This window comes from Rhodomicrobium udaipurense JA643 (genome assembly GCF_000636015.1).
Lineage (GTDB): Bacteria > Pseudomonadota > Alphaproteobacteria > Rhizobiales > Rhodomicrobiaceae > Rhodomicrobium > Rhodomicrobium udaipurense.
Genome location: NZ_JFZJ01000014.1, coordinates 1 through 44,847, shown reverse-complemented (window position 1 = coordinate 44,847; position 44,847 = coordinate 1). Strand labels below are relative to the sequence as shown.

Below are 44,847 nucleotides of genomic sequence, written 5' to 3'. Positions count from 1 at the left end.
CGCCTGCGTGGTCTTGCCCGCGCCCTCGCCGCCTTCCAGCGTTATGAAGCGGCCGCGCACGTCAGGACTTCGGCGTGACCGCAGGCACCGCCGTGTTGACGGGCTGCGCCGGCGGCTTCTTGAGATACTTCGTCACCGCCTGCGAGACATAGGCGTTCACGCCGAGCAACAAGGAATCGACGCCCTTGGCAATCACGCCGCCTGCTTCGAGATCGGCGGCAGCGTAGAGCGGCGCGCTGTTCGACGTCCCCGCTTGCGATGTGATGCGCACCTCGCCAACCGGGTCGCCTTCCTTCAACGGCGGCTTGAGCGGCCCCTGATAGGCGATCTGCGCGCGGATGCGCTGATCCTTCGCGTTCACAGGCAGCAGCACGACAACGTCTTCCTTGGCCTTGACCGGCAGCGTCCATTTCTGGCCGCCCCAGACGCGAACATCGCCCACGACTTCGTCCTTGTCGAAGACCTTGTGCGCCTTGAAGTTCACGAAGCCCCAATTGAGCATCTTCTGCGCTTCCTCGCGGCGGTCGCGCTCGCTTTCGAGGCCGTTCATCACAAGCACCAGCCGCCGCCCATCGCGCACCGCCGACGCCGCGATGCTGTAGCCCACGCCTTCGGTAAAGCCGGGCTTGAGGCCGTCCGCCGGGATAGCGGTCGCCTGCAACGGGTTGTGGTTCCTGAAGGTGTAGGTGCGGTACTTGAATTCCTTCTGCCCGAAATAGGGATAAAGGTCTGGATAGGTCTTGATGACGTGGATCGAAAGCGCCGCGAGTTCGCGCGCGGTCATCTGGTTGCCGGGATGCGGCAGTCCGGTCGAATTGCCGAACGTGGATTTCTGAAGTCCGAGGGCTCGCGCCTCTTCCGTCATGAGTTTCGCGAACGCGTCCTCGGTGCCTGAAATCCCTTCAGCCACCGCGATGCAGGCGTCATTCGCGTTTTGTACCGCGATGCCCTGAATGAGGTCGCTGACCTTGGCCGTCTGGTTCAGCGGGATGAACATCGATGTTGTGCGCGACGGCGCGCCGCCGTTTCGCCAAGCGTAGAGGCTCACCGGGAACTCGGTGTCCATGGTGATCTCGCCCGCCTTGAGCTTTTTGAATATGACGGCAAGCGTCATGATCTTGCTCATGCTCGCGGGCGCGAACAACCTGTCGGCGTTTTTCTCGAAAAGCGTCGCCCCGGACTCGACGTCGATCAGCGTCGCTTCCGCCGCTCCCGTCTGATACCCGCCCGTAGATTGCGCTAGAGCGGGCTGAAAGATCTGGAAGAAAAGAAAAATGAAAAGGGCAAGGCGCATGGGCGTCGGTCCCGGTGAGTCGGCCCTCTGATAATATCAAACCGACCGCCTATTGGCTAAGATTCAGGCCATTGAGCCTTTACATAGTCTCACTGGCCGCCATTAAAAGCCGCGCCAGTGGAGAAGGCGGGCCGTGAGTTTGACGACCACCCGGCGGCCGCATCGTGGATCGATGCTTCGAAGCCGCCTTTCTTGACAACAAGCGGCTTGTCGAAGGTCTCGGTGGAGGCCGGGAAAGCAGTCGCCGATGCGATATAGGTCGCGGGCTGAGCGGGCGCAGGCTGCGCGGCGGCGGCCTTCACAGGCGCAGCTTTTGCTGGCGTCGCAGCCTTGGCCGCAGTGGCCTGCCGCGTTGGCGCGTTCGTTGCGACGACGGGAGCCCAGGCGCCCATCGAAGCCGTTGCGGCGATCGGGACCGAGGCTTGTTGCACGCGCGCAGGCGCGGTGGCCGGAGCAGCTTTGCGCACAGGGACGGCCGTTGCGGCGGCGATCTGGACGCCGGCGGATGCCGGAGCGCTTGCCACCTGCGGGCGCGAGGGCGTCTGCACGCTCGAAACGGAACGCGCGGCCCAAGGCTGCTTCGCGAGAATGGAGCGCTCAAGGTGATCGTCGCCGTTCAGCGGAGCGGGCGCAAAATAACGCACGCGCACAGCCGCAGTGCCGCGTCCATGGAAGCCGAGCAGTTCCGCCGCCTTGCGCGAAAGGTCGATGATGCGCCCGTCGTGATAGGGGCCGCGATCGTTGATGCGCACGATCACGGTGCGATTGTTGTCGAGGTTCGTCACCTGCGCATAGGTCGGCATCGGCAGCGTGGGATGCGCGGCGGTCAGCGCGCCCATGTCGTAGATTTCGCCGTTGGCCGTCTTGCGACCATGGAAAAAGTCGCCGTACCACGAGGCGAGTCCGACCTGATCGTAATGCACGTCGTTGACGGGCGTGTACCATTTGCCGTTGGCGAGATACGGGCTGCCGAGCTTGTATTCGCCGCCCCCCTTCGGAACCGGGTCGCCCACCTTGATCACGCGCGGGCTCAAGGTCTGGGTCTCGTCGACCGGACTCTTCTGGGCGGTACAGGCACCAAGCGATGCAACAAGCGCTGTGACGATCATGACCCTGCTTAAGGATTTGTTGACGACGGCCCGCAACTCAAACGGAAAGCGAGGAGCAACAAGTCCAGAAAGGAGATTCGGGCGAATGCTGGGCGCGGTTTTCGTCTTGCACCAAACTTGCGCGTTTACCGCCGCTTTTTGCGACAGGGACGCCAACACGCAACAGTCGCAGACACAAACTCGGCTCATGGTACACGCAAAACCCGGACACAACCTCAAGCTGCGTTCAGGCTAACCGTGCGTGGTTAACAGACCATTGCGCTCGGGAAGACTCTCGGTCATGGTCTGCGGCTGGCGGCGGCGAAGGACGCGACCACCGCATTTCTTTTCAAGGACCGATGGCATTGCGCAAGGCGTCGCCCGCTTTCTGGGACAGGCTCGCCCAAGAGATCGAGGGCGACGCCACAAGCGACCTTTTCACGCGAGGCCGCTACGCCACCGACGCATCCATGTATCAGAGCTTCCCGGCGGGAGTGGCTTGCCCGAAGTCCGAGAGCGACGTGGCCATCGTCCTCGAAATGGCGCGTGAGGAAGGGCTGTCCGTCATCGCGCGCGGCGGTGGCACGTCGACCGCTGGACAAGCGCTCGGCGAAGGCGTCGTCCTCGACTTCACGAAATATATGCGCGGCATCGGCGCAATCGACGTGGAAAACGCCCGATGCGTGGTCGAGCCGGGATGCACGCCCGCGGCGCTCGCGGCGGTGCTGGAACCGCACGGTCTTTTCCTCCCGGTCGAAATCGCCTCTGCACAATCCGCGACAGTCGGCGGCATGCTCGGCAACAATTCGAGCGGGCTGCGCGCGCTCCGCTACGGCGCGATGCGCGACCGTATCATTTCCGCGATGGCGCTCGTCGCCGATGGGCAGCGCGTGCATTTTCGCGCCATCGCCGAGGATGAAACGGCGCGCTTCCCCGGCCGCGACCGCCTCCTCGACCTCCTTCAATTCGGCGAAGCGCACGAGAAGGACATCGCCCGCGAGTTCCCGCTGCGCCCGCCCGGCACGCCGGAGCCGCCCGCCTACGATCTGCGCGCGCTCCTTTCCTATTCCGAGGATCAGAACCTCGCGCGGCTTCTCGCAGGCTCCGAAGGTACGCTTGCCATTGCCACGAGCATCGAGCTGAAGCTTGCGCGGCTGCCCGGAACGCGCGCGCTCGGCGTCTGCCGCTTTGCCGATCTCGGCGGCGCGCTGCGCGTCATCCCGAAGATCGCGCTGCTGAACCCGACCGCGATCGAACTGCTCGACCGCACGCTGATCGACATCGTCGCCGCGCGGCGCGACCCGCATGCCTTCCGCCTCCTGCAGGGCGATCCCGAAGCGCTGCTGATCGTGGAATTCGACGAGGAAAACCCGGTCGACAACACGCGGCTTCTCAAGGGCTTGTCCGAAACGCTGGCCGAAGCCGACAAGGGCCGCTTCCCGCTTGTGGAAATCATTGGCGAGAACAACCGCGCCGCGCTCTGGCAGCTTCGGCACAACGCAGTCACGCGTGCGTGGCGCATGAAATCGGCGGCGCAGCCTCTGTCTTTCATGGAGGACGGCGCGGTTCCGCTCCACCGCCTCGCCGCCTACGGAGCGGAGCTTGCGGCGCTGCTCGGCAAGCACGGCGTCCGCTCCGCGCTTTATGGCAGCGCCGGGCGCGGCTGTTTGATCGTGCGGCCGGTGCTGAATCTCCGCCACACGAACGACCGGGAGCGCATGCGTGCGCTGTCCGACGAGATGGCGGCGCTGATCGTCCGCCATGGCGGCGTGCTGAGCGGCGGCCATGGCATCGGCCTTGCCCGAAGCGAGGGGCTGGAACGCGCGCTTGCCCCCGGCGCGCTTCGACTCTTCGCCGACCTCAAGGCGCAGCTCGATCCGGGCTTCGTGCTGAACCCCGGTAAAATTATCCGCGCGCCGGATTTCGACGATGCGGCGCTGATGCGCGCCCCGCGCGAAGCGAAGGCCGCCGACGTGCCGGTCGCCCTCACATGGGAGGCGGAAGCGACGCCTGCGCGTGCTCTGGAGCATGCGCGCCGCTGCGCCGGGCACGCGCTATGCCGCACTGCCGAGCAGCGATTTGTCTGCCCCTCTTTCGCCGCGACGCATGACGAGCGCGACTCTGCGCGCGGCCGCGCGCAGACGGTGCGGCTCGCGCTCTCGGGCCAGCTCGGCGACGAGGCGCTTGGCTCGCCCGCGATGATCGAAACCATGGCGCTGTGCGTCTCGTGCAAGGCGTGCGGCTCCGCATGCCCGTTCGGCATCGACATCCCGAAGATGAAGGTTGAGGCGCTCGCTGCCGCGCGCGCGGCGGGCCGCTTCTCCCGCGCGCAGGAGCTTTACGCCAACCTCGCCGACTACACGGACCGCGCGGCGCGCTGGCGATGGTTCCTTGCCCTCCGCGACCTGCTGCCGGGACTGGCCCGCTTCACCGAGCGGAAGCTCGGGCTGGCCGCCGACCGCCCATGGCCGCGCTGGGCAGGGCGCCGCTTCCGCGCGCCGGTCGAGGCGGAACCGGGGCCGCGCGGCCTCGTTGCGCTGTTCGCGGATACGTTCAACCGTTCGTTCGAGACGGCAAACCTTCGGGCTGCGCAGAGCGTACTTGAAGCGGCGGGCTACGGCGTCGTCGCCTTCACCGACAGGGAAGACGGCGCGCTGTGCTGCGGGCGCTGCGCCTATGATGCGGGCGACATCGAGAAGGCGCGCGCGCAGGCGACGCGGCTGTCACGCGCGGCGGCTGCCTATGCCGAGCGCGGCGTGCCGGTCATCGGCCTCGAACCGAATTGCGTGCTGATGATGCGCGACGAATATGCGGCGCTTGGCCTGCCGATCGCGGACCCGCCGCCCGTTTTGCTGTTCGAGGAGTTTCTGGCGCGGCGCATCGGCGACGGCGGCTTGTCGCTCCCGCTGACGGCCATTGAGGCGACGGTGGTGCTGCATTCGCATTGCCACGAGCGCGCGCATGGCGTCGACGCGCATGCGGAAGCGGTGCTGCGACTGATCCCCGACCTGACCATTACGCCCGCGCCGCCCTCCTGCTGCGGCCTGAACGGGCTGATGGGCCTAACGCCCGACACGCTCGACGCGTCGCTAGCGATGGCAGAGCAGGCGCTGTTCCCCGCGATCCGAAAGGCGGGCCGCGACGCGCTCGTTTCCGCCACGGGCTATTCCTGCCGGAAGCAGGTTCAGGACGGGTTGGGCCGCCCCGCGCGTCACCCTGCCATGCTGCTCGACCTCGCGCTGAAGGGCGACGCCGAAATCGTGGGATAGTGACGGCGCTAAACTCCGCTAGCGCGCAACCGCGCCAGCACCTTCAGACCGGCATAGCCGTCCGCCGGCTGCATGCCAACCTTCAACTGGAAGTCGCGGATCGCCTTCATGGTGTCCTTGCCGACGCGGCCATCGGTGCCGTCGGTGTCGAAGCCAGCCGCTGTCAGCCGCTTTTGCAACTCCTGAACCTCCGCCAGCGTGGGCGCGCGCTCACCGCCGGGGAACTGCTGCACGAACGGGCCTTCGCCTTTCAGGCGGTCGCCGAGATGGGCAATCGCCAGCGCGTAAGTGTTCGCCGGATTGTACGATTTGATCGCATCGAAGTTGCGGGTGAGCAGGAACGCCGGGCCGCGCGCCACCGGCTGCCAAAGCCGCGCCTGTTCGCCGGGCCTCGGGAACGGCTTGCCGGTCGCGCGCGTCACGCCCTTGTCCTGCCATGCCGCGATGGACTTCCAGCCGCCAGCGCCGCCCATGCCTTCCGGCAGGCGCACTTCATAGCCCCAGCCCTCGCCGCGCCGATATTTCCCGCGCTTTGCGATATATTGTGCCGTGCCCGCAAGGGCATCGTCCGGGGGACCGAAGGGCAAAATCTTGCCGTCGCCGTTGAAATCCACGCCCATGTTGAGCCAGACCTCGGGCATCCATTGCGTATGCCCCATCGCGCCCGCCCATGAACCGATCATCTCGTCCGGCCTCGCCCATCCGCGATCGACGATGACGAGCGCGTTCAAAAGCTCCTGCTCCCAATAGCTGCGGCGGCGCGGCTCGCCCCAGGCGAGCGCGGCGAGCGCCGGGAATACGGGCCGCATATGCTTGGGGTTGGTAACGACATCGCCGAACGCGCTCTCCATGCCCCAGAGGCCGAGCATCACGTAGCGGTCCACGCCGTAGGTGCGCTCGATCTTCTCCAACAATGGCGCATATTCGCGCGCGCGCTCGATGCCGATGCCGATACGCCAGTCGGACACGCGGCGATTAAGGTACTGCCAGACTTCTTCCTTGAATTCGGGCTGTGCCTTGTCAAGCGCGTAGACGGAGGTGTCGGGCTTGAGCGCCCCCATGACACGCGCATACGTCGCGCCGGAGATACCGCGCGACCGGGCACGGGCGCCGAACGCCTCCACCCATTGCGAGAATGGCATGCGCGCCGATTGTGCAGAAGCCGAGGTGGCCAGGACGCCGCTGCCGCAAGCGCTGGAAACCAGAGTGGCGAGCGCGCCCTGAAGCACCGCCCTGCGTGAAAAATTCATAGCCATCGCGTCGAGGTTGCTGAAAACAACAGCAAAAATGTGGTCGTGCCTTTAATAACAAGGACATCATGGAATTTTGGTGAACGCGCCTCGCCCGCCGGGGCGCCAGATCGGTAGCTTGGCCACACCCAGAAGTGGCAAGAATTAACCAACCCCAACCTTGGCCTAAAAATTGCCTTTGATCGGGTGCAGGAAACCTGTTGTCGAAGCAAGGATTCGTTTACCTTTTCACCCGCTCAGGTGATCGGACCTTCAGCTTGCCTGGTATTGGAAGGTTGAAAAGTAATGCGGAAAAAGGAACTCGCGCTCGGTGCGTTCCTCATCGCGCTGGTCGTGACCGGCGGATTTCTCTTCATGCCGCTCGTTCAGCGCGAAAGCGCGCAGGCGACGAGCCCTGAAATCTACAAGAACCTCGAACTGTTCGGAGACGTGCTGGAGCGCGTGCGCGCCGAATATGTCGAAAAACCCGATGACGCGAAGCTCATCGAAAATGCGATCAAGGGCCTCGTGAATGGGCTCGATCCGCATTCAGCCTATCTCACGCCCAAGGAATTTCAGGACGAGCAAGCCGACACGCGCGGCGAGTTCGGCGGCCTCGGCATTGATGTCATGATGGAAGACGGTGCCATCAAGGTCATCGCGCCGCTCGACAATATGCCTGCCGATCGGGCAGGTGTGCTCGCTGGCGATGCAATCACGGCGCTCGACGGTCAAACGGTGAAGGGGCTCAGCATGGATGCCGCCGTCGACCGCATGCGCGGGGCGGTCGGGTCGCCGGTTACGCTCACGATCCAGCGGAAGGGCGCAACCAACCCGATCACGGTGAAGGTCATCCGCGACATCATCAAGATCAATCCGGTGCAATATAGCGTCGAAGGCGACGCGGGCTGGATCAAGGTGAAGTCGTTCGAGAACGAACATACGACCGAATACCTTCAGAAGGCGGTCGAAGACATCAAGAAAGCGCTCGACGGCAAGGTGTCGGGCTACGTGCTCGACCTGCGCAACAATCCGGGCGGTCTGCTCGATCAGGCCATCGACCTTTCCGACGCGTTTCTCGACAAGGGCTCCATCGTCGTGACGCGCGGCAGGAATGCCGAAGACATCGAGCGCACGACCGCCAAGCCGGGCGATATCGCTGACGGCAAGCCGGTGATCGTGCTTCTCAACGGCGGATCGGCGTCAGCCTCGGAAGTCGTGGCGGGCGCGCTTCAGGACCACAAGCGGGCGACGCTGCTCGGCACGCGCTCCTTCGGCAAGGGATCGGTGCAAACGCTCATTCCGCTCGCCAACAAGGGCGCGATCCGCGTCACCACCGCGCGCTACTTCACGCCGTCCGGCCGCTCGATCCAGGCGACCGGCATCGAACCGGATTATGTGGTGGAACCCGAGCTTCCGCCGGAGCTGAAGCTGCAACTCGCCAGCGTGCCCTTTGAATCCGAGGCTCAATTGCGCGGGCATCTGAAGAACGCCGCCGCGACGGAAGAGGGGGGTGGCAGCATCTCCTACGTCCCGAAGGAGAAGGAAAAGGACAACCAGCTTCAGGCGGCGTTAGCGCTCCTGCGCGGGCAATTGCCGCAAACGGGCAACAAGGCCACGGATTCGCTGGATCAGGCGCGTGCCACGACGCCGACTTCAAGCCCGCTGGCGAACGGACCGTCGGGCGGCTGAGCGGCCGAGTCTCGGACGGGGCATCGCGGCGAAATGCGTGTGATCGCCCCCGCCATCATGAGCGCAAGGCTGGCAACCCGGCTTGGGGCGAGTAGCAATGCGAAAGCCCCGAACAAGTTCCACGCTCTCGCTCTATAGCATCGCGCGTTGAATCGGACTCCGCGCGACGCTGTACAAATCGAGTGAAGCAAATTTTCCTACCGCCTAACGTCGCGCCGCTCCGGCTGTCGCTCCCGCCATCGCCATGACCTTGGCGAAGACCTCCGCGCTATCCCATGCCGCCGCTCCGAAATAGCGCCCGACCTCCCGGCCTTCGCGGTCGAGGATAATCGTCAGCGGCAGACGGTCTGCGTCCAGCGCGAGGCTCAAGTCGCCGCTCGTCTCATTGAACAGCGCCAGGCTTTTTATCCCGACGCGCTCATAAAACGCCTTCGGCTTCGCAAGGCCGCTCCGATCCGTGCTGACCGCGACGACAGCGAAACCGTCGCCGCCCTTTTCGGCCTGAAGCTTGTCGAGCGCAGGCATTTCACGGATGCACGGCGGGCACCACGTCGCCCATATGTTCAGGAGTACAACCTTGCCGCGCCACTCCGAAAGGAAGCGCGCCTTGCCGTCCGCGCCGTTGAATGACAGCGCCGGAAGCGTGACGGGCTTGGCGTGCCGGATGAACTGGCCGGACTCGACGGGAGCGGGAACCGTAACCGCCGCCGGGCGCGGCTCGTCCGGCACCATGGACGCGCGCTCCATGACCATGCCCACAGCCATCACCGCGAGCGCCCCCGCAGCGGCAAGGCCATAGATGAGGAAGCCTTGCCTCCGTGTTCCGCCGTCGTCGTTACCGGTTTCCATGCCCGGAGCTTTTCATCACGCATATCGCACAGTCAAGCTGCACGATGGACGCAATAACCATCGCAGGTCATCGCGGTGGACGGCGGCAGAGAAAGGGCGAGATCGCAGCGCGATCCCGCCCAAACATTTCGTCTTTCACAAAAAACGTCAGCGCGTGCCCATCGCACGCACGCGAAGGTTTTTCGTCCTGCGGTCGGTCACGCCCTTGCCGTAGGCGTAGGCATAACCGAGCGCCATCATGTCGCGCGCGGTGGGGAACGACTCGATGTGAACGATCCCTTCCTCCCCCTTCTCGCCCTCGTGCTCGGCGCTGAAAATCTCGGTGCGCTCAAGCGAGCTCCGCAGACGATCTTCAGGCACCATGCTCTCGCCGAACTCATACTGGCGGGTCACGTCCCTGCCGCGCCATTCCGCAAGATCGATGCGGCTGCGTTGGGTCGTCTCAATGCCTCGTTCCAGGCCACGTTCCATGTATTCCTCCATTCAGCGGGCGGCGCTAGAAGCACGGCGCGCCAAAAGACCGTCATGATATCAATGCTTGAGCCGCGCAGGCGTTCCCTGCCGAAACGTCATACGGCTCCGCTGCCCAAATTTTAGGCTACTGAAAAAGCTGATACATTGAGTGTCGAAGCCCGCTTGTACATTCGGCGGCAGCGCGCTAATGCTGCGCTTTAAGCCCTCTAGCGGTCCCGTTTCGGCGTTTGCATCCGGTTGCTTCATCCTCGCGCGAGCAAATGTCGAAATCATTGAGGACAGCTTCTAACTCCTGGATGGAGACCGTTACCCCATCAGATTGCGGTGCAATCCGATCGGAACGGGCTCTAGGCGAATGACAGCGATGGCCAATAAAATGTGGGGCGGGCGCTTCGAGACAAAGCCCGCCGAGATCATGGAGGAGATCAACGCCTCCATCTCGTTCGACCAGCGGTTCTATGCGGAGGACATCCGCGCTTCTCAGGCGCACGCCACGATGCTCGGCGCGTGCGGGATCGTGACGCCCGAAGAGGCCGACGCGATCGTCGCGGGCCTCGATACGGTGCGCGAGGAGATCGAGGGCGGGCGCTTCGAGTTCCGCCGCGAATATGAAGACATCCACATGGCGGTGGAAGCGCGGCTGAAGGATCTCATCGGCCCGGTCGCGGGCAAGCTCCATACCGGCCGCTCGCGTAACGATCAGGTGGCGACGGATTTCCGCCTTTATATTCGTGGCGCGATTGACCACCTCGACGAGCAAATCGCCACGCTCCAGCTCGCGCTCGCGACGAAGGCCAACTTTCACGCGGCGACCATTATGCCGGGCTTCACGCATATGCAGGTGGCGCAGCCCGTCACCTTCGGCCACCACTGCCTCGCCTATGTCGAGATGCTGGACCGCGACCGGGGCCGCTTCGCCGACGCAAGGGCGCGCGTGAACGAAAGCCCGCTTGGCGCGGCCGCGCTCGCTGGCACATCCTTCCCCATCGACCGGCACATGACGGCGTCCGCGCTCGGTTTCGCCCGCCCGCTCGCGAACTCGCTCGACGCTGTGTCCTCGCGCGATTTCGCGCTGGAAACGCTCGCCGCCGCCGCTATCTGCGCCACGCATCTCTCGCGCCTGTCCGAAGAGATCGTCGTCTGGTTTAGCGCGGGCTTCCGGTTCATCACGCTATCCGACCGCTTCACCACCGGCTCATCGATCATGCCGCAGAAGCGCAACCCGGACGCCGCCGAACTCGTGCGCGCGAAGGTGGGCCGCGTCGCGGGCGCGTTCGTCTCGCTGCTTACGGTGATGAAGGGGCTGCCGCTCGCCTATTCCAAGGACATGCAGGAAGACAAGGAGGCCGTGTTCCTCGCCATCGACGCGCTGTCGCTCGGCCTGGCCGCGATGACGGGCATGATCGAGGACATGGAGCCGGTGCCAGAGCGCATGCGCGACGCCGCCGGTCAGGGCTTCTCGACCGCGACCGACCTTGCGGACTGGCTCGTGCTGCACGCGCAGCTTCCATTCCGTGAGGCGCATCACGTCACGGGCCGCATCGTGAAGCATGCCGAAAACCTCGGCGTCGATCTCCACGAGGTGCCGCTGAAGGATATGCAGGCCGTCGAGCCGCGTATCACGGAGCGCATTTTCGACGTGCTGAACGTGGATAAGTCGGTGGAAAGCCGCCGCAGCTTTGGAGGCACAGCGCCGCAAAATGTGAAGGCGGCGGCTGAAATCTGGCTGAAGAAGCTGGAAGCCGCCGGAACTTCGCGCTAAACACGGGCTAGGGATCGCGTGGCTGAGAGACTGCGGGGCGGCATTGTTCGTTTGCCCGCAGGCGATGCACGCGAGGCGAGGCTTGGTCAAGCCTTCGGCATAAGCTTCGGGCGCGGTGACGGGGATACGATGACTGGCTTAAGTCGCAATCTGGTACTTGCTTTCGTGCTCGCGCTTGGGCTGTCGGCCTGCGGGAAAAAGAGCGACCTTCAACGCCCTTTGCCGCCGCCGGACGTGCCGAAAGACGCAAAAGGAAAGGTTGACCCGGATCGGCCCTTCATTCTGGACCCGCTCCTGCGTTAAACTCGCGTCATGCATCATTTTTCTTACAAGAACGGCATCCTTCATGCCGAGGGTGTCGCTCTCGACGCTATCGCTCGCGATGTCGGCACGCCGTTTTACTGCTACTCCACCGCCACGATAGAGCGCCATTATCGCGTGTTCGCCGCCGCCTTCACTGGTCAGGATGCGCTCGTCTGCTACGCCATCAAGGCCAACTCCAACGTGTCGGTGATCCGCACGCTGGCGAAGCTCGGCTCCGGCGCGGATGTCGTCTCCGAGGGCGAGATCCGGCGCGCGCTGGCGGCTGGCATTCCGGCGGACAAGATCGTGTTCTCGGGCGTCGGCAAGACGGAGGCTGAAATGGCCTTCGCGCTCGACGTGGGCATTTACGGCTTCAACGTCGAGAGCGAGGCCGAGCTTCGCGCGCTGTCACAGGTTGCAGGCGGACGCGGCAAGACGGCGCGCATCGCGTTCCGCATCAATCCCGACGTGGACGCGAAGACGCACGCCAAGATTTCCACCGGCAAATCCGAACACAAATTCGGTGTGAGCTGGCGCGACGCGCGCGCGCTCTATGCCCTCGCCCGCGACCTGCCGGGCCTCGATGTGGCAGGCGTGCACATGCACATCGGCAGCCAGATCACGCATATGGAGCCGTTTCGCGACGCCTTCGACCTGATGGCGAACCTCGTGGAAGACCTGCGCCGCGACGGCCACACGATTTCCTATGTCAATCTCGGCGGCGGCCTTGGTATTCCCTATCGCTGGGATCAAGAGGTTCCGCCTCTGCCGAGCGACTATGCCGAGATCGTCATCGGCCTGTCGAACCGGCTTGGCGCGAGACTGCTGTTCGAGCCGGGGCGCATCATCGTCGGCAACGCGGGCATCCTCGTCACGCAGGTCATTTATTCGAAGCACAGCGGCGAAAAGCGCTTCGTTATCGTGGACGCGGGCATGAACGACCTCGTTCGCCCGACGCTTTACGACGCGTATCACGACATCTGGCCCGTGAACGAGGCGCAGCGGAACGCCAGCGTCGGTCGCGCCGATGTCGTCGGGCCGGTGTGTGAGACGGGTGACTTTCTCGCGAAGGACCGCGACATGCCGGAGCTTGCGCCGGGCGATCTCATCGCGGTGATGACGGCAGGCGCTTACGGCGCGGCGCAGTCATCGACCTACAACACGCGGCGGCTCGTCCCGGAGGTGCTGGTCAACGGCGCCGATTACGCCGTGGTGCGTCCGCGCCCGAGCTACGAAGACATGCTGCGCGCCGAGCCGCTCGCGGGCTGGCTTTAGCGCAGCGTCAAGCCTCGGGCGCGACGCCCTGCCGCCTCAGACTGAACTCGATCACGTGGCCGAGCACATCCGCTTGGCTTAGCCCGTGCTGCGCCGCCGCGAGGCAGATCGATCCGCTGCGCCCGATATGGCAGCAGATGTTGAATTCGAGGAAGACGCGCCGTTCCGTCTCGGGATCAAAGCGGTAATCCATGCGGAAATAGTCCATTGGCCCGACGGCGCGCCAAAGCGTGGCGGCATCCCCGCGGAGGGCGCATTCGACGCCGCCCGCCTCGAAAATCTCGTAGCCGAGCGGATCGCTGCGCTTCAAATCTTCGGTGATGATGCCGCCTGCCTTGTCCGAGCGCGGACGCACCACGCCGAGCACGAGCGGACCGCCCGCGCTGCCGAGCGACGGCACGGTGATGTCGATGCCGGGCGCATAGCCCTCGACGAGCACCGCCATGCCCCGCGCCATGAGCTTCGCCGCCACGCGCGCCGCGCCCGCCCAATCGTCCTGAATCGACTCGGCGCTGATGCCCTCCGACGCCGCGCCGAAACGCTGTTTGACGAAATACGGGCCGGGGAAGCCGGGTGGCGTGGCGAGCGCGGCCTCGTCGGCATAGACCGCGCCCTCCGAAACCGGAATGCCGATGGCCTTCGCCGCGAGCTTCGCGAGCCACTTGTCTTCCGCGAGGGCGCGAATGTTCGGCCGCGCGCCGACATAGGGAATGCGCAGATATTCGCACAGCGAGGGGATGAACACTTCCGGGTTGTTGATCGGCATGCGGTTGTAGAGCGAGAAGACGATGTCGGTGTCGCCCTTCGCGGCAAGGAGCGCCAGCGGCTCGCTCGCGGTGCGGACCCGGTAGCCGAGGTCGCGCAAGGTGCGGAAAACGCGCGCGTAATAGCCGGGATAGCCGCCGTCTCCTTCGAAGTCGCGCACGGCATAGTTCGGCTCAAGCGGGGCATGGCGCGCGATGAAAAGTATGCGCGTGGACGGCGTCGACGGTGCGACGAGCAGCTGTTCGGAAATCGAAGGATGCATGAGAGGCTCCATCCGGGGTCGCGCTGCCTTGAGAACGCCGTCCGAAGGCAGGCAATCGATTCGATCAGAGATAATCCGTTTCGTTAAACAATTCGAATGCTGTTGAAGCGAGATCACCTTTTGCGGAAAGGCTCGGCCTCCTTTTGTGAGCTTGACCTCGCCGCAAGGCGCGCCCACCGCCTCGCCCTAGCCGCTGATGCGAAAGGCGCGTGCCCCGAGCACGGGGGCTCAGTCGCTTTCGAGCTGCCAGGCTTCCTTTAGCGCCGGGTGCACAATGCTTGAATGGAGCGCGAGAAGGATGAGCTTCGCGTCGAGGCTATCCTCGTCGGCAAGCGCGGCCTCGATCCGGCGTTCCGCATCGTTTGCGGCGGCCTCGCCATTCGCCACGGTGAACCCGTCCGCGCCAAGAGCGACATAGCCGATAAGCTCCGCCGCGTAGCGATAATCGGGCTCGCGAGGATCTTCCGCATACGCGTCCATCAGCAGCGAGACGACCGTCAGCTTCACGGCTTCCGGCACAAGATTGGGATGGAGGTCGACGGCGCGCAATACCTTGTCGAGCGTGCGCAGGCTTTCGGATCGTCCGAACCGGCCGAAAACGCCGAGAAAGGGAGTGCTTCGTGCCATGGTCCGCCTATGCCTTTGATGAAGCGCCTTTGGATGTCGTGTCTTGATACTATGACACCGGCCTCTGTTTCGAAGGAAATGAGCTATTTCAGCGCTACGAACGGGAAATTCTCGTGCAGCGGGCTTGATGGTTCTGTAAATCGCCGCGATCCCGACTGTGCGATGTCGCCCCGATCCTGCGGACGCTCGATACGAAATCGCTATCTGCTTTTATCCGTGTCGCGCCTGCGGCTTGATGTGTTTCCAGATTCAGAGGCTAACACCGCGTTTACGGCGTCGGGCGGTCGGAGGAGATCGTCGGCAAAGCGCTCGCCAGTACGCGCGAGATCAATGCGATCCTGAAGCGGACAATCCGCGAACCTGTGTCACCCGCCTTCATGGCTCCGCCGGACAAGCGCGCCGCCCGCGTGTGACGGACGGGTAAGATACAACCGCTATCCTCGGCAAAACGCCCAGCCTGATTTCTCCGCTCGCCGTTCTGCGCGAGAGAGATCCGGTTTCTTGTTTCACAGCGTTTCGCGCACGGACGCCGATCCGCGCTTTCGAAAAACGCACCGGGAGTAGCGTATGGCCATCTCTTACAAAAGCGAATTTCATCTGCTGAACCACGACGAGCGCGAGCTTGTGCGCACGACGCATTATCCCGCTATCTGCGAGATTGCGCGTGACGATCTGCAAAACACGCTGAAGCGGCTTCGCGACATGCGCGACAAGGAAAAGACGCAGTACAAGGCGAAGCGCCGCGAGACCAAGGGCACGGGCGAGGCGCGCGGCGGAAGCTTTCCCGGCACCTCGGATCAGCCGCGCCGCAGGAAGCAGGTCTTCGCGCAGGCGCTGAAGCGCGTGAACAAGGAGATCGAGCGGCACCGCAAGTTCGAGGCGAAGGCGGAGCTTGGCGCGAATGCGCGGCGTGCGCTTGCGATGAAGCGGTCAGCGGAATTCCACCGTCCGGCTCCGGGCGTCACCGCGCATGAAGGCATGTCGCCGCTTCCGAGCCGCCGCCGCCGCACGACCGTCCACCCGTCAAAGATCGGGCAGGTGTCGCAGTGGACGAAGGTCCGCCAGGCGCAACGCGACGCCCGCCCGTAGCGCGTTCGGCGGCCGTGCCTACCGCTCAAGCTCGGCGGCGAGGAAGGCGCGGATCTTGTCGCGCGCGACATCCTTCGCCACGAAGGCATTGCCGATGCCGCTCAGGAGGACGAGGTTCATCTGGCCGTCCTTCACCTTCTTGTCCTGCTCCATGAACCCGGTCAGTTCATCGAGCGTGGGCGCGCGGCCTAGCCGCTGGCGCAACTCGCCGAAGGTGGTGACAAAGCCGACTTCCGCGAGATGGTCTTCGAGCCGCCTCGACACCGTATGCGCGCAGAAGCCCTCCGCCTCCGAGAACCGCGCCGCCAGCACCATGCCGAGCGCGACCGCCTCGCCATGGAGCACATCGCCGGAATAACCCGCCCACGCCTCAACCGCATGGCCGAAGGTGTGGCCGAGGTTCAGGAGCGCGCGGTCGCCCGCCTCCTTTTCGTCGCGCGAGACGATTTCCGCCTTCATCCGCACACTCGTCTCAACGGCGTCGGTGAGCGGATAAGTGTCCAGCTCGAAGATCGCAGGAGCGTTGTCTTCCAGCCAGCGAAAGAACACCGAGTCGCCGAGCGCGCCATATTTCGCGACCTCGGCGTAGCCCGCGCGAAATTCCCGTGGCGACAGGGTCTTCAGCGTGTCGAGGTCGATCAGCACGAGCGAGGGCTGATGGAACGCGCCGACGAGGTTCTTGCCGTGCGGCGTGTCGATGCCGGTCTTGCCGCCGACCGACGAGTCGACCTGCGCGAGAAGCGTCGTTGGCACCTGAACCACGCGCACGCCGCGCTTCAGCGTCGCCGCCGCGAAGCCCGCTAGGTCGCCGATCACGCCGCCGCCGAGCGCGATCACCGCATGGTCGCGTTCCACGCCAAGGTCGAGCAACGCCGCCGTCACGCGTTCGAGCGAGGCGAAGCTTTTCGACGCCTCGCCGGAAGGGACATAGATCGTTGGGCCGAGCAGGAGACCGGCGCCCGCAAGCCCCGCCTCAAGCTGCTCCGCGTAAGCCCGCACCGCCTCATCCGCGACGATGGCGAAGCGCGTGCCCGGCAGCGTCTCCGCCAGAAACTGCGGCGCGCCCGCGATCAGGCCGTTGCCGATGAGGATCGGATAGCTGCGCTCGCCAAGCTCCACATCAACGCGCGCGGAAGGCTTCACTTGTGCCGTCATGACGGTTCGCTCCCTTGCATGTCCGCCGGGTGGGCTCCGCCGCCTCCGGCCTCTTTGGCTGTCAGATACGTTAAGATCAGGTCGAGGATTTCATCAACGATCACCTCGTGCGGCGCGTCGCGGCTCTCGAACCTGAGATTTGACTCGGCATAGAAGGGTTCGCGCTGGGCGAGGAGCCGCTCAAGCACGGCCATCGGGTCGTCATTCTTGAGGAGCGGGCGATTGTCGCGCCGCGAGACGCGCTGGAGGAGAAGGTCGAGCGGCGCATGGAGCCAGATCGACACGCCGCCTCTGGCGATCTCGGCGCGCGTGGCGGGCGAGATGACCGAGCCGCCGCCCGTCGACAGCACCTGCGGGCCGCTCTGGAGAAGACGGCGGATGACGCGCTCCTCGCCGTCGCGGAAATAGCCCTCGCCGTGGGCGCTGAATATCTCCTCGATGGTCATGCCTGCGGCGGTCTCGATCTCGGCGTCGGCATCGTGGAAAGGCAGGTCCAGCGTGGTCGCGAGCCGCCGCCCTATGGACGATTTACCCGACCCCATCATGCCGACAAGAATGACGCTCTGCCGCCCGAGCGCGTGCCGCACCGCCTTCGCCATCGGCTTCAAACCGCCTGCTTCGTTTTCCGACGTCACGAACCGCTCATCTTATTGGCTTATGGAAGAACAGGGCCGCAACTTAAGCTTCTATCGCATCCTTGACAACGGGCGCGAAGAGCGTCAGCCCATAGAGAGAACAACCGAGCCGGAGGGAGAGATGCCGACACTTCTTCGCTTTCTGACAATCGTCGGTTTGATCGCCGGGCTGTTCTATGGGTCGATGTTCGTTCTGGCGAACTTTTTCGAGCCATCGCCGCACGAGATGACGAAATCGATCCGCGACGCGAAGATCAAATAACGTGGGGCGGCCACCGAGCGCTCCCGCCTCGGCAGCGGACGAGCCGCTGATCGATGCGTATCTCGCGATGATGAGGGCCGAACGCGGCGCATCGGCGAACACGGTCGCGGCCTATGCTGCGGATCTGCGCGAGATGTCGCGTTTCCTGGCGGAGCGTGGCGAAACCTTCGCCGTCTGCGCGCGCGACGATCTGGAAGCGTTCTTTTCGGATCGGGCCGAGGCCGGGCTTTCAGCCAATTCCGCCGCGCGCAAACTGTCCTGCCTGAAGCGCTTCATGCTTTTCCTCGTCGCCGAGAAGACGCGCGATGATGACCCCGCGCGGCTCATCGATGGCGTGAAGGCGCGGCGCGTGCTGCCGATGACGCTCACCATCGCCGAGGTGGACCTGCTCCTCGACGCGGCGCATCAGGCGGCGGCTTTTGGCGATCCGCAAACGCCCGCCGGCCGCCGAGCGCTGCGGCTCGCCTGCCTGCTCGAACTCCTCTACGCCACCGGGCTTCGCGTCTCCGAGCTCGTCGGGCTGCCGCGCGCCGCCTTCCTCGGCGACTGCAAGATGCTGACCGTGAAGGGCAAAGGCGGGCGCGAGCGCATCATTCCGCTCAACGCCAAGGCGCGCACCGTGCTCGACTGCTGGCTGGACGCGCTCGATGTGTCCGCGCGGGCCGCCGACGGCAAGGCAGGCGTCGCCGGAGCTTCGGCCTCGAAATGGTTGTTTCCGTCGTGGGGCGAGGACGGCCACCTGACGCGGCAGAAATTCGCGCAGGATCTGAAAGCGCTCGGCGCGCGCCTCGGCATCGACGCGGAACGGCTTTCGCCACACGTGCTGCGCCACGCGTTCGCGACGCATCTGCTCGACAGGGGCGTCGATCTGCGCGTGCTGCAAACGCTGCTCGGCCACGCCGATATTTCGACCACGCAGATTTACACGCACGTGATGGAAGACCGCCTGCGGCAGACCGTGTTCGACTTTCACCCCCTCAGCGAGGGCGCGGCGGAAAAGGAAACGTAAGCGGGCAGCGCGGCCTACCGCTGCTCGAAGCGGTGCACGAGAAGTCCAAGATCCGGGCTCGCTTCCTTCAGCGGGAAAAACCGGCGGAAACCGCAGTGTTCGTAGAACTGCACGGCGCGGGAGTTTGCCCCCGTCACCACATGGACGCCGGGCGAACCGGCTTCGATGCACTGATCGAAGAAGCGCGCGACCAGCAGCGAGCCGATGCCGTTGCCCTGCTGGCCTGGTTTCACGTTGATGTGGAAGTGCGACGGGAAATCATGAAGAGCGGCGCGGAAGTTCTTCGTGTAGAACGCCATGCCGTCGAGGATCGGACGAGATTCGTCGGAAAAACTGTCGAGGCACCCGGCCAGGTAGCCGACCGCGTGCCGCTCATTATCGAGCGCAATGAAAAATGACAGCGGCTGGAGGTCCAGATAATTGCCGAACCAGCGCTGATAGAACGCCTTCTTCACGATTGGCGAGTTGAACGCCGAGGTGTTCGCCGTCGCAAAAAAGATCTCCGTAGCTTCGGCCACAAGCCGGTCTCTCTCCAACGGATCGATAGCGGTCAGCGGATAAGTGATAGCCACGGCATGCCTTTCCGGAAACGCGAAGCGCCTTACTCGGCGGCCCGCGGCTCCCGCTGCAGGGCAACGCCAGCCTCTGAGGCGAGCCCTTCGCCCTTCTCGTTGATCATCTCGGGGCGAGGCATGGCTACGATGTTGTAACCCGAATCGACGTAATGGGTTTCGCCCGTGACGGCGGTGGAAAGGCCGGAGAGAAGATAAAGCGCGGCACCACCCACTTCATCGAGCGTTGGCGTGCGGCGCAGCGGCGAATGCAGCTTCTGGTAATTGAAGATGACGCGCGCATCGGACACGCCAGAGCCCGCTAGCGTACGCATTGGACCGGCAGACAGGCCGTTAACGCGGATGCCCTGCGGACCGAAATCCACGGCGAGGTAACGCACGGACGCTTCAAGCGCCGCCTTCGCCACGCCCATCACGTTGTAGCGCGGGACGACGCGAGTCGACCCGCCATAGGTCAGCGTAATCATGGAGCCGCCGTCCGTCATCAGCGCAGCGGCGCGCTTGGCGATCTCCGTGAAGGAGAAGCACGAAATCACCATGCTGTTGATGAAGTTGTCGCGCGTCGTATCGGCGTAGCGGCCCTTCAGCTCGTTGCGGTCGGAGAAGGCGAGCGCGTGAACCAGAAAGTCGATCTTACCCCACTTCTCCTTGAGAGTGTCGAAAACCGAATCGACGGAGGCCAGATCCACCACGTCGCAGGGCAGGATGATCTTACCGCCGAGGCTTTCGGCGAGCGGGATGACGCGGCGACCGAAGGCGTCGCCCTGATAGGTGTAGGCGATTTCAGCGCCCTGTCCGGCGAGAACGCGCGCGATGCCGTAGGCGATGGACCGTTCGTTGGCCACGCCCATGATGAGCCCGCGTTTGCCTGCCATCAATGGCCCCGGCTTTGCTACATCAAACCCAGTCATGAGATCGTGGCCTTTCCTGATCCGGCATGTGTCCGACGCCTCTAGGCGTCGTACCGGTTGAATATCAACGTCGCGTTGGTGCCGCCGAAACCGAAGCTGTTCGACATCACGCAATTCAGCTCGACGTTGTCGAGTCTCTCGCGAACAATTGGCATATCCGAGAACGCGGGATCAAGCTCCACGATATTTGCGGATTCACACACAAATCCGTTGTTCATCATCAGGAGGGAATAAATTGCCTCCTGCACACCTGCCGCGCCGAGCGAATGCCCGGTGAGGGACTTGGTGGCGGAAAGCAGCGGCGCTTTCGAGCCGAAGACTTCACGCACGGCTTCGATTTCCTTGAGATCGCCGATAACCGTCGAGGTCGCGTGCGGGTTGATATAGTCGACCTTGCGGTCGAGCCCCTTCATCGCGACGCGCATGCAGCGGGCCGCGCCTTCGCCGGACGGCGCAACCATGTCGTAGCCGTCCGAGTTGGCGCAGAAGCCGACGAGTTCGCCGTAAATATTTGCACCGCGCGCCTTCGCCCGCTCCAATTCCTCCAGCACGAGCACGCCCGCGCCGCCCGCGATGACGAAGCCGTCGCGGTTTGCATCATAGGCGCGGCTCGCCTTGGTGGGGGTGTCGTTGAAGTTGGACGACATCGCACCCATGGCGTCGAACAGCACCGACAGCGTCCAGTCGAGTTCCTCGCCGCCGCCCGCGAACATGACGTCCTGCTTGCCCCACGCGATCATCTCGGCCGCGTTGCCGATACAATGCGCGGAGGTGGAACAGGCCGACGAGATCGAATAGTTGATGCCCTTGATGCGGAACGGGGTCGCAAGCGTGGCCGAGTTGGTGCTCGACATCGCCTTCGGCACCTCGAACGGGCCGACCTTGCGGGGGCCCTTCTCGCGTGTCGTGTCGGCGGCGGCAACGATGGCGCGTGTGGACGGACCGCCGGACCCCATGATGAGGCCTGTCCGCTCGTTCGACACGTCCTTGTCTTCGAGGCCGGCGTCCGCGATGGCCTGCTGCATCGCGATGTAGTTCCACCCCGCGCCCGCGCCCATGAAGCGGCGCACCTTGCGGTCGATCGCGGCTTCCCAGTCGATGGTCGGCTCACCGTGCACCTGACACCGGAAACCGCGCTCGGCGTAATCTTTCGCCTTGACGATGCCGGAGCGCCCTTCACGCAAGGAGGCAACCACCTCCTTGGTGTTGTTACCGATGGACGAGATGATGCCCATTCCCGTGACAGCAACACGTCTCATGTCTTGACCCCACGTTGTCGCATTTGTTGAAAAGGCCTCGGCGCGATCCGGCTCAGCCAGCCGCCGCTTCAATGCCCACGTTCGCGTCGGTAAACAAGCCTACGCGGAGATCCTTGGCAGAATAAATAACCGTGCCATCGGCCTTGAGAATGCCGTCGCCGACACCGAGCGTCAGCTTGCGGCGAATGACGCGCTTCAGATCGACGATGTATTCAAGCTTCTTCACCGTCGGCACGACCATGCCCGTGAACTTGACCTCGCCGCATCCGAATGCGCGGCCTCGGCCCGGCGAGCCGCCCCAGCCGAGGAAGAAGCCCAGCAGCTGCCACAGACCGTCGAGGCCGAGGCAACCGGGCATCACCGGATCGCCCTTGAAGTGGCAGTCGAAGAACCAGAGGTCCGGGCGGACATCCAATTCGGCGATGACGTGCCCCTTGCCGTGCTCTCCAGCCGTCTCGGAGATGCTCGTAATGCGGTCGAACATCAGCATGGGCGGAAGCGGCAATTGTGCGTTTCCGGGCCCGAATAGTTCGCCGCGACCGCAGGCGAGCAAGTCCTCATAGTCGTAGCTGTGGCGCCGCTCGGACATATTTCCTCTTTAGATAGTCATTATGCCTGCTCGTCGGCAGGCCGTCGCTAAACTGTCACATACCGTAACTATCACACCTTTCGGTGCTCGCAACCCACGCCATCGTTGCGTTCAGACTTCCGGGGCCTTGGGCGGCGCTTGCGAGTTAAGGCGTCGCTACCTATACTACAAGGTGGAACGCGACGGAATGCCAAGTGATGCCTGACAATATCCCGGAACTCCCTATAGAAAGACTGCGCCTCACGGGCTTACGACCGACGCGTCAACGCGTCGCGCTCGCGGAGCTGCTGTTCGGGCGCGATGACTGGCATTTCACTGCCGAGGAGATCCACGCTCAGGCCGTGAAAAGGGGTGTGCCTGTCTCTCTTGCAACCGTTTATAACACGCTACATCAGTTCGTCGAAGCGGGCATTCTGCGCGAAGTCGCCATCGAAAGCTCGAAGACGTATTTCGATACCAAGATTAACGACCACTTTCATTTCTTCTTCGAAAAGAACGGCTCGCTTGTCGATATCGACACAGCCGACATCAAGGTCGAAAACCTACCGAAGCCGCCGCCCGGAACCGAAATCGCCCGCATCGACGTTCTCGTCAGGCTGGAGCCGAGCAGAAAAAAGGGCGGCTAGGTTGCCCGTCAAAATCGACGGCGCGTGCGATGCCTCGTCCCCATTCGATTTGGAGCGAAATCGTGCGCGACACGACCAATCACAGACCGGACCCTCCGAAGAACGTCTTCGGAGAGCCTCTGTCGCCCTGCTCGCTCTCGCCGCTGACCGGCTTTTTCCGCGACGGGTGCTGCAATACGAGCCCTGAGGATGTCGGATCGCACACCGTCTGCGTGGTGATGACCGACGATTTTCTCGCCTTCTCGAAGGCGGCCGGAAACGACCTGTCCACGCCCGTTCCCGATTTCGGCTTCCCCGGCCTGAAGGCAGGCGACCGCTGGTGCCTGTGCGCGGCGCGATGGGCGCAGGCTTTCGCGGCAGGGAAAGCCCCTAAAGTCGTGCTCGCGGCTACGCACCAGAACGCGCTGGACATCGTGTCGCTCGCCGACCTGAAGCGCCACGCGATCGACCTTTCGTAAACGGCGCCTGGCATTTCGCTCAGCGCGCCAGCAGCCCGCGATAGAAGTTCAGCTCCAGCTCAAGGCAATCGCGGATCGTTTCCGCCTGCCGAAAGCCGTGTCCCTCGCCCGCGAACTCGTGATACGCGACGGGCACGCCCTTCGCTCTCAGCGCGTCGGCGATGGCGAGCGATTGCGCCTTCGGCACGACCTTGTCTTCTGCGCCCTGAAAAAGGATGAGCGGCGTCTTGATCGCGTCGGCATGCGTGAGCGCCGACCGCGCGCGATAAAGGTTGGGGTCAGCCTCGACAGTCGCGCCGAGCAACGTTTCGAGATAGCCCTGCTCGAACTTGTGCGTCGTCTCCTGCAAGCCGATGAGGTCAGCCACGCCGTAATAGCTCGCCGCGCCGCGAAATGCGTTCGATGTCGCAATCGCCATCAGCACCGTGAAGCCGCCCGCGCTGCCGCCCGTGACGAAAACCGCGCAGGGATCGGCCAGCCCGCTCGCCGCCGCATATTCCGCCGCCGCGACCGTGTCCGCGACATCGGCGACGCCCCACGCGCCCTTGAGCCGGTCGCGATAGGCCCGGCCATAACCGACGCTGCCCGAATAGTCGAGGTCGAGCCAGCCGAAGCCGCGGGACGTGAAGAACAGCGTCTTGGCTTTCAGTCCGCGCAGTGCGGCGCTGGTCGGGCCGCCGTGGAGGCTGATGATGAGCGGCGGGGCCTCGCCTTCCGGGCCGCGCGCATCCGGGTTGACGGGCGAATAATAGAGGCCGTAGACCGGGCCGGAAGGGCTCGGGATTTCGAGGCGCTGCGGTGGCGCGATGAAGCCGGGGTCGATGACGAACGTCGAGCTTCGGCGGATGATGGCGGGCGCGGCGCCGTCCGCCTCGGCCGCGACGCAGAGTGCCTCGTCGTCAGCCATGGCGACGAACGCCGTAAGATCGCCGTCTCCCGATAACGCGCCAACCCAGGTGAATGGCGACGCGAGCGGCGTCAGCGCGCCGGTTTCGAGGTCGAACAGCGCGGCGCGCGTCTCGCCTTTGTCGACATAGGACAGCCGCGCCATGCCACCTTCGAGAAGCGCGTAGCTCGCCTGATTGAACACCCATAGCGGCAGCGAGAGGTCGCCGTCGAGCCGCGTGATCTGGATCGGCGCGGACGCCTCCATCCAACGCCACAGATTGCCCGCGCCGCCTGCGTCCCATACGAAGAGAAGCGCCTCGCCCGTCCATTCCGGCTGAAAGCACGCGGTTCCGCCGCCGCCCGCAACTTTCACCACGTCGGAAACCGCGCCATCCGCGTCGAGATGCGCGACGAACAGCTCCGCCGCGTCCCACGGCATGTGCGGCAGGTTCCAGGCGAGGTAAGCCAGAAGCGAGCCGTCAGGGCTGACGCGCGGGCTGGCGTAGAAGTCGTGCCCTTCGACGAGGACGCGCGGCGCACTCCCATCGAGCGGGATTGACCACAGCGCGTTGACCGGCTCGGTCGCGCCGTGCGTTTCGCCCACGCCGTGCGTCTCGCCGACCGCGACGAGGCGATTGCGACCCGTGTCGAGCGCCGTGTCGGCGAAGCGGGTGCTCGGCAGTTCGGTGAGGCGGCGCGGTGCGGCAGCGCCCCCGGGCGTCAGCTTGGCCTCGTAAATATCCTGATCGGCGTCGTTGACGAAATAAAGCGCACCGCCCGCCACCGTGAACTCGCCGCCGCCATATTCATGCACGCGCGACCGGGCCGACCATGGCGCGGGCAGAAGCTCCGTGACGCCCCCTGCGGCTGTCCAGCGTAGCACGGGCGAACGCCCTTTTTCAGCCGGGCGGCTCTCGCTCCAGTAGACCGCGCCGCTCTTCGCCTCGACCCGTCCGAAGCGCAACGCGCCTGCCGCGACCGCCTCGGCGGAGATCGGAGATGGCCAGTGGCCGAAGGGGAAAACACTGTTCTTCATGCTCACCATTTTCCGTTTGTCGCGGCGGCGTTCAGTCGGCTACCGAGCATGAGATTTAGGAAGCCGCAAGCTCGCCGCCAACGAGGCCCATGCGGTCGGAGTGCATTGACCAGCGACCGAGTCGACGCGCTTTCCGCAAAGGAAGCGCTGAGGCGATGAGAACGCGAGGCGATTGGGGGCAAGCCAGCCTCAAGCCGCCTCGCCCGTCAGCGCGTTCCGACCCGGCTCATAGTTGAGGATGGGCGCGAGCCAGCGTTCAGCCTCGGCGACACTCCAGCCCTTGCGGCGAGCGTAGTCTTCCACCTGGTCGCGCTCGATCTTGCCGACGCCGAAATAATAGCTGTCGGGATGCGAGAAATAGAGGCCGGACACCGAAGCGGGCGGCGTCATCGCATAGCTCTCGGTGAGCGCGATGCCAGTCGCTCGCGTCGCATCGAGCAGGTCGAACAGCGTCGTCTTCTCGGTGTGGTCGGGCTGGGCGGGATAGCCGGGCGCGGGCCGGATACCGCGGTATGTCTCGGCCAGAAGCTCATGCGGCGCAAGCGCCTCGTCGGCGGCATAGCCCCAGAACTCGCGGCGCACACGCGCGTGGAGATGCTCGGCGAAGGCTTCGGCCAGCCGGTCGGCCAGCGCCTTGACGAGGATGCGGGAATAGTCGTCGTTCGCGCGCGAGAAGCGCTCCGCGATAACATCCTCGCCGATGCCTGCTGTTACCGCGAAGCCGCCAACATAGTCCGCGATGTTGGTCGCTTCCGGCGCGATGAAATCGGAGAGCGCGATGTTGGCGCGGCCGCTGTCGCGCGCGATCTGCTGGCGCAGCGAGCGTAAGGTGGCGATGGTTTCGGTGCGGCTGTCGTCGGCATAGATGGCGATGTCGTCGTCTTCGAGCGAATTCGCCGGCCAGAAGCCGTAAACTGCGTTCGCGCGGAACCAGCGCTCCTCCACGATCTGCGTGAGCATCGCCCGCGCATCGCGATACAGCGACGACGCGGCGTCGCCATATTTGTTGTCGGTGAGGATGCCCGGATAGGTGCCCTTCATCTCCCATGCCGAGAAGAACGGCGTCCAGTCGATGTAGGGCACGAGCGTCGCGAGGTCGTAGTTTTCGAGCGCGCGCGCGCCGATGAAGGACGGCTTCGGCGGAACATAACCGTGCCAGCCGGGGTCGAAGCGATTGGCGCGGGACTGCGCCAGCGTACGACGCATTTTCGCCGCGCGACCGCGCTCATGCGCCAGCGCCACCTTGGTGTAGGTTTCGCGGATCTGGCCGATATAGGTGTCGCGTTCGCCGCCGAGCAGGCTCGACACCACGCCCACGGCGCGGCTCGCATCCGTGACATACACCGCCTGCCCGCGCGCGTAATTCGGCGCGATCTTGACAGCGGTATGCACCTGGCTCGTGGTCGCGCCGCCGATCAGAAGTGGCACCTCGAAGCCCTGCCGCTCCATCTCGGAGGCCACGAACACCATCTCATCGAGGCTTGGCGTGATGAGGCCGGAAAGGCCGATCACGTCGGCCTTGTGCTCGCGCGCGGCGTCGAGGATCTGCTGCGGCGGCACCATCACGCCGAGGTCGATCACCTCGTAATTGTTGCACTGGAGAACGACGCCGACGATGTTCTTGCCGATGTCATGCACGTCGCCCTTCACGGTGGCCATGATGATGCGGCCCGCTGCCTGCGCTTCCTCGCCGCCTGCCGCTTTCTCTTCCTCCATGAACGGCATGAGATAGGCCACGGCCTTCTTCATGACGCGCGCGGATTTCACCACCTGCGGCAGAAACATCTTGCCCGCGCCGAACAGGTCGCCGACGGCGTTCATGCCGCCCATCAACGGACCTTCGATCACGTGCATCGGACGGCCGAGCGAGGCGCGCGCTTCTTCGGTGTCGGCGTCGATATAGTCTGTGATGCCATGGATGAGCGCGTGCTTCAGACGCTCGGCGACCGACCGCTCGCGCCACGTAAGATCCGGCGCGGCCTTCTTCGAGCCACCGCCCTTGAAGCGATCGGCGGCTTCGAGCAGCCGGTCGGTGGCGTCGGCGCGGCGGTTAAGCACCACGTCCTCGGCCAGTTCGCGAAGCTCGGGATTGAGGTCGTCGTAAACGCCGAGCTGCCCCGCGTTCACGATGCCCATGTCCATACCCGCCTTGATGGCGTGGTAGAGGAACACGGTGTGCATCGCCTGCCGCACCGGCTCGTTGCCGCGGAACGAGAACGAGAGGTTCGACACGCCGCCCGACACGTGGCAGTGCGGCATTTCCCGCCGGATGCGCCGCGTCGCCTCGATGAAGTCGACGCCGTAATTGTTGTGGTCATCGATGCCGGTGCCGACAGCGAACACGTTGGGGTCGAAGATGATGTCTTCCGGGGAGAAGCCGATCTTCTCCGTGAGCAGCTTGAACGCGCGGCGGCAGATCGAGACCTTGCGCTCCTCGGTGTCGGCCTGGCCCACCTCGTCGAACGCCATCACCACGGCGGCCGCGCCATAGCGCATGACCTTCTTCGCATGGTCGAGGAATGCCTCCTCGCCCTCCTTGAGGCTGATCGAGTTGACGATGGGCTTGCCCTGCACGCATTTGAGCCCGGCCTCGATCACCGTCCATTTCGACGAGTCGATCATCACCGGCACGCGGCTGATGTCGGGCTCCGACGCGATGAGATGCAGGAAGGTTGTCATCGCCTTCTCGCTGTCGAGCAGGCCCTCGTCCATGTTCACGTCGAGGACATTCGCGCCGCTCTCCACCTGCTCGCGCGCGACCGAAAGGGCCGCGTCGTAGTCGCCAGCCTCGATGAGCTTGCGGAATTTGGCGGAGCCCGTGACGTTCGTCCGCTCGCCCACGATGATGAATTGCTGGCCTGTTCCGGTCATGTCTCGACTTATCCTTTACGCCTATGCGGCGAGCAAGGAACCTTGGTGAGGCCCGCGCGAAGTTTCAAGCGAAATCAGCGGCTGCGGTCATCGGCATCTGCGCGCTATGCTCGGAACAGCGACAAAGCGCTGCCTGCGCCGTCTTTCCTTATTTCAGCCGACGAATCCTGCGCGGGGCTTTTCGATGCCGCTTTCCGGCATGACGCCGCGCGGCCGCATATTGGTGAGCCCTCGCCGCCGCCCTTTTTTGTCCCATGACGCGCCGCTGCTTCTCAAGCCATGCCTGTTGTTGCCGGAAGCGGCGCTTCTTGCGCGTGAGGTTGCGGCCCTGCTTGTGCTTCAGCCGCGCGGCGAAACTTCTTCCTTCCTCGACGCTATTGTCGCTATCGGACGTCAGCCTTCGATGGCGCACCGGGATGGCGTAGCGATCACGGGGGAACGAATCAGGTCCGCCTGCATCCGAGAAGCCATCTGCGGCGCTATCAGCGAAATCGGCCGCCAAGGTTGCCGCCATGGTCGCCGCAATGCGGTGCGCGGCGAACGCTCCGTGGGGCGGGCAGCACACCCCTGCGCCCGTCGCGACCGCGATCACAACGACGAGCCGGCTCGCCAAATGTCGAATAGACTGCACTAGCGTTCTCCTTGGCGGCAAACAGGGCGATGCGATTCTGGCCGCAACAAGACAGCGTTTCCGCGCATCGTCGCGCGTCCTTTCGGACAGCAGGTTTTCGGAGTTGACAGAAAGCCGCGGCGCATTCATCGCCTTTCCAGGAAAGCTCCGGCTTCACACACTTTTTGCGCGAGTGTGCGACACCTCCTACGCAAATCATCTGACGGCTCCCCGGTCGGCGGAACGAACGAAGCAAGGCAGGAAAGGGCGTCGCTTCGTTTCCGAAGCGATGGCCTCAAACACGGAAGCGAGGCGCGCGATGACGATGCCCCAGTTTGCCGGCAACCGCCGTATCGCCAATATTTCCGCAACCGTCGCGCAGGCGTGGCCGAACCGCTACGACGTGGTTGTGTTTCTTGCGCTTGGCGCGGTGCTCGTCGCGATGGCGCACGGCGCAAAGACCATGCAGCAACCGCTGACGGGGCTTGCCGCGAACCCCGTCTCGCTCGATCCGGCGAACCTGCCGCAATACGCGCTGCTGACGACGCTTCGCATGTTCGCGGCGCTGGGCTTCTCGCTCCTGTTCACGTTCATCGTCGCGCCGCTCGCCGCCAAGAGCCGCAAGGCCGAACGCGTCATCATTCCCGCGCTCGACATCCTGCAATCGGTGCCGGTGCTGGGCTTCCTCACCTTCACCGTGGTCTTCTTCCTGAACCTGTTCCCCGGCAGCCAGATCGGCGCGGAACTCGCGGCCATCTTCGCGATCTTCACGAGTCAGGCGTGGAACATGACGTTCTCGTTCTACCAGTCGCTTAAGACCGTGCCGCGCGACCTCGAAGAGGTGACGGAGCAATTCCGCCTCACGCCGTGGCAGCGGTTCTGGAAGCTCGAAGTGCCGTTCGCGACGCCAGGCCTCGTCTGGAACATGATGATGTCGATGTCGGGCGGCTGGTTCTTCGTCGTGGCGTCCGAAGCGATCTCGGTCGGCGACACCACCGTCACGCTGCCGGGCATTGGCTCCTATATCGCGCTCGCCATTGAGCAGAAGAACATCGGCGCGGTGGCGTGGGCGGTCGGCGCGATGGGCGTGGTCATCGTCCTGTACGACCAGCTTCTGTTCCGGCCCATTGTGGCCTGGTCCGACAAGTTCCGCGTGGAACTCGTCGCATCGCAGAACCCGCCCGAATCGTGGGTGCTGAACCTGCTGCGCCGGACGCGGCTGATCCAGGCCGTGAACGGCCTTCTGGGCAGGATCGCGGGCTTGTTCGGTGGCGGGGTCAGCACGCTATCGCGCCATGCTCCCGAGCCTCGGATCGGGAAGACGGCGGGCCGGGCGCTCGACATCCTGTTCAATATCGTGCTGGCGGCGGTTGTCGTGTGGGCTGCGTGGTCGATCTACAGCTATGTCCGCGCAACGCTCGGCTGGTCCGACGTGGTGCAAGCGGTGACGGACGGCTGCATCACCTTCATACGCGTAATGGTGCTGATCGCCATCGCCAGCCTCATATGGGTGCCGGTCGGCGTCTACATCGGCTTGCGGCCGAAACTCGCCGAGCGCATCCAGCCGCTGGCGCAATTTCTCGCGGCCTTCCCGGCGAACGTGCTGTTTCCCTTCGTGGTGATGGGTATCGTCGCGTGGAAGCTCGATCCGAACATCTGGCTCTCGCCGCTCATCATCCTCGGCACGCAGTGGTATATCCTGTTCAACGTCATCGCCGGGGCGAGCGTATTCCCGCGCGATCTCGGCGAGGCGTCGGAGCTTTATCGCCTGAAGGGTTGGCTCTGGTGGCGCAAGGTGATGTTGCCCTCGATCTTGCCCTACTACGTGACCGGCGCGCTAACGGCGTCGGGCGGCTCGTGGAACGCGAGCATTGTGGCCGAAGCGGTGAGCTGGGGCGATACGAAGGTGGAGGCGCAGGGCCTCGGCGCCTATATCGCGGATGCGACCGCCGCGGGCGATTTCCACCGTGTCGTGCTGGGTGTGGGCGTGATGTCGGTGTTCGTCGTCGCGCTCAACCGCGTCTTGTGGCGACGGCTGTATGCTTATGCCGACCGCCGTCTTCGCATCTGAATCTGAAGCGACACCTTAGAAAAGAGGAGGGGGCCATGGGAGTTGTCACGCCGCGCAGCAACGGCCGCACGCCGCTCGTCGCCGTGCAAAACGTCCGCCACTTCTACAAGCGCGGGACGAGCAGCAACCTCGTCGTGCTGGAGAACGTGAACCTCTCGCTCTACAACGGCGAAATCGTCGCGCTGCTGGGGCGCTCCGGCTCCGGCAAATCCACGTTGCTCCGCATCATTTCCGGCCTCCTCACGCCGAGCGAGGGCGAAGTCTCGGTCGAAGGCAAGCGCGTGGACGGCCCTGCCGACGGCCTTGCGATGGTCTTCCAGAGCTTCGCTTTGTTCCCGTGGCTCACCGTGCAGGAGAACGTGGAAATCGGTCTCGAAGCGCAAGGCGTCAGGGCAGAGGAGCGCAAGAAGCGCGCGCTGGCGGCCATCGACCTGATCGGCCTTGATGGCTTCGAGAGCGCCTATCCGAAGGAGCTTTCCGGCGGCATGCGCCAGCGCGTCGGCCTTGCGCGCGCGCTCGTCGTCGATCCGAAGGTGCTGCTGATGGACGAGCCCTTCTCCGCGCTCGACGTGCTGACGGCCGAGACGCTCCGCACCGACCTTCTCGACCTGTGGGTGGAAGCCCGCATGCCGATAAAGTCTATCCTTCTCGTCACGCACAACATCGAGGAAGCGGTGCTGATGAGCGATCGCATCCTCGTCTTCTCGTCGAACCCGGGCCGCGTCATCGCCGAAATCAAGGTGAACCTGCCGCAGCCGCGAAACCGCGTGGACCCCGCCTTCCGCGCCATGGTGGACGACATCTACGCCCGCATGACCGCCAAGCCCACGGCCACACCCGCGCGCGGCGAAGGCATATTCCCCGGCACCGGCATCAACATGAGCCTGCCCGATGTGTCCACGAACACGCTCGCGGGCTTGCTCGAAACGCTCGCCGAGCCGCCCTTCAACGGCCGCGCCGACCTGCCGCCGCTCGCCGAGCGCGCGCAAATGGAGGTGGACGAGCTTTTCCCCGCCGCCGAGACGCTGCAACTGCTGCGCTTTGCCGAACTCGCTGAGGGCGATCTCAAGATCACCGACGCGGGTCGCCGCTTCGTGGATGCGGGCGTCGACGAACGCAAGGCGCAGTTCGCGCAGCATCTTCTCGCCTATGTGCCGCTCGTGGCTCATATCCGGCGCATCCTTGAGGAGCGTTCGAGCCGCCGCGCCTCGATCATCCGCTTCCAGGACGAGCTTGAAGACAACATGCCGGAGGACGATGCCGAGCGCACGCTTCACACCGTCATCAACTGGGCGCGCTATGCAGAAGTGCTTGCCTATGACGGCGAGACGGGGATGATCAGTCTCGACAATCCGGCATAAGGACGGCTCGCATGATCGCACTCGAAGCGCGAGGCATCACCAAGAGTTTCGGCGCCGCGCAGGTGCTGAAGGGCGTTTCGGTCGCCGCCGAAAAGGGCGAGGTGATTTCGATCATTGGTTCGTCCGGCTCCGGCAAGAGCACGTTCCTGCGCTGCCTCAATCTGCTGGAGACGCCGGACGCGGGCGAGATCGTCGCGGGCGGCGAGCATGTGCGCATCGAGCCGGGCCGGAAGCCCGACGCGCGGCAGGTGGAGCGGTTGCGCCGCCGCGTCGCCATGGTGTTCCAGGGCTTCAACCTCTGGCATCATATGACGGTGCTCGGCAATGTGATCGAAGCGCCGGTGCATGTGCATGGCCGCCCGCGCGCCGAGGCCATCGAGGAAGCGCACGCCCTGTTGAAGAAGGTGGGCCTCGCGCACCGCGCCGACGCTTACCCAGCCGAATTGTCCGGCGGGCAACAGCAGCGCGCCGCCATCGCCCGCGCGCTCGCCGTCCACCCGGACGCGATCCTGTTCGACGAGCCGACATCCGCGCTAGACCCCGAACTCGTGGGTGAGGTGCTGGCGGTGATCCGGCGGCTCGCGGATGAGGGGCGCACGCTCGTCATCGTGACTCATGAAATGGCGTTCGCCCGCGACGTGTCGTCTCGCACGCTGTTTCTCGCCGATGGCCGCATCGAGGAGGAAGGCCCATCGGTAGACCTGTTTTCCGCGCCGCGAAGCCCGCGCCTCGTTCAATTCCTCGAAGCTTTCCGGGCAGGCGGCTTTACGCGCGAAACTCCGCTGCCTACGTTAGAGAGCAACGGACTCTAACCGCCCGGCGAAAACCATGGTCAAAGCCCCTCTCACGCGCCTTCTGGCGCTTGTCTGCCTCGCTTGCCTTCTGCCGCTCACCGCCTCCGCCCAAACGAAAATCCGCATCGCGACCGAGGGTACGAACCCGCCCTTCAGCATCATCGATGCAAGCGGAGAGGTGACGGGCTTCGACGTCGATATCGCGAAGGCGCTATGCGCCAAGATGCAGACCGAGTGCGAGATCGTCGAGCAGGATTGGGACGGCATCGTTCCGTCGCTGCTCGCGAAGAAATATGACGCCATCGTCGCATCGCTCAACATCACCGAAGACCGCAAGAACGTGGTGGCTTTCACCAAGCCCTATTACCGCTCGCCGAGTGTGTTCGTGGTGCGCAAGGGCTTCGACGCGAAGGACGTTTCGCCGAAAGCGTTGACCGGCAAGCCCGTGGGCGTGCAGACGGCGACGAACCATTCCGCCTTCCTCGAAGACAAATATCATCGCTCCATCGTGCGGCTTTACAACACCGTGGCCGACGCCTATCGCGACCTCTCGGCCGGGCGCGTGGATTACGTGCTGTACGACAAACTCGCCGTTTATGATTGGCTGAAGTCGCCCGAGGGCCAGTGCTGCGAGATCGCGCCGACGGAACTCGCCGACGAAGCGTATTTCGGCTCAGGCGTGGGCATCGCGCTGCGGAAGGGCGATGACGCGTTGGTGAAGCGCTTCAACGACGCTCTCGACGGCATCGTTAAGGACGGCACCTACGCGAAGATCAACGCGAAATACTTCCCGTTCCCGGTGTTCTGACGCGCCCGCAGCTGCGGTGCCCGCGGAGGTGCTGCGCGGCTTGTGACTAAAACCGGCGCGCACTCTTGGCCGGTCGCGCCTTACGCGCCGTCTTTTTGAGTGCGTGGCGCGCGCGGGTCTGCGCTCTGCGCCGGCCTCGCGGCGTCCTGCGGCGTGCGTCGCGCGAGTTCCTGTGCCGCGCGCTTGGCGGCTGTTTCGAGCTGCGTTTGAGCCGAAGGGGCATGCGCTTCCGCTGCCTGAGTCGACGCCTGAGGGGCTACTGCTTGCGTCAGTGCAGCGCGTTGCCTCTCGCTCCGGGCCGGTGAAGGCGGTGTCGGTGAAGGCGATGAAGGTGCTGTTGCAGGGCGTTGTTGCGCTTGCGCCGGAGTTGGAGCGGGCCGAGCCGGGGCCGCAGGCGCTGGAGCCGCGGGAGCACCCGCAGCAGGGGATGCCTGAGCCGGTCGGTTACCCTGTGGCGCGGCCCGTGCGGGTTGCGCCTGCGTCGGCGCTGCGGCCTGTACGGGTTGCGCCGGTGCCGCGGCCTGTGCCCGAGCGTTTTCGGATGGCGCGGCGATCTGCGGCTCGGGCGCTGCCTTTGCTTCAAGGTTCGGACGGATGATCCCGAGCACCGGGCTTCCCGCCTCGGCGTAGCGTTCCACGGCGCGCCGGATCTGCTCCACCACAACTTCCATGTGATGGCCGCTCGCATGGATCATCCAGTCCGGCGATTGCGCGATGGCGACATGGCCTTTCCAGAAGATCAAGTCACCGCGTTGGATGGCGTCGAGGTTGTTCGGATCGAGCGCCTCGCCGAGGCTCGCCATCTGCATGTCGGTATCGCGCAGGCAATGCACGCCTGCCGCCTGCAACGAAACCTGCACGAGGCCCGAACAGTCGATTCCGAGCGTCGTTTTGCCGCCCCAGAGATAGGGCACACCGACCATGCGCTCGGCTACCCGCACGAAGTCCCGCGCGCGCTCGCGGATGCCGACCAGATGGTCGGCGAAAATGAAGCCGCCGCGCGATAGCTCAAGGAAGCGGCCATCCGCGCGGCTGATCGGCAGCACCGTCGTCGAGAAGCTCAGCTTCGTGATCGGCGGGCGCTTCATGTCCGGGATGGGATAGAGATAGGTGAGGCGCGCACTCACGCGGTGCGTGTTGTCCTCGACCAGCGACGACAGCGCGTCGAGCGGCATGTAGCCGACATAACCGTCTTCATGAAGCTGAACCCAGCCGAACCCGTCGCGCACCTCATAGAGCGTCGCGAGTTCGCCGGACAGCGCCTCGGTTGCCTGCTCGGCTTCAAATTTCGGCGCGACACGCACGGGCGCGGATGGCGCGGCAACCTGGCGCACTTCGCCCTGAACGTAGCGTTGCGCGCGCACGCGGTCTTGCAGCGATGCGGCGGCGAGGTCTTCCCGGTAAGCGTGAAGGCGAGGATCGAGCTGTGTCATGCGCCTCTCCCATATTCGTTGCGGATCACCTCGAACAAGGCACGCGCGCCTTGCGGCTCGCCTCCCATCGGCTTGCCGGGCAATGCGCGCGGCGTCCAGCCGAAAATATCGAGGTGCACATAACGTTTCGCGTTCTTCACGAAGCGCTTCAGGAACAGCGCCGCCGTGATCGATCCGGCTAGCGGGCTGTTCGAAATGTGGTTCACGTCGGCGACCTTGCTCTTGAGGTCGCGGTCGTAGGGCATCCAGAACGGCAGCCGCCACAACGGATCGCCAACATGCGCGCCCGCCTTGTAGACGGCGGCGGCGAGGTCTTCGTCTTCGGTGTAGAACGGCGGCAGATCCGGGCCGAGCGCAACGCGCGCCGCGCCGGTCAGCGTCGCCATGTCGATCATCAGATCCGGGCCGTCCTCGTCGGCATAGGCCAGCGCGTCGGCCAGAACGAGGCGGCCTTCCGCGTCGGTGTTGCCGATCTCGACCGTGACGCCTGCGCGGCTCTTGATGATGTCGCCCGGCCGGAATGCGTTGCCGGAAATGTTGTTGTCGGCGGTGGGCACGAGAACGCGCAGCCGCACCGGCAGCTTCGCGGCCATAATCATCGCGCCGAGAGCGATCACGCTCGCCGCGCCGCCCATATCCTTTTTCATCAGCGCCATTGCGGGCGATGGCTTGATGTCGAGGCCGCCGGTATCGAAGCAGATGCCCTTGCCGACGAGCGTCACCTTGGGGTGCTTCGTGTTGCCCCAATGGAGTTCGGCAAGGCACGGCTCGCGCGTGGAGGCGCGCCCGACGGTTTGCAGAAGCGGAAAGTTCTTTTCGAGGAACGCTGCGCCGCGAAGGATTTTCACCTCGGCCTTGAAGACGCGCGCCATGCTCGCGAACGCGTCCGCGAGGTCGGACGGGCCGAGATCGTTGGCGGGGACGTTGATAAGTTCGCGCGCGAACCACACGGCCTGCGCTCGGGCGATCACCGCCGCGCGGTCGACGCCTTCGGGAAGCACGAGCGCGCGGATGGGCTTCGGTGCGCGCGTGAAATAGCGTCGAAACTCGTAGGCGCCGAGAAGCCACGCAAGGACGGCGTCTTCAGGCGCGCCGGGAAAGTCTGAAAGCTCGTAGGTGCCCTCGGGCAAGATTGCGGGCAGCGCGCCGAGCGCGAGCGCTGAAGCGGGCGAAGGTTCCGCATCGCCAAGCGCGAAGATGACTTCGGCGATCCCCGTTTCACCCGGAAGAAGAGCGTGCGAGCCGGGCTTCGCCTTCCAGCTGATGGCATCGAGCCATGCCGCCTGCGCGGGCGTGACGAAGCGAGCGAAATCGTCGCGAAGTTCAGCGCCGGGAAGAGCCCGGATCTTGATGGCGCCCTTGTTATGGCTCGCCAGAAGCTCGGAAATGTCGTCGTGAATCGTTTCGTAGGAAATCGTCATGCCTTGAACCTATAGGGGATCGGCGGCGAAAATGCACCCCTATAACGTGCATAAGACTTGGCCGCGATCCGGACGCGAAAACGGCGGAGAAGGGCGATTTCGGTGCAAAAAAGCCGCTAAATTGAGGCGAGCCAGTCCGGCATCACGGCAAGGCCGCCCACGGCGATGGCAGCGCCATAGGGGATCGCCGTTGCACGGTCGCGCGTGTCGGCGTCGGAATGAAGGACGTCGCTCGCGAAATCGGCCGCGATATAGGCGAGCGCCAGAGCGCCACCGGCGAGAGCCGTACCGGCGAGAAACGGAAGCAGCGCATTCGGGCCGATCCAGAGGGATGCCACGGCCAGAAGCTTCGCGTCGCCTCCGCCGAGAAGGGAAGCCGCGAAAAGACCGTAGGCGCAGACGAGAACGAGAAGCGCGCACCCGGTGTGGGACGCGATCCGGGCGGCATCAAGCCCGGCGAGCAGCGCGAAAACGGCGAAGCAGGCGGCCAACACCAGCACAAGCCTGTTCGGTATCACGCGCGTCAGGAGATCGACGGCGGCGGCCCATACAAGCATGACGGGAAGGGCCGCCGCGACGGTCGACGTCAGGGACGATTCCATCGGCGCTCACCTGAACGGAGGGCTATTGCATCGTGTTGAACGAGCGCAGCATTTCGCGCACCCGCTCGAACATGATCTTCACCTCGTCGTTCATCTGGCCCGCGAGCGTGATGAGCGCCACGCAGAAACCGGCGGCGATCAAGCCAAGTTCGATGGCGGCCGCGCCCTGTTCGTCCATCCAGAATTCTTCAAGCTTCGCACGCATTACACACCTCCGACGATATGGACGCCGCCTCCATGGAAGCGGCGTCTCCCTGCACGTTAGGGGCACAAGATTTAACACGCATTTAATTCGATTTTCCGCGCAGTGGGTAACGCTCTGAATGGTTATCGCGAGGTTTAACAAGTCGCTGTGGGACGCGCGGCGCGGCTGTTCTGGGCCATGCGGAGCGGCTGCGGGCGCGCCGATGCGACGCGCGAAACGGCTGTTTTCCGATCAGCCAGGCTTGTGGATCAGGGGCAGGGCTTGGACGGCAGGAATTCGATGGCCGACAATTCACCGCTGAGCGCGAACGCGCCATAATCGAGCGTCAATTTCCGGCTGACACCGTTCGCATAGATGCGGAACGAGACCTCATAGGTCGGCAGGCCGTCTTTCTTGCCGTTCTGCTCATAGTAGCTGACCACCACGGGCCAGGACTGGATGCTGTCGAGAATTTCCGCGTTCTTGATCGTGGGTAGCTGCGCATTGGCGGCCAATTGCAGCGGCGCGCCGATCACGGTCGTGGTCTCGTAAATCTTCGTGCCCTTGTCGGAGCCGTCGAAAAAATCAGCCTGAAGCCGCGTATCTCCGGCCTTCGCCGCCTTCAGGATCGCGATGGAATGCTGCGTCGGGAAGTAGATGTTTCCGGGCAGCGTGAACGAGCCTTTCTTCGGCTTGTACAGCGTCACCGTCACGGTCTCACGGCCGCCCTGCGGCGCACGGACGGCGAGCCCGGACGTGGCGTCGGCCGGCTTCGGGCTCTTGTTCATGTACTGCGACGTGTTGAAGCGGAAGCGGCGGCCTTCGCCGTCCTCGACGCTTTCAGAGCGCGTGTCGGTGGTGCTCTGCTTGCCTTCGCGGTCGTAGATTTCCGTCACCAGCCGCGTGTTGAGCGTGTAGCCTTGGCATGCCGAGCCGGTGAAGTCGTAGGTCAACTGCCCACGGATATCGCTGATGTTCGAGCCCGCGCCGGTCCTGTCGAGCACGAGTTCGTACACGGCCCGATGAGGGGCGAGTTCGATGGCCTCGGCCGGTTTCTCTTGCGCCGACGCCGTGGCGCAGGACAACGCGACGCAGGCGGACAGACCGAGCCAGCCGGAAACCGCAGCCACTGCGGGCATTGTGAAAGACGTCATGAACGAACCACCGGCCGCTGTTTTGTAAGGTGCAGTCATAAGCGATATCGCGAACAATAACAGCCGTTATAGGGCAGCGTCGTTGCCCATCGGTTACGGTCTGACAAGCGGAAACGTCACCGCAATAGCCCAGGCGAAGGCGAGCGCGTTGGCGAGCCCCGCGACGAGCGGATCGTTCGTGCGCCGGTTCACCCAACCGCTGAACAGCCCGTAGATGACGAAGAACACGAAAATGATCGGAATGATGAGGATCAGGAAGAACAGCTTCCCGAAGTTTAGCGCGACGGCCAGCGCGAGCGAAGACAGGAACAGCGCCTTGGTCGCCGGGTAGCCGCCCGTCGCAGCACCGTGCCCGCGCGTCAGCCATTCATCCGCGAGGAAGAACAGGATCGTGCCGCCGAGCACCGCGAATAGAAGCGGCAGACGTTCCGCGATCGGGAAGAACGAGAGCACATAGCGGTCGAGCGGCAGGCCGAAGGCGAGGATGCTGTAGGCCGCGACGAGCGCCGCCGCGACGATGAACGCGACGTTGACCGACGGCCGCGCTATTCCTTCGCCGCGCGTCGCGATCCACAGCGCCGCCAGCGTCACGAGGCCGTAACAGGCGAAGTGCATCGCGATGTAGTCGCCGAGCACGACTGGCAGAAAGCCCGTCGGCATTTTCCACAAGATCAGCGGCGTCAGCAGCGCGGGCGCGACGGCGACGGGCCAGAAGCGCCGCCACGGCAGCCCCGCGCCGAGCGGCATCGGCGACACGCGCGGCAACAGCGACGCGAGCGGCCAGGCCAGCAGCGTCACGCCGAAGAACAGCGCGGCGATGGCGATGCCGCGATCCTCGACCGGCGCGCTGCCGCTCATCCCGAAGGCGCGGTTCAGCCAGTCGAGCGCGGCTTCCATGCTCGCCGCGCTATAGAGAACGCCGATGTGCTCCGCGCCGGGCGACAGCGTGAAGCGGCGCGCGGACCCGTCCGCGAAACTGCCGTAGATGACGCCGGGCTCGGCCGCGCCGCTCGACACCATGCCGACCACGCGGCGCGCCTCGTCATGCAGCATGCCGAATTCCGCCGCGCCGTCGATGGCGGCGAGGTTCTTCGGGCTCGTCGGCGTGACCACGGGCGAGAACATCGACACCGCGACCACCGCCGCCACCTCGGGATGCGCCTGCGCGAACCGCACGACGATATCGCTCGACATCGAATGGCCGAGGACGGCGATGCGGCCGTCGCTCTCGGGCAGCGTCTTCGCAAGCGCTGCCACCTCGCCCACTTGCGCCAGAAGCCTCGGCGTCGGCCCCTCCTCCACCTTCGTGATGTCGCCGCGCATCGGCTCCGGGTTGCGGCCGTGGCCGAGGCTGTCGTAGGTGACGGCGACGTAGCCATTGCGCGCGAGCGTGATCGCGAAGGGCTGCATGAGTTGCTGAGATCCCGCGAAGCCGTGCGCGATCAGCACCACCGGGCCTTTCGCGCTGCCCTCGGCCCGGAACACCGTCACCGGCGTGTCGCCCGCCTGCATCCGCGTCACGACGAGGCCGTGCGTCGCGCCTTCGAGCCGCCACAAGCCGAACGCGATGCAGGCAAGCGCGATTGCGGCGGCGATGATGCGGAAGGATGTCATGAGGGGACCGGATGCTTGAGGCTGGGGATCGCGCGCAACCTACTCCGATTGCGGGAATTCCGGCAAACGCGATATCGCCTGACCACCCTGTTCCGACACAAACCTATTCGGTATCGCGGATGCCGCTCGAATCTGGCACCCTCCAAATGATTTGGGGGATAAAATCATGCAGGTCTCGGATGTCTGGCTATCGGAAAGTTATGATATAGAAGAGGATTTTGATCATCGGACGATGTATTGTGAAGCCGATATAACCGACATGACCGGCTGGAATGCCCAGATTATTGCAGCCGAAATCAAGGATAAAAAATTTCCCGCCCCTTTAAACAAAAATACTCGGGCACCCATATGGAGCCAAGTCGAGGTAGATATTTATTATGCAAGCATGATCGCGCAGTGCCCTACGGATGAAGAAGCCGAAAAAATTGTACGGTACCGCGATTTGTATGACGAAGCCTACCGGGAAGCTTTATCCATCGAGAAACAATCGCCGACGTTGTCGGCTGACGCCTTCAGGAGACATGCGCACGCGTTAGCGGATCAGGCGGTTGACAAGATAAAAAAATCCGGAGCGTCTGAAGAAGAAGTTGAGGAAGCCTGGCAGCAACATTACGAGGAAGCGTTATCTGAATCTAAACAAGAGCACGACGCCTTTCTTGAAATGTCCGCCCATTGGAAGGCACGCCAAGCGATCCGTTGGCTCGAATAGGACTAAACGCTTTAAGCTCATATGGGGAGGAGGGCGATCAAGCAACCCGACCCATTCGCTTGATTCGGCAACATAAGCGTCTCCGATCCAGCGGCTATTCACGTGTCTTTCTGAGGATAATCTGATCCTCTTGGAACGACAGAACAGATGTATAGTTCTTGTGGACTTTCAGGAAGGCGTCTATCGCCTCATATGGACCCGGATCATTGGGCTTCAGTTTCAAATCTCGTCTCAGCTTGTCATCGAGAGGATACCGGCTGCAAATAATTATGCCATCCAGCTTGACGAGATTCCAGACGCCGACCAGATCGGCCAACATGGACACGCCTTTTCCGGACCCGTCTATAAATGCCAGATCAAACGAGTTCGATGGCAGTTCCTTGAGTTTTTCTGTGGAAGGTCCCACGAGCACTCGGAACCGGTCCGCCTCTCCTGACAAAGTGATGTTCGACGAAAACCTTTGAAAAATGCCCTTTTCCTCAAAGGCATCGATCACTGTTATTTTTGAAGTGGGATGCGTCAGGATGTTCTCCAAAACCCACAAGGCGGAGCGTCCCTCAAAAGCACCGATCTCAAGATAATTAATTCCCGGCTTACCCTTGAATTCTTCAAGAAGGCGCGTCCAGGACGGTATCCGACTATCGAACCAGTTCTTGGAAAATGTATATTGCCTTGATGACCACTTTGCTGCCGATCCGGGCGCATTCGCAAACGCGATTTGCGGCAATATACTTATTGCCAACACACACATTAACATCCGACGCAGAAACATATATTGCCCACCTTCGCCAAATTCGCGCCTGCCCGAAGCGGTGCGCTTGCGGAGAGAAACCGCGCGCCCGTTAACCTTTGGCGCGCCACCAACCAAGCCAAATCCCCTTGTCGCTGTCCAGTCCCCGCTGGCCGATAGCGGCGCCCGCGATGCAGAAACGCCTCACAATGGTGCGATGCAGCAATCGCGCCCTTGACGCACGCGCGCGAATACCACAGTTACCGCTTATGACCCTGCCGACGAACCATCCCCTGCGCATTGTCCTCAACGACGAGGTGCACGCCCGCACGCCCGAGGCGCTGAGCGCCCCGTGCCGCATTTCCTATCTCGCCTTCAAGACCGACGAAACCTCGCGCGGAGACATCGGCCGCAAGGTGCAGGAGCTTGCCGAGCGCTTCGGAAGGCCGGTTCCCGACGATAAGGCGACGCATTACAGCGAAAACTTCGGCACGTTTCGCTTCACCTATGAGCGGCACTCTGAGTTCTCGCGTTTCATGGTTTTCACCGAAGGCCCGAATGGCGAGCTGTTCGGCCATCCGGCGATCAAGGCGCTCCCCGAAGACTGGGTGGCGGGGCTGCCTGGCTCGCTGATCGTCGCGGCAAATGTCGAACTGGTGCGCGGCGCGGACTCGCTGCCCGATCCCGATGAAATCTCCTCGCGCTATTTCGCCGGGAATGTCCTCGTCGGCGCTAGCGTCGCCAGCGGCGCGGGCCGCGTCTTCACAGACTTCCGCATTCACGACGACGGCTTCACGCGCTTCCTGATGCAGGACATCTCGCTGACGCCGCGGCAGGCGGGCCGCCTCGCGCAGCGCCTCCTCGAAGTCGATAGCTATCGCATGATGGCGCTGCTGGCTTTCCCCGTGGCGCGCGATCTTTCGCCATTCCTGTCAACCTGTGAGGCGGAGCTTGCCCGGATCACGGCCGCGCTCGTCAAGCCGGGCGATATCAACGAGCCGGAGCTTCTGGAACGCCTGACCACGCTTCAGGCCGAGATCGAGAACCGCCGCTCCGTCAGCGCCTACCGTTTCGCGGCCGCCGCCGCCTATTACGACATCGTGAAGCATCGCATCGCCGAGCTGCGCGAGGGCCGCATCGAGGGCCTTCAGATGTTTCAAGAGTTCACCGAGCGCCGTCTCGAACCGGCGATGAGCACCTGCGCTGCAGCGACTGCGCGCCAGGAATCGCTCTCGACGCGCGTGGCGCAGGCGACGCAGCTTCTCTCCACCAAGGTGGACGTGACCCTCGAACAGCAAAATCAGGCGGTGCTCGCCTCAATGGACCGCCGCGCGCAGCTTCAGCTTCGCTTGCAGGAAACGGTCGAAGGGCTGTCGGTTGCGGCCATCACCTATTACATTGTGGGTCTTGTGGGCTATGGCGCGAAGGGCCTGAAGACGGCGGAACTGATCCCGCTCAACCCCGAGATCGTCATGGGTGCGTGCATCCCCATCGTCGCCGCGCTGGTATTCTGGGGCACGCGGCGCGTGAAGGCTCACATCGCGAAATAGGGCTATCGTCGCGTCGGCGAAAGGCGTCATGCCCGCGCCATTTCGTCGATGCAGGTTGACGGCATGAAAGACGCGCGCCCTTTTTTTCCTTCCTACACCAGAGCCGAGCAGATCGCCGACGCGGGCGTGCACGCGGCGGGCGTAACCTTCGCCGCAGTCGCGAGCGTCTGGCTGCTTGTCGAGGCGGCGGGTGCTGTGTCGGGCGCGCATCTCGCCGCCGTGATCGTCTATTGCCTCGGCCTCGTCGCCATGTTCAGCGCGTCGGCTGCCTATAACCTCGCGCCGGAGCGCCGCGCGAAGGAGCTGCTGCGCCGCGCCGATCACGCCGCGATTTTCGTCATGATCGCGGGGAGCTATACGCCCTTCGCGGTTGTCGTCGGCGGCGGCGCCGGGATCGGAATGCTGGTGGCGGTATGGGCCATCGCGGCGCTCGGCGTTTTCGTGAAGCTGCGCTTTCCGCGCCGGTTCGACAGGCTGTGCGTAGCGCTCTATCTCGCGCAAGGCTGGATCGTGCTCGCGGCGCTGCGTCCGCTGGTGCGCGCGCTGCCCGAGGACGCGCTGACGCTGCTCGTGGCGGGCGGCGTGGTCTACACTGCGGGCGTGCCCTTCCATCTCATGGAGTGGATGCGCTTCCACAACGTGATCTGGCACGTCTTCGTGCTGGCGGGCGCGGCGACACAGTTCTTCGCGATCCGCGCCGCTGTTTTTCCGAGTTAGTCAAAAATAAAGGCCGGGAACGCCCCGACCTTTGCATGAAATCCCCGCTCGCGCGATCAAGCCCAAGGGCGCGAAAGCTGCGACGTGGTTTCGTAAAGCTCGATGCTGTCGGCCTTCTGCATTGTGAGGCCAATGTCGTCGAGGCCCTCGATCAGGCACTTCTTGCGGAACGGATCGATGTCGAAGCGCACAACGCCGCCATCGGGGCCGCGAATTTCCTGCGCTTCGAGGTCAACCGTCAGCGTGGCGTTCGAGCCACGCTCGGCGTCGTCCATGAGCTTCGCGAGGTCTTCCGGGCTGACCGTGATCGGCAGGATGCCGTTCTTGAAGCAGTTATTGTAGAAGATGTCGGCGAACGAGGTCGAGATCACGCAGCGAACGCCGAAGTCGAGCAACGCCCACGGCGCATGCTCGCGGCTCGAACCGCAGCCGAAATTGTCGCCCGCGACGAGGATCTTCGACGCGCGATAGGCGGGCTTGTTCAGCACGAAATCAGGGTTCTCGTTGCCCTGCTCGTCGAAGCGCATTTCGTAGAACAGCGACTTGCCGAGGCCGGTGCGCTTGATCGTCTTCAGGAACTGCTTCGGGATGATCATGTCGGTGTCGATGTTGATCAGCGGAAGCGGAGCGGCGACGCTCGTCAGCGTGGTGAATTTTTCCATGGCGTTTATTCCTTTTCCTACCCTTTAAGCGGGAGGCGCGCTGCAAATCAAGCGGGTTGGCGAGAGGATGCACCGGACCAGACGCGCGGGCGGCGCTTGCCCCACGGCGCGGCCTGCTCCAGTTCACGCGCGAGGCGAAGAAGAAGGTCGTCATCGCCAATGCGCGCGGCGAATTGCA

40 protein-coding genes are annotated in these 44,847 nt (G+C 64.1%); 16 read left to right on the top strand and 24 right to left on the bottom strand.

The annotated features are described in order from the left end of the window. Window positions 1–61: 61 nt before the first annotated feature. Complete coding sequence (locus T281_RS04050; protein WP_052037002.1) at window positions 62–1,294, bottom strand: D-alanyl-D-alanine carboxypeptidase family protein; 1,233 nt, start codon at window positions 1,292–1,294, stop codon at window positions 62–64. A gap of 89 nt (window positions 1,295–1,383) precedes the next feature. Further along, window positions 1,384–2,328, bottom strand: coding sequence for a septal ring lytic transglycosylase RlpA family protein (locus tag T281_RS17410; protein WP_245269145.1), 945 nt, complete (start codon window positions 2,326–2,328; stop codon window positions 1,384–1,386). Window positions 2,329–2,741: 413 nt separating this feature from the next. Between T281_RS17410 and T281_RS04040 the strand changes: the two genes are divergently transcribed. Further along, window positions 2,742–5,651: an FAD-binding and (Fe-S)-binding domain-containing protein gene (locus tag T281_RS04040; protein WP_037234612.1), complete on the top strand. Its 2,910-nt coding sequence runs from the start codon at window positions 2,742–2,744 to the stop codon at window positions 5,649–5,651. 8 nt (window positions 5,652–5,659) lie between these two features. Here the strand turns inward: T281_RS04040 and T281_RS04035 are convergent, their stop codons facing one another. Continuing rightward, window positions 5,660–6,907, bottom strand: a complete 1,248-nt coding sequence (locus T281_RS04035; protein ID WP_052037000.1) for a lytic murein transglycosylase — start codon at window positions 6,905–6,907, stop codon at window positions 5,660–5,662. Window positions 6,908–7,186: 279 nt separating this feature from the next. On the opposite strand from T281_RS04035, the gene T281_RS04030 reads away from it, so the two are divergent. Then, window positions 7,187–8,572: a S41 family peptidase gene (locus tag T281_RS04030; protein WP_037234609.1), complete on the top strand. Its 1,386-nt coding sequence runs from the start codon at window positions 7,187–7,189 to the stop codon at window positions 8,570–8,572. 204 nt (window positions 8,573–8,776) lie between these two features. Here T281_RS04030 and T281_RS04025 read toward each other — a convergent pair whose 3' ends face one another. Further along, on the bottom strand, window positions 8,777–9,421 hold the full coding sequence (locus T281_RS04025) for a TlpA disulfide reductase family protein (protein WP_052036999.1): 645 nt from the start codon (window positions 9,419–9,421) through the stop codon (window positions 8,777–8,779). Between the two features lie 147 nt (window positions 9,422–9,568). Then, a complete protein-coding gene (locus T281_RS04020) occupies window positions 9,569–9,892 on the bottom strand; it encodes a hypothetical protein (RefSeq protein WP_155955089.1) in 324 nt (107 codons plus the stop codon). A 367-nt stretch (window positions 9,893–10,259) separates the two neighbouring features. Here T281_RS04020 and argH point away from each other — a divergent pair, with 367 nt between their 5' ends. Next, a complete protein-coding gene (argH, locus tag T281_RS04015) occupies window positions 10,260–11,657 on the top strand; it encodes an argininosuccinate lyase (RefSeq protein ID WP_037234643.1) in 1,398 nt (465 codons plus the stop codon). A gap of 312 nt (window positions 11,658–11,969) precedes the next feature. Further along, entirely contained in the window at window positions 11,970–13,235 is a 1,266-nt protein-coding gene (gene lysA, locus T281_RS04005) for a diaminopimelate decarboxylase (RefSeq protein ID WP_037234599.1), read from the top strand. Between the two features lie 7 nt (window positions 13,236–13,242). Here the strand turns inward: lysA and T281_RS04000 are convergent, their stop codons facing one another. Together T281_RS04000 and T281_RS03995 are read right to left on the bottom strand one after the other, a co-directional pair. After that, window positions 13,243–14,262: a D-alanine--D-alanine ligase family protein gene (locus T281_RS04000; RefSeq protein WP_037234640.1), complete on the bottom strand. Its 1,020-nt coding sequence runs from the start codon at window positions 14,260–14,262 to the stop codon at window positions 13,243–13,245. A gap of 228 nt (window positions 14,263–14,490) precedes the next feature. Beyond that, window positions 14,491–14,889, bottom strand: coding sequence for a hypothetical protein (locus tag T281_RS03995; RefSeq protein ID WP_037234595.1), 399 nt, complete (start codon window positions 14,887–14,889; stop codon window positions 14,491–14,493). Window positions 14,890–15,456: 567 nt separating this feature from the next. Between T281_RS03995 and T281_RS03990 the strand changes: the two genes are divergently transcribed. Continuing rightward, complete coding sequence (locus T281_RS03990) at window positions 15,457–15,978, top strand: hypothetical protein (RefSeq protein ID WP_037234592.1); 522 nt, start codon at window positions 15,457–15,459, stop codon at window positions 15,976–15,978. An 18-nt stretch (window positions 15,979–15,996) separates the two neighbouring features. On the opposite strand, the gene aroB is transcribed toward T281_RS03990, so the two are convergent. After that, on the bottom strand, window positions 15,997–17,133 hold the full coding sequence (gene aroB / locus T281_RS03985) for a 3-dehydroquinate synthase (RefSeq protein WP_037234590.1): 1,137 nt from the start codon (window positions 17,131–17,133) through the stop codon (window positions 15,997–15,999). Next, a complete protein-coding gene (locus T281_RS03980) occupies window positions 17,130–17,768 on the bottom strand; it encodes a shikimate kinase (protein ID WP_037234587.1) in 639 nt (212 codons plus the stop codon). Before T281_RS03980 ends, aroB begins: the two co-directional genes overlap by 4 nt. 121 nt (window positions 17,769–17,889) lie before the next feature. Between T281_RS03980 and T281_RS03975 the strand changes: the two genes are divergently transcribed. After that, a complete protein-coding gene (locus T281_RS03975) occupies window positions 17,890–18,030 on the top strand; it encodes a hypothetical protein (protein ID WP_037234637.1) in 141 nt (46 codons plus the stop codon). Window position 18,031: 1 nt separating this feature from the next. Then, complete coding sequence (locus tag T281_RS03970) at window positions 18,032–19,039, top strand: tyrosine recombinase (protein WP_037234585.1); 1,008 nt, start codon at window positions 18,032–18,034, stop codon at window positions 19,037–19,039. A 14-nt stretch (window positions 19,040–19,053) separates the two neighbouring features. On the opposite strand, the gene T281_RS03965 is transcribed toward T281_RS03970, so the two are convergent. Genes T281_RS03965 through fabA form a run of 4 tightly spaced genes read right to left on the bottom strand, consistent with a single transcriptional unit; the run spans window position 19,054 to window position 22,370 of the window. Then, window positions 19,054–19,611 (bottom strand): GNAT family N-acetyltransferase, encoded by a 558-nt coding sequence (locus tag T281_RS03965; RefSeq protein ID WP_037234582.1) that lies wholly within the window; start codon window positions 19,609–19,611, stop codon window positions 19,054–19,056. 29 nt (window positions 19,612–19,640) lie between these two features. After that, on the bottom strand, window positions 19,641–20,522 hold the full coding sequence (gene fabI, locus T281_RS03960) for an enoyl-ACP reductase FabI (protein ID WP_037234579.1): 882 nt from the start codon (window positions 20,520–20,522) through the stop codon (window positions 19,641–19,643). 41 nt (window positions 20,523–20,563) lie between these two features. Then, entirely contained in the window at window positions 20,564–21,781 is a 1,218-nt protein-coding gene (fabB, locus tag T281_RS03955; protein WP_037234575.1) for a beta-ketoacyl-ACP synthase I, read from the bottom strand. A gap of 52 nt (window positions 21,782–21,833) precedes the next feature. Further along, the gene (gene fabA / locus T281_RS03950) at window positions 21,834–22,370 is read right to left on the bottom strand and encodes a 3-hydroxyacyl-[acyl-carrier-protein] dehydratase FabA (RefSeq protein ID WP_013420192.1); all 537 of its coding nucleotides are present in this window, start codon (window positions 22,368–22,370) and stop codon (window positions 21,834–21,836) included. Between the two features lie 197 nt (window positions 22,371–22,567). Between fabA and irrA the strand changes: the two genes are divergently transcribed. Further along, complete coding sequence (irrA, locus tag T281_RS03945; protein ID WP_037234571.1) at window positions 22,568–22,996, top strand: iron response transcriptional regulator IrrA; 429 nt, start codon at window positions 22,568–22,570, stop codon at window positions 22,994–22,996. Between the two features lie 62 nt (window positions 22,997–23,058). Beyond that, on the top strand, window positions 23,059–23,454 hold the full coding sequence (locus tag T281_RS03940) for a DUF2237 family protein (protein WP_013420194.1): 396 nt from the start codon (window positions 23,059–23,061) through the stop codon (window positions 23,452–23,454). A 19-nt stretch (window positions 23,455–23,473) separates the two neighbouring features. Here T281_RS03940 and T281_RS03935 read toward each other — a convergent pair whose 3' ends face one another. From T281_RS03935 to T281_RS03925, 3 genes are all read right to left on the bottom strand, one after another. Next, window positions 23,474–25,378 (bottom strand): S9 family peptidase, encoded by a 1,905-nt coding sequence (locus T281_RS03935; protein ID WP_162173109.1) that lies wholly within the window; start codon window positions 25,376–25,378, stop codon window positions 23,474–23,476. 189 nt (window positions 25,379–25,567) lie between these two features. Beyond that, complete coding sequence (gene metH, locus T281_RS03930; RefSeq protein WP_081796582.1) at window positions 25,568–28,249, bottom strand: methionine synthase; 2,682 nt, start codon at window positions 28,247–28,249, stop codon at window positions 25,568–25,570. Between the two features lie 148 nt (window positions 28,250–28,397). Beyond that, window positions 28,398–29,009, bottom strand: coding sequence for a hypothetical protein (locus tag T281_RS03925; RefSeq protein ID WP_155955085.1), 612 nt, complete (start codon window positions 29,007–29,009; stop codon window positions 28,398–28,400). Window positions 29,010–29,178: 169 nt separating this feature from the next. Between T281_RS03925 and T281_RS03920 the strand changes: the two genes are divergently transcribed. From T281_RS03920 to T281_RS03905, 4 genes are read left to right on the top strand one after another with little or no spacing between them, the layout of a single operon-like run. Beyond that, the gene (locus tag T281_RS03920; RefSeq protein WP_245269144.1) at window positions 29,179–30,930 is read left to right on the top strand and encodes an ABC transporter permease; all 1,752 of its coding nucleotides are present in this window, start codon (window positions 29,179–29,181) and stop codon (window positions 30,928–30,930) included. A 35-nt stretch (window positions 30,931–30,965) separates the two neighbouring features. Then, window positions 30,966–32,291: an ABC transporter ATP-binding protein gene (locus T281_RS03915; protein ID WP_037234565.1), complete on the top strand. Its 1,326-nt coding sequence runs from the start codon at window positions 30,966–30,968 to the stop codon at window positions 32,289–32,291. Between the two features lie 11 nt (window positions 32,292–32,302). Next, a complete protein-coding gene (locus tag T281_RS03910; protein WP_037234563.1) occupies window positions 32,303–33,103 on the top strand; it encodes an ATP-binding cassette domain-containing protein in 801 nt (266 codons plus the stop codon). Window positions 33,104–33,119: 16 nt separating this feature from the next. After that, window positions 33,120–33,893, top strand: coding sequence for a transporter substrate-binding domain-containing protein (locus tag T281_RS03905; protein WP_037234562.1), 774 nt, complete (start codon window positions 33,120–33,122; stop codon window positions 33,891–33,893). 80 nt (window positions 33,894–33,973) lie between these two features. Here T281_RS03905 and T281_RS19280 read toward each other — a convergent pair whose 3' ends face one another. From T281_RS19280 to T281_RS03875, 6 genes are all read right to left on the bottom strand, one after another. Then, window positions 33,974–35,326, bottom strand: coding sequence for a C40 family peptidase (locus tag T281_RS19280; RefSeq protein WP_081796581.1), 1,353 nt, complete (start codon window positions 35,324–35,326; stop codon window positions 33,974–33,976). Beyond that, on the bottom strand, window positions 35,323–36,747 hold the full coding sequence (locus T281_RS03895; protein WP_037234559.1) for a leucyl aminopeptidase family protein: 1,425 nt from the start codon (window positions 36,745–36,747) through the stop codon (window positions 35,323–35,325). Before T281_RS03895 ends, T281_RS19280 begins: the two co-directional genes overlap by 4 nt. A gap of 116 nt (window positions 36,748–36,863) precedes the next feature. After that, window positions 36,864–37,349, bottom strand: coding sequence for an A24 family peptidase (locus tag T281_RS03890; RefSeq protein ID WP_037234558.1), 486 nt, complete (start codon window positions 37,347–37,349; stop codon window positions 36,864–36,866). 22 nt (window positions 37,350–37,371) lie between these two features. Beyond that, a complete protein-coding gene (locus T281_RS03885; RefSeq protein ID WP_037234556.1) occupies window positions 37,372–37,554 on the bottom strand; it encodes a Flp family type IVb pilin in 183 nt (60 codons plus the stop codon). Window positions 37,555–37,802: 248 nt separating this feature from the next. After that, entirely contained in the window at window positions 37,803–38,687 is an 885-nt protein-coding gene (locus T281_RS03880) for a cell envelope integrity EipB family protein (RefSeq protein ID WP_037234553.1), read from the bottom strand. 93 nt (window positions 38,688–38,780) lie between these two features. Next, window positions 38,781–40,301, bottom strand: coding sequence for an alpha/beta hydrolase (locus tag T281_RS03875; protein WP_037234551.1), 1,521 nt, complete (start codon window positions 40,299–40,301; stop codon window positions 38,781–38,783). Window positions 40,302–40,467: 166 nt separating this feature from the next. On the opposite strand from T281_RS03875, the gene T281_RS03870 reads away from it, so the two are divergent. Next, window positions 40,468–41,010, top strand: a complete 543-nt coding sequence (locus tag T281_RS03870; protein WP_037234548.1) for a hypothetical protein — start codon at window positions 40,468–40,470, stop codon at window positions 41,008–41,010. Between the two features lie 94 nt (window positions 41,011–41,104). Here T281_RS03870 and T281_RS03865 read toward each other — a convergent pair whose 3' ends face one another. Next, the gene (locus T281_RS03865; protein WP_155955083.1) at window positions 41,105–41,878 is read right to left on the bottom strand and encodes a class I SAM-dependent methyltransferase; all 774 of its coding nucleotides are present in this window, start codon (window positions 41,876–41,878) and stop codon (window positions 41,105–41,107) included. A 131-nt stretch (window positions 41,879–42,009) separates the two neighbouring features. Between T281_RS03865 and T281_RS03860 the strand changes: the two genes are divergently transcribed. Both T281_RS03860 and trhA read left to right on the top strand, forming a co-directional pair. After that, the gene (locus T281_RS03860; RefSeq protein ID WP_037234544.1) at window positions 42,010–43,290 is read left to right on the top strand and encodes a DUF3422 family protein; all 1,281 of its coding nucleotides are present in this window, start codon (window positions 42,010–42,012) and stop codon (window positions 43,288–43,290) included. Window positions 43,291–43,353: 63 nt separating this feature from the next. Further along, window positions 43,354–44,007 carry a PAQR family membrane homeostasis protein TrhA gene (gene trhA / locus T281_RS03855; RefSeq protein WP_037234615.1) on the top strand — a complete coding sequence of 218 codons (654 nt, stop codon included), beginning with the start codon at window positions 43,354–43,356 and terminating at the stop codon, window positions 44,005–44,007. A gap of 56 nt (window positions 44,008–44,063) precedes the next feature. On the opposite strand, the gene leuD is transcribed toward trhA, so the two are convergent. Then, complete coding sequence (leuD, locus tag T281_RS03850; RefSeq protein ID WP_013420213.1) at window positions 44,064–44,669, bottom strand: 3-isopropylmalate dehydratase small subunit; 606 nt, start codon at window positions 44,667–44,669, stop codon at window positions 44,064–44,066. Window positions 44,670–44,847: the final 178 nt, after the last annotated feature.

Excerpts from the sequence above, each read along its gene's own strand:
- fabI (WP_037234579.1), bottom strand. The coding sequence starts at position 20,522 with ATGACTGGGTTTGATGTAGCAAAGCCGGGGCCATTGATGGCAGGCAAA.
- T281_RS03860 (WP_037234544.1), top strand. The coding sequence starts at position 42,010 with ATGACCCTGCCGACGAACCATCCCCTGCGCATTGTCCTCAACGACGAG.
- T281_RS04000 (WP_037234640.1), bottom strand. The coding sequence starts at position 14,262 with ATGCATCCTTCGATTTCCGAACAGCTGCTCGTCGCACCGTCGACGCCG.
- T281_RS04030 (WP_037234609.1), top strand. The coding sequence starts at position 7,187 with ATGCGGAAAAAGGAACTCGCGCTCGGTGCGTTCCTCATCGCGCTGGTC.
- T281_RS04050 (WP_052037002.1), bottom strand. The coding sequence starts at position 1,294 with ATGCGCCTTGCCCTTTTCATTTTTCTTTTCTTCCAGATCTTTCAGCCC.
- T281_RS19280 (WP_081796581.1), bottom strand. The coding sequence starts at position 35,326 with ATGACACAGCTCGATCCTCGCCTTCACGCTTACCGGGAAGACCTCGCC.
- T281_RS04025 (WP_052036999.1), bottom strand. The coding sequence starts at position 9,421 with ATGGAAACCGGTAACGACGACGGCGGAACACGGAGGCAAGGCTTCCTC.
- T281_RS03905 (WP_037234562.1), top strand. The coding sequence starts at position 33,120 with ATGGTCAAAGCCCCTCTCACGCGCCTTCTGGCGCTTGTCTGCCTCGCT.
- T281_RS03920 (WP_245269144.1), top strand. The coding sequence starts at position 29,179 with ATGACGATGCCCCAGTTTGCCGGCAACCGCCGTATCGCCAATATTTCC.
- T281_RS03915 (WP_037234565.1), top strand. The coding sequence starts at position 30,966 with ATGGGAGTTGTCACGCCGCGCAGCAACGGCCGCACGCCGCTCGTCGCC.
- T281_RS03895 (WP_037234559.1), bottom strand. The coding sequence starts at position 36,747 with ATGACGATTTCCTACGAAACGATTCACGACGACATTTCCGAGCTTCTG.
- leuD (WP_013420213.1), bottom strand. The coding sequence starts at position 44,669 with ATGGAAAAATTCACCACGCTGACGAGCGTCGCCGCTCCGCTTCCGCTG.
- argH (WP_037234643.1), top strand. The coding sequence starts at position 10,260 with ATGGCCAATAAAATGTGGGGCGGGCGCTTCGAGACAAAGCCCGCCGAG.
- T281_RS04040 (WP_037234612.1), top strand. The coding sequence starts at position 2,742 with ATGGCATTGCGCAAGGCGTCGCCCGCTTTCTGGGACAGGCTCGCCCAA.
- aroB (WP_037234590.1), bottom strand. The coding sequence starts at position 17,133 with ATGACGGCACAAGTGAAGCCTTCCGCGCGCGTTGATGTGGAGCTTGGC.
- lysA (WP_037234599.1), top strand. The coding sequence starts at position 11,970 with ATGCATCATTTTTCTTACAAGAACGGCATCCTTCATGCCGAGGGTGTC.
- T281_RS03910 (WP_037234563.1), top strand. The coding sequence starts at position 32,303 with ATGATCGCACTCGAAGCGCGAGGCATCACCAAGAGTTTCGGCGCCGCG.
- T281_RS04020 (WP_155955089.1), bottom strand. The coding sequence starts at position 9,892 with ATGGAACGTGGCCTGGAACGAGGCATTGAGACGACCCAACGCAGCCGC.
- T281_RS03870 (WP_037234548.1), top strand. The coding sequence starts at position 40,468 with ATGCAGGTCTCGGATGTCTGGCTATCGGAAAGTTATGATATAGAAGAG.
- T281_RS03880 (WP_037234553.1), bottom strand. The coding sequence starts at position 38,687 with ATGACGTCTTTCACAATGCCCGCAGTGGCTGCGGTTTCCGGCTGGCTC.
- trhA (WP_037234615.1), top strand. The coding sequence starts at position 43,354 with ATGAAAGACGCGCGCCCTTTTTTTCCTTCCTACACCAGAGCCGAGCAG.
- fabB (WP_037234575.1), bottom strand. The coding sequence starts at position 21,781 with ATGAGACGTGTTGCTGTCACGGGAATGGGCATCATCTCGTCCATCGGT.
- T281_RS03890 (WP_037234558.1), bottom strand. The coding sequence starts at position 37,349 with ATGGAATCGTCCCTGACGTCGACCGTCGCGGCGGCCCTTCCCGTCATG.
- T281_RS03995 (WP_037234595.1), bottom strand. The coding sequence starts at position 14,889 with ATGGCACGAAGCACTCCCTTTCTCGGCGTTTTCGGCCGGTTCGGACGA.
- T281_RS03990 (WP_037234592.1), top strand. The coding sequence starts at position 15,457 with ATGGCCATCTCTTACAAAAGCGAATTTCATCTGCTGAACCACGACGAG.
- T281_RS04035 (WP_052037000.1), bottom strand. The coding sequence starts at position 6,907 with ATGGCTATGAATTTTTCACGCAGGGCGGTGCTTCAGGGCGCGCTCGCC.
- T281_RS03875 (WP_037234551.1), bottom strand. The coding sequence starts at position 40,301 with ATGACATCCTTCCGCATCATCGCCGCCGCAATCGCGCTTGCCTGCATC.
- T281_RS03885 (WP_037234556.1), bottom strand. The coding sequence starts at position 37,554 with ATGCGTGCGAAGCTTGAAGAATTCTGGATGGACGAACAGGGCGCGGCC.
- metH (WP_081796582.1), bottom strand. The coding sequence starts at position 28,249 with ATGACCGGAACAGGCCAGCAATTCATCATCGTGGGCGAGCGGACGAAC.
- T281_RS03975 (WP_037234637.1), top strand. The coding sequence starts at position 17,890 with ATGCCGACACTTCTTCGCTTTCTGACAATCGTCGGTTTGATCGCCGGG.
- T281_RS03935 (WP_162173109.1), bottom strand. The coding sequence starts at position 25,378 with ATGAAGAACAGTGTTTTCCCCTTCGGCCACTGGCCATCTCCGATCTCC.
- T281_RS03925 (WP_155955085.1), bottom strand. The coding sequence starts at position 29,009 with ATGAATGCGCCGCGGCTTTCTGTCAACTCCGAAAACCTGCTGTCCGAA.
- irrA (WP_037234571.1), top strand. The coding sequence starts at position 22,568 with ATGCCTGACAATATCCCGGAACTCCCTATAGAAAGACTGCGCCTCACG.
- fabA (WP_013420192.1), bottom strand. The coding sequence starts at position 22,370 with ATGTCCGAGCGGCGCCACAGCTACGACTATGAGGACTTGCTCGCCTGC.